Below are 57671 nucleotides of genomic sequence, written 5' to 3'. Positions count from 1 at the left end.
AAATTTCGCCCATATTATTACAGTCTTTAAACTTTACATCTCCCACATATTTCATTAATTGCTTCTTTAACAATGCTATGTTTTCCGGATATGAAATGGTATCATTTTTCATACAAGCTATAAGCCTTTCTGTTCTTCTTGGCGCAGTAATCATACGTTTTGCCATAAAGGAGCGTTCTTCTATTTTGTACTGTTCAATAGAGCTATTTTGTAATTTTTTACCCACCATTTCCACCATTTTAAAGTTCTCCTTCATAAATTGTAGGTTGTAAACTTTTAAATTTCCTTCAAACGACTGTTGATCGAAATCGATGGCTCTAATTTTATAAATAATGCTAAAAAAATCGTGCGTAGGTGTAACTACGTAATTGTAAGAACGCATATCTCCCAACAAACGAACTAGACAACGTTCTTTAAACTTTACAAACTCTTTGGCTATTTGAGATTTTTCTAATTCTGTACATTTAGGTAAAAAGTTTTTGATAAAATCATCTCCAGGGATACCAACAATATGCTCTTCTATTAGCGTGTCTTTATATACTAAGAAATTAATGTTATGAGGAGATAATATATGCTCTAATTCTAAACCGTAAACACGAGAAGCATCTGCTTTTTTTACATAAAAATAGGTGGAATTATCATTTAAAATATTTCTAACTTTTATTCTAAATGGTTTCGAATTACCAAACGTACAGTAATCTATTGCATCTACATTTAAAAACGGAATGGTCTCTTCACTTCCATCCGAAAGCAACATGGTGTATATTTTTTTTAAACTATTGTCTATTTCTATCCGATCCCATTCAGAGTAATACGTTCGTATCCATAGCGTATCTTCATCATTATTGTCATACACAGTTACAGAGCCTTGAAAACGCAATAAATCATCATAAAAAATTGGAATTTTCACATTCCTATTATACTTTTTTAAGTAATCGCTCAACATATCATTAATAGGAAATGTTGGTTTCTTTTTAGACATTAACTTTCTTTCTAACTTCATAGTTTCAAAAATAGGAATTATTAAGCAAGTTCAAACATCTTTCCTGGTAAAGGTTTGGTAACACCTTTTAATTCTAACTGCAATAATATAGATGATAATTGATAAATTGGAATATTACATTCTAACGATATAACATCTAATAACTGTTGCCCTTTATCATGCAATAAATCATGAATTTTTTGCTCGTTCTCATTCAATTCTATAAATAGTTGTTTTTGAATTGGTTTGGTTTTTTCTTGAACATCCCAATTCAACATTTTTACAATATCGGAAGCAGAACTCAATAAATGCGCCCTATTGTTTTTAATTAAATTATTACATCCTTTACTATAAATATCTGTGGTTCTTCCGGGAACTGCAAAAACATCTTTGTTATAAGAATTTGCTATATCAGCTGTTACCAAAGAACCTCCTTTTGAGGCAGATTCTATAATAATGGTTGCTTTAGAAATACCAGCAACAATTCTATTTCGTTTTAAAAAATTCTCTCTTAAAGGAGATTCTTCACTCCAAAATTCAGTTAAAAAACCTCCATTTTCATTTACTTGATTGATGTATTTCTTATGTACCTTCGGATAAATTTGCTCGAAACCATGTGCTAAAACCGCAATGGTTTGCAAATTATTTTCTATTGCAGCTTTATGCGCACAAATATCTACACCGTATGCAAAACCACTTACAATAATGGGATTATAAACTGCAATTTCTTTAATTAATTGATTGCAAAAATCGCGTCCGTAAGAACTAATATTTCTGGTACCAACAACAGAAATAATTCTTTGATTCGAAAAATCTAAATTCCCATCTTTAAACAATAATATAGGGCTATCAATACAATGTTGTAGATTTTTAGGATAATCATCTTCTAAGAAATAAGTATAAGAAATATTATTATCTTGAACATATTTTAACTCTTGCTGCGCTAATTCTATGTTTTTTGCATCAAACAAATGTTTTAAAGCATGACCTCCTATTCCGTTAATTTTTGAGAGTATTGCTGTCTTTTCTTTAAAAACCTGCTCTACATCTCCCACATTTACAATGAGTTTCTTGGCCAAAATATCACCAATGGCTTTGCATTTTTGTAATCTTAAGATCGCTAATAATTTTTCTTCTTTCAATTTGGTAACAATTTGAATACCAATATATAAAATATTTGTTGATAAAATTGTTAAGAAATTGTTTTTCAAAACGCCTTAATTTCTATATTTGTTCTAATGAAATTAGCAACTTACATAAACGATTTACTGTACAGATACGATTGCGTAATTGTACCTGACTTTGGAGGATTTGTAACCAATAAAATTGGTGCAAAAGCCAATAATTTTACACATACTTTTACACCACCTACTAAACAGGTTACTTTTAATAGTTTGTTAAAACACAATGATGGTTTATTAGCTAATTATATTGCTTCTGCAGAAAACATTTCTTTCGAAAAAGCTTCTACTGCTATTTCATTATCTGTTATTAAGTGGCAAAATGAATTACAGTCTAACACTGTACAAATTGATAGTTTAGGTGTTTTGTCTTTAAATGAAGAAAAACAAATTATTTTTGAACCTAATGCTGCTGTTAATTACTTAACAGAATCTTTTGGTTTAGATACCGTAACATCTTCTGCTATTTCTAGATTTAAAGAACAAGTAAAGCCTTTGAATCCTCTTCCTTTAAAAGAAGAGCGCAAAAGAGAAATACCTGCACTTATAAAATACGCTGCAACAGCTGCTATTTTACTAACTTTAGGTTATGCTGGCTATAATGGTTATGAAAATAATTTACAAAAAGAAAACTTAGCGAATCAAGAAAAAGCTATTCAGAAAAAGATACAAGCGGCTACTTTTGTTATTTCTAATCCTTTACCAACTATTAACTTAAATGTTGTTAAAGAAGTAGCAAAACCTTTTCATATTGTTGCTGGAGCTTTTCAATTTGCAGAAAATGCAGAAAAAAGAGTAGAAGAATTAAAAGCAAAAGGATTTGATGCTAAGATAATTGGCGTTAACAAATGGGGACTTACTCAAGTTACTTTTAACAGTTACGCTAGCCGAAATGAAGCTACTAACAACCTTTATAGAATTCAGAAAACAGTATCTAAAGATGCTTGGTTACTTGTTGAAAAGTTAGATTAATTCTACTTTTCTTTAACAATTTTAAACCTCTTTTTTTAATAAGCGATTGCTATCTTTGCAAAAAAAACATTTTTTGATGGAAGTAAAAACGCCGAAAGAATCTTTAACAATACTTACCGACTTAGTTTTACCCGGTGAAACCAATTATTTAGACAACCTTTTTGGTGGCGAATTACTTGCCAGAATGGACAGAGCTTGTAGTATTGCTGCAGGTAGACACTCTAGAAGAATTGTAGTTACAGCCTCTGTAAACCATGTTGCTTTTAGCAAAGCAGTACCTGTTGGAAGCGTACTTACTATAGAAGCTAAAGTTTCTAGAGCGTTTAACTCTTCTATGGAAACGTATGTAGATGTTTGGACAGAAGACAGACAGTCTGGATGTAGAACTAAAGTAAACGAAGGTATTTATACGTTTGTTGCTGTAGACGAAACAGGAAGACCTGTTGCTATTCCTCAAATTAGACCAGAAACAGATTTAGAACAAACACGCTACGAAGGTGCTTTACAACGTAAAGAATTAAGTTTAGTTTTAGCAGGAAAGTTAAAGCCTGGCGATGCAACTGCCTTAAAAGCAGTATTTAGTTAAATACTATAATTATGGAATTTTACAATTATAAAATCATATCATCAATAGCAATTATAGTTGTTGCTTTTTTAATTCGCTTTGTAATTACCAATTCTTTAAGGAAAATTCAAGTAAAATTTGGGTTTCAAAAAGCCAGAATTATTTTAACAAATAAAATAATTTCAGTGCTTATATACATTACTATAATTGTATTTGTATCTTTTGTTTGGGGAGTAGACGAGAAACAATTACTTGTTTACGTTTCTTCTTTTTTAACCATTCTAGGTATTGCTTTTTTTGCGCAATGGTCTATTCTTTCTAACATTACTGCTGGCTTAATTTTATTTATAAATTATCCTGTAAAAATTGGAGACACCATTACTATTTTAGAAAAAGACAATAATATTACAGGTGAAATTAGAGATATTGGTGCATTTTTCATCACATTAAGAACCTTAGAAAAAGAATTAATAACCATTCCTAATGCCGTTATTCTTCAGAAAAACATTAAGTACTCTCCTCAACCAGAGTAGTCTTCATTTACCCTTTCTAATAAAGGTTCTTGTTAAGATTAAATAGCTAAAGGTTATCACAAAAAAGAAGCGCAAATCTAAATTTGCGCTTCTTTTTTATTTACGACTAATAATCGTCTTATTTAAAAGATAAATTAAGCCATTTGACCTTTGTGTTTACCTTCATAAACCTCTTCCACTAACTTAGCGTTAAATGCAGGTAAATCACTCGGGTTTCTACTGGTAACTAAACCCTTATCTACAACTACCTCTTCATCAACCCAATTTGCTCCGGCGTTTATAAGATCTGTTTTAATTGAACTATATGAAGTTATATTTCTCCCTTTTAAGACGTTTGCTTCCGCCAATAACCAAGGTCCGTGGCAAATAGCTCCAACAGGTTTATGATGCTCAAAAAAGGATTTTACAAAATGAACTGCATCTTCATTATTACGTAATAAGTCTGGGTTTATAACTCCACCAGGCAACATCAATGCATTATAGTTTTCTTGAGATACTTCTTTTAAAGTTTTATCTACTTTATACGTTTCTCCCCAATTACCTTCATTCCAAGATTTTATTTCTCCAGATTCTAAAGACACAATGTGCACCTCTGCACCTGCTTCTTCTAAAGCTTTCTTTGGTTCTCTTAATTCACTTTCTTCAAATCCATTAGTTGCTAATATTGCAACGGTCTTTCTTTCTAAGTTCTCCATTTTAATAAAATTTTAATTAATAAAAAATTTGTAAATTCTTGTACAAACTTAATTATATACCAGCGTTCTTATGTGTGGTATCAAATTCTATTTTAACGCAAATACTATCTTAAGTAATTATCTTCTTAGAATCCAAGAAGAAGGATTTAAACGTGTTGTATTTTTAAACAATACAAAGACTAATTTTGTTTTTTTAGAAACTTTATCTGTAAAAACCTGACCAATTGCTTGTCCCGTTATTACAACCTCTCCTTTTTTAACAGTAACTTTTTCTAAGTTGTTGTATGATGAAATATAATTACCATGTTGAATTAGAACATTTTTTCTTCCTTCTGCACTCACCAAAATATTTAAAACTCTACCATTAAAAATAGATTGCGCTTTTATACCTTGTTTAGTTACAATATGTAAACCGGTACCATTAACAGTAATTCCAGGAAATGAGGGATGCGGCTGTGTACCAAACCTTCTAACCACAATACCTTCACTTACAGGCCAAGGTAATTTACCTTTATTTAATTCAAATTTTGCCGCTAAAGCCTTTGCTTCGGGACTTAAAATAAACTCATTTTTCTTAACAACAGTTGGTTTACTATTACTAGGTTTATCCTTTAGTTTCGCTCTTGCAATTCTATTTGCTCGTTCTATTTCTTCACGGATTTTTCTATCAATTTGTACAGTAACTCTTTTCTCTTCTTTAACCTTACTTTGAAGTTCTTTTTTGTAACTACTTTCTTTCTTCTTAATAGCAGCTAATAATTTCTCTTGATTCCTTTTATCTTCTTCAATTTCCTTTTTTTGTTCATTCTCAGAGGCTATTAACTTGTCTTTTAAGGATTTTTGAACCAATAAAGAGTCATTTACAGCTAATACTTCATTTGCATGAATAACAATTTCTTCTCCTTGCTTTTTTCTATAAGCAGTATACTGTTTCATATACTCAAACCTTTTATAAGCTTGATGAAAGTTTTGCGAAGAAAGTAAAAACATCATTCTACTTTGTTGAGATTTACTTTTGTACGATTTTAAAATAATATCTGCGTAATCTGCTTTTAAATCTGCTAACTTCTTTTTTAATTTTTTTAACTCAGTTTCATTAGCACGAATCTCTTTTGATAAAATTCTTGCTTCTGCGTTAATTATAGCAATCAATTTAGCCCTAACACTTATTTTTCTATTTAAATCATTTAGGTCTTCTAACGCATTATCTACTTTTTTCTTTTCTTTAAAAAGCAACGAGTTTACTTGCTTAATTTCATAATTAAGCTTCTTTCGCTGCTCTTCTAGCTGTTTTCTTGTTTGTCCAAAAACAGAAAAAACACTTAGAAAAAAAATTAAAACGGGTATGTAAAATTTTCTACTTTTCACTATAATTTAATTTGCTTATAACTTCTAGGAATTGAAAAAGAAGTATCTATATCTGTATTAAACTCTATAGATCTTACTGTAAAATCTATATCTGTAAATTTACCAGGTTGTTTTGCTTTAATGTTAATTTCTGATGGAAAAATTGCATCATCAACCACGTTATAAGACGGATAAAAGACATCTAAACGTTGATTTTTTGCTGAATTAACAATAGATTGTTTGTCTAATTTAAAATGAGAAGGATTTACAGAAAAGAAAACATCGAATAAACTCTCTTGAATTTCGGGTGATAAAACATACGAATTATCTATAATGCTTACATTTTGCTTTTGATCTTTAACATTGGTTAAAGACTGCCCTAAAAACAAATTTTGAAGTTGATTAAAATTAATATCTGTACCCAACAACTTTTTTAGCATTGTAAAATCTCCTTCAAAATACTCTCTTTTTAAAGACGAATAATAACTGACAGAAGTTGGAGTAATCTTTGCTTTAAAAAGCGTAATAAACTTAGTACCTTTCAACCAAATCACCTGATCTTTTTCCATTTTTAAACTAACGGAAATACTTTGATTAATCTTACCGTTATTAAAATTTGCTTTTAGTTTTGCATCTACCGTTTGTTTATCAAAATTAGCAGCAATATGTTTTCTTGCAACCTTTTTTGCAGACATTTTCTCGGCAATACTATTTGCATTTATCAAATCCTTTTTTGTCTTACAAGAAGTAAAAACCACTGCAAAAACCACAAAATATTTTAAAAACTTCATTCTTATTCTTTTATTTTTTTTGATTTCTCAATAAACTTTTTTTCTTCTATAAAATTACCTAAACCTTTATAAGAAACTGCCATTTCTCTGTAAAAATCCGCTTCCATAGCATCCTCAATTACAAAATCGATACCATTCTGTAAACTTATTAACGCATTTTTAAACTTTTTCTGATAATTTAATGCCTTTCCTTTCATTAAATATACAAAAGGCTGCGCAGGAAACAGTAAAATACCTTCATCAGAATATTTTAAAAGCACTTCAGGATTCTCTTTAGCCGCTACTAAAATTTGCTGTAAAACAGCATATGATTTATTCGCCTTAAATTGCTTTTCAAGAGAACCACCGTCAGTTATTTTTTCTTCAATGATTGAATTATTATTACTTTTAGCTAAGCCTTCTTTCAACCTTTTAAAAGAGGCAGGAAGTCCGTTGTTTTGCTCCATTGTATTCATTAAAGAAATTGCTTTGTCTTCTTCTTTATTATTTAAATACAACTTTACCAGTAACTCTTGCTCGTTTAAATTGAGAGTTACCAGTTTTTCCTGAACCTCAATTGCTTCAGAAAAGTTTTTATCTTTTATATGGATTTTAACAAGATGCTGTAACATCCAAATATTATTAGGCTCATTACTAAGTGCTCTTTTAATGTATTCTTTTGCCAATAATGTTTTATTAAGCAATAAATAATTTTTAGAAAACTCAAAATAAACAGCCATATTATCTGCTAAAATCTGGTTACTATTTTCTAAATTCTCAATCGCTTTTTGATAATTACCAATTGACTTCTCTGACAAAGCCTTAAAAAAAAATTGCTGAAAATCTAACTCTTTTTCTTCCGTTAAATCTTTAGCAATTGGTATACTATCTTGTGAAAAAGAGTTGAAAGAAAAGAGAACAAAGAAGAAAGGAAAAAGAACATTGATATAAAAACCAGTAATGTTCTTTTCCCTAAACTCTTTTATCTTTCCTTTATTTTTCATTTATGTTAATTCTGTATAATCACCGATGCTTACAGAAGTATATTTACCATTATATTTTGCATGGTTACCAATCATTGCATTGTCTAAATCTGCATTAGAAATTGCTACATTAGATTGAATTAGCGAGTTTACAATCGTAGAGTTTTCTACTACACTATTTGCACCAATAGAAACATAAGGTCCAATTTTAGTATTTTTAAGCACCACATTCTCACCAATAAAACAAGGTTGAATAATTTCTGAGTTTTCTAAAACTACATCTTCAGAAACTAAATTATTACCCGCTTTATATTCAAAATCTAACGTTTGTTTATTAGTATCTACCGTTGGGTCTTTTTTACCACAATCCATCCAAGCACTAACGGTACCTGGTACAAACTTAGCTCCTTGTTGTTTTAAAGATTCTAAAACATTGGTAAGTTGATATTCTCCGTTTTCTTTTAAATCGTTGTCGATTAAATATTGAATTTCTTCTAATAATTTATCGCCACTTTTAAAATAATAAATTCCGATAATTGCTAAATCAGAAACAAAATCTTTTGGCTTTTCAATAAAGTCTGTAATAACACCGTCTTGTAATTTAACAACACCAAAAGCACTTGGATTTGCTACTTTACTTACCCAAATTGCACCATCAGCATTTACATCTAACGTAAAATCTGCCTTAAATAAAGTATCTGCATACGCAACAACACAAGGTCCGCTTAAAGATTCTTTGGCACAATAAATTGCATGTGCAGTCCCCAACGCTTCTTCTTGCACATAAACAGATCCTTTAGCCCCTAACTCGGCAGCAATTTTTAATAATTGCGCTTCTGTATCTGTAGGAAACCCTTTGGCTGTTGTACCGATAACAAAGGCAATTTCATCAATTTTTTCATCAATAACAGAAGCAATATCTTCTACTAAACGTTGTACAATTGGTTTTCCTGCAATTACAGTTAAAGGTTTAGGAACCGTTAATGTATGAGGTCTTAAACGAGACCCAATTCCGGCCATTGGTACTATAATTTTCATATTTCAATTTTATTAATAAATATGACCGCAATATAGCACTAATTAAGAAATCCTAAAAATTAGATTTCAATGAAATAGCTTTGTATTAAGTAGTTTAAAACCAGCTTAAATCATTAAAAAAAAGGTTTATTTTACATAAAATTGTTAAAGAAATCTATCTAAATAATTAAATGCCATTAAAAACCCAAGTTAACGCTTTGGTTTTTTGTTTCTTTGCAAAAAATAAATTTATTTCTGTGAATTATTTATCTGTTGAAAATATCTCTAAGTCTTACGGAGAACGCGTTTTATTTGAAGACATCTCTTTTGGAATTAGTAAAGACCAAAAAGTTGCTTTTGTTGCAAAAAATGGAAGTGGAAAAACATCCATCCTAAATATTATAGCTGGCTTAGATGTTCCAGATTCTGGCCAAGTGGTTAGTAGAAAAGGTATTTCTATTGCTTATTTGGCTCAAAAAGATGATATTAATCCAGATTTAACCATAGAAGAAACCATCTTTGCTACGGATAATAAAATTCTTTCTATTGTTAATCAATACGAAAAAGCATTATTAAACCTAGACGATACCGATGCATACCAAACTGCTTTTGAGCAAATGGAGCAATACAATGCTTGGGATTTTGAAACGCAATACAGACAAATTTTATCAAAATTAAAGTTAGACGATTTATCTTTAAAAGTTGGTGCACTTTCTGGTGGACAAAGAAAAAGGCTTTCTTTAGCAATCGTTTTAATTAATAAACCAGATTTATTAATTTTAGATGAGCCTACAAATCATTTAGATTTAGAAATGATAGAATGGTTAGAAGCTTTCTTTGCAAAAGAAAAAATTACCTTATTTATGGTTACGCACGACCGTTATTTCTTAGAACGTGTTTGTAACGAAATCTTAGAATTAGACGAAGGTAAAATATATAAATACAAAGGGAATTACTCTTATTATTTACAGAATAAAGAAGAACGTTTAGCTTTAGAAGCAACCAATTTAGGAAAAGCTAAAAGTTTATTTAAAAAGGAATTAGAATGGATGCGCAAGCAACCAAAAGCAAGAACTACAAAATCGAAATCTAGAACAGATGACTTTTATCAAATTAAAGAAAAAGCACATCAACGTAGACAAGATCATCAAGTTCAATTAGAAATAAACATGGAACGTTTAGGAAGTAAAATTCTTGAACTTCATAAAGTGTCTAAGTCTTTTGGTGAAAAGAAGATTTTAGAAAACTTCGATTACGTTTTTAAACGTGGAGAACGTATTGGTATTATTGGTAAAAACGGAACAGGTAAATCTTCTTTCTTAAATATTATTACAGAAACGGCTCCTTTAGATGCTGGTAAAGTTATTTTAGGTGAAACTGTAAAATATGGGTATTACACACAAACGGGAATTAATATTAAAGAAGGTCAGAAAGTAATTGATGTTGTTAAAGAATTTGGAGAATTTATTCCTTTAACAAAAGGAAGAAAAATTTCTGCATCACAATTATTAGAACGATTTTTATTCGATAAAAAGAAACAATACGATTTTGTAGAAAGATTATCTGGAGGAGAACAAAAACGTTTGTACTTATGTGCCGTTTTAATTCAGAATCCTAACTTTTTAATCCTAGATGAGCCAACAAACGATTTAGATGTGGTAACATTAAATGTACTAGAAAGTTTCTTATTAGATTTTCCTGGTAATTTAATTGTTGTTTCTCACGACCGTTATTTTATGGATAAAATTGTAGATGCATTATTTGTTTTTAGAGGCGAAGGTGTTGTAGAGAATTTCCCTGGAAATTACTCAGATTTTAGAGCATACGATGATGGTTCTGCATTAACGGAAGTTGTTGCAAAACCTATAGGAAACAAGGAAGAGAAAAAAGAGGTTAAAAAATCAAATAAAAACACCTTAACTTTTGATGAAAAAAGAGAGTTTGGTGCTTTAGAAGGAGATATTGAAAGACTTCAAAGAAGAAAAGCAACGATAGAGGCAGAATTTTTAAATGTAGAAATTGCGCCTGATGATATTGCTAAAAAATCTGAAGAACTACAAGAAACAATCGCTAATTTAGAGCAAAAAGAAGAGCGCTGGTTAGAGCTTTCTATGAAATTAGAAGACTAAAAATTGTTGCACAGAGATTCACTAAAAAAAACTTAAAGATTCCCAGAGAAAAATAAACAAATTTTCTTTGGGAATTTTATTTTTGACCCTCTGATTTTCACTATGAATCTATATGTAAAACAGCTAGACACTCACAATATCTTCTGCGCTTAACAATGCTTGGTTGTTAAAGCGCAATAAAACTTGAGCAACTGCAATCGTATCCTTTTCACAATAGGTTACAATTCTTTGTATGTCTTTTTCTTGATAATACACTTTTGCCACTTCGCTCCCATCAATATCATCTTTTGGTGAAGGAATTCCTAAAATAGACGTTAATAATTTTAAAGAAGTATAATGTTTATAGTCTCCAAACTTCCACAATTCTAAAGTGTCTAAATGCGGAACTTCCCATGGCTTTTTACCAAACAAATTTAATTTATTTGGCAATTCTATTTGATGTACAATCATCCTTCTGGCTATAAACGGAAAATCAAATTCTTTACCATTATGCGCACATAATACATTGGTTTTCTTATTAAAATGTAAGTTTAGCAACTTCTTAAACTCCGTTAAAAGTTGATGTTCATCATCACCAAAAAAAGAAGTTAAACGCAATTGTTTTTTGTTTTCTACATCCGCCAAGTAACCTACAGAAATACAAACAATCTTGCCAAATTCAGCCCAAATACCAGCTCTTTCATAAAACTCTTCGACTGTAACATCTTCTTTACGCTGATATTCCGTTTTCTTATTATACAACGCTTGTGTTTCTTTAGCAAGTTGCCCCCAATCTTCATATTCAGGAACAGTTTCAATATCTAAAAAAAGGACATCATTTAAGTTGATAGGTAAATTCATAACAATACGTTTTTCTTTTTCATTACTAAAGATAGTGAAAATAAAAAAACTCCGAATAAAATTCGGAGCTTTATAAAAATAAACGTAGTTAGTAATTACCTAATCACTAATTTCTTAGTAGTCGTTTTACCAGATTCTGTAACTTTTAAAATATACACTCCAGAATTAATTTCTGAAACATCTAAATCTTTCTTTTCACCAGAGAAGTTTGTTTTAAAAACTTGTTTTCCTAATAAATTAAAGATGGTTACACTTTTAGATGAATTAGAAGAAGTAGCAACCGTAAACTTGTTATTAGTAATAGGGTTTGGATATGTTGTAAAACCTTCTATAGCATTGTTTTTTACTGATGCTGTAGCGTTTTTTACAAATGATAAATCATCCCAATAAGTTACAGAGTTTTTATAAGATCTCACTTCGTAATAAAAACCATCTACATCTGCAGGAGCTGTAACCGTAACTTCATGTTTAGACCAAACACCACCATTATTATCTAAATAACCATTTTCTGGCCCTCTTAATACATCTGTTGAAGCATTACTACTAGTCCCTGTATGATAAACCGTTGTAGCACCATTTTTCCAAGTACACCAAATTCTTGCATCAGAATCATCACCAGCAGTAACTTTATACCAAAAACTTACTGTATAGCTTTCACCAGGAACAATCCCTGTAATTGTTTGACCTAAATCTTTCGTTTTGCTTTGCAAATCTCTTTTAGCAGAAAAAGAACCTCCATGCATCTCCGTAGCTTCTTTTGTTAAATTCTCAGCTTTTGTCCAACTTGTTGGAGACGAATCATCATCCCAATCTTCTAAACCTCCGTTTAACAACATTTCTTGTCCAAAAGAATAACCAGTTAAACAAAGTGTAATTAATAAAGTAAAAATGTAATTTTTTTTCATATTGTAAATGTTTTATATTATATAAGTAAAAATACACATAACTGAATTAATAACACATTATTACTAATTAAATTACTGTTAAGCTAACAAAAACTAAAAAACACTAAATTTTAATCAAAATATTATCTTAATGTTAGATTAACGTTATATAGACTTCATTCAGATTAAATGATTGTTAAGGAATCCTTTTAATAATATATTTATTCCTATTTTTGATGTTGCATAGTTTTAAATCTATTTATGAACAAAAGTGATATTAAGATTTTATTGGTTGACGATGAGCCAGATATTATAGAAATTGTAGGTTATAATTTAAAAAATGAAGGCTATCAGATATTTACTGCAACAAATGGAGTAGAAGCTGTTAAAGCTGCTAAAAAGAATATTCCTCATCTAATATTATTAGATATAATGATGCCAGAAATGGACGGAATAGAAGCTTGCGAAAAAATTAGAAAAGTAAAATCACTAGAAAACGTTGTTATTGCATTTTTAACAGCAAGAGGTGAAGACTACTCTCAATTAGCTGGTTTTGAGGCTGGTGCAGATGATTATATTACAAAACCTATTAAACCTAAAGTTTTAATAAGTAAAGTAAAATCTCTTTTACGAAGACTAAAAACCAAAAAAGATAGCGAAGAAACTTTTAAAATTGGTGATATTGTTATTGATAGAGATGAATATGTAGTTTATAAAGCTGGTAAAAGAATATCGCTGCCTAGAAAAGAATTCGAATTATTTTCTTTATTAACTTCTAAACCTGGTAAAGTTTTTAAAAGAGAAGTTATTTTAGACACTGTTTGGGGAAACGAAGTTGTTGTAGGTGGTAGAACTATTGACGTACACATTAGAAAACTACGTGAAAAAATTGGTGATGACCACTTTAAAACCGTAAAAGGAGTTGGCTATAAGTTTGTTTTAGAAGGCGCAGAGCATTAAAATTGCCCTAATGAAAATTAAAAAAACATACTCTTACGCACTTTGGTCTGCCTTATATTTAACACTGCTTACAGTTGTAATCGCAGCATTATCCTATTGTTTTTTTTCTAAGCATATTGGTATTGGTTCTGTCCTTTTTTCTATTGCAATTCTTTTTGTAATTTCCTTTTTTATCATTCAGTATAGAACAGAACACTTTATATACAGACGTCTTAAAAAAATATATGAAGATGTTTCTATCTTAGACGTAAACGATTTACGAAGAGACTCTGTAACTACAGATATTGATAAACTTTCTAAAAGAATGCAAAGATTCGTAGAAGGTAAAAGACTAGAAATAAAAAGCTTAACTGAAAGAGATTCTTTTAGAAGAGATTTTTTAGGAAATGTTGCACACGAACTTAAAACTCCTTTATTTACAGTACAAGGCTATATCTTAACCTTAATTGAAGGAGCTGTAAACGACAAAGAAATTAGAACAAAATACTTAGAAAGAGCTAATAAAGGAGTAGAAAGATTGGTTGCCGTTATTAAAGATTTAGACATGATTGCTAAATTAGAGAATGATGGCATGAAACTAAATAAGGATGTCTTTAACATTTTAGAATTGGTGCAAAATGTTTTTGACATGTTTGAAATGAGAGCCAAGAAAAGAAACATTACCTTAAAATTTGATAGAATTCATGAATTTCCTGTATTTGTAAAAGGAGATGCAGAAAAAATTGAACAAGTTTTAATCAACCTAATTGTAAACTCTATTAAATACGGTAAACCAAACGGGACTACTATTGTTGCTATAGAAAGTTATAATGAAGCTAAGTTTATTGTTAAAACTATAGATAATGGAGAAGGAATTAAACCACAACATCTTTCTAGACTTTTTGAAAGATTCTACCGAGTAGACCAAAGTAGATCTAGAGAACAAGGCGGTTCTGGTTTAGGTTTATCTATTGTAAAACACATTATAGAGGCACACAACGAAACCATTTTATTAAAGAGTACTTACGGAGAAGGATCAGAGTTTTCTTTTACGCTCGAAAAGCCTAAATAAATCGGAATCTAATTTTGTTTCAGTAGTTTTTAAACCTTTATAATTTTCTATTTTAGAAATATCTTCTTTTACAAAATCTTTCATTTTAGAAAATGGAGCTAATTTTTTAGTTTCTAAAAACGAAGCTAAATATTCTTGTTCATCTTGATGTTCGGTAGGAATAAAAAACACTTTTTTATCTAAAACAGCTAAATCCATTATAGAGGAATAACCAGATCTGCAAATAATAATCTTACTAGAATTGATTAAATTTTGAAGTTCTTCTGATAATACATAATTATAGTAAGTAATATTTTCCTTTTTCCAACTTTTTTGGGCGGGCTCTATTTTACCTAAAACAAAAACAATGTTTCTAGTGTCGTTTTTAAAGGCTGAGATCAATTTATTCTCTAAAAACACCCTGTTAGACTCAATACCAGAAAGAATGATTAAAACGTCTGTATTTTGAGTTAATTCTTGTTTTTTAAAACGACTTAAAACTCCAATAAATTTTGTGTTCAGATTTTTTTTGGTTGATGATAGTTTTCCTGAAAACTCAGAATTTTCATTATCAGGAATCCAACATTCATCAAACTTTTTTATTATTTGTTGATGAAAATAAGAGGTGAAAAAAGTGGTACTGCCAGACAAAACATTTACTTGATGGGTAATGTAAACCGAAGGAACCAACGAGCTTCTTACTCCGAATCTATTGTCCGAAATTATACCAACAACGTCTGTATTTTTAAGTATAAAATCATTGATAATTTTACGCTCTTCTCTAACTGCTTTTAAAACTTTAGGAATTTGCAAAAGTAATCCCAACTTTAAATTTCTATGGTAAGAAATGTTATAAGCTGGGATTTCTAAATATTCTAAGTTAGGAAACTCTTTTCTTAAAAAGATTAAAGCATTTCCGTCTGATGCAATAATGGGTGTAAAATTGTTTTCTAATAATGCCTTAATAATGGGCACACAACGAGAAGCATGACCTAACCCCCAATTTAATGGTGCAATTATTATTTTATTTTGGGTAGCTTTCATTTGTTAATCATCACTAAAAAACTCGAATAAAACAGTTGATTTTAAACAAGTGCGTTAAGGATTGAAACGGCATCCTTTTTTTCTTTTTCTGAAAAAAGATATAACCTTTCGACTTCGCTCAAGATAAATTTCAAGCCTGTTAAAACCTGCCTGCGGCAGGCAGGCGCCCAAATAAAACAGTGCTACACTAAATCGAAACCAATGTCTTTTCTGTAATTCATTTTATCGAAATGAATCTTATCTATACTTTTATAACTCTTTTCTAAAGCCTCTTCAATGGTGTCGCCAAAAGAGGTTACCGCGATAACTCTACCTCCGCTTGTAACAACTTTGCCATCTTTAATGATAGTTCCGGCATGAAAAACGAAAGAATCTTCTACGGTATCGAAACCTGTAATTTCTTTATTTTTCTCATACGCTTCTGGATATCCGCCAGAAACTAACATTACCGTTGTTGCCGTTTTATCGGTTACAGAAAACGATTTTTCGCTTAAATTTTGGTTTGCAACTCCTTCGAACAACTCAAATAAATCTGACTCGATTCTTGGTAAAACAACTTCCGTTTCTGGGTCTCCCATTCTTACGTTATACTCAACCACAGAAGGGTTGCCGTTGTCGTTCATTAAACCGATAAAGATAAAACCTCTGTAATCAATTCCGTCCTTTTGTAAACCTGCAATTGTTGGTTTTACAACCAATTCTTCTACTTTATCTAAAAAAGCTTTATCTGCAAATGGTACGGGAGAAATTGCTCCCATTCCGCCAGTATTTAAACCTGTGTCACCTTCGCCAATTCTCTTATAATCTTTTGCTGATGGTAAAATTTTATAACTTTTTCCGTCTGTTAAAACAAAGACAGATAATTCTATTCCTTTTAAAAATTCTTCGATAACTACAGTTGTAGATGCTGCTCCGAATTTTTGATTAGAAACCATTTCTTCTAATTCGGTTTTTGCTTCTTCTAAAGAGTCTAAAATTAACACTCCTTTTCCTGCTGCTAAACCGTCTGCTTTTAATACAAAAGGTGGTGCTAAGGTTTCTAAGAAAGCAAAACCTTCTTGTAAATTATCCTTAGTAAAAGATTGATATCTTGCTGTTGGAACGCCATGTTTTTGCATGAATTGTTTAGAGAAATCTTTAGATCCTTCTAATAATGCTCCGTCTTTTTTAGGTCCGATTACTGGAATATTTTTCAATTCTTCGTCTGCTAAAAAGAAATCGTGAACCCCAGCTACCAAAGGTACTTCCGGGCCAACAACAACCATTTTAATGTCGTTTTCTAATGTAATCTTTTTAACAGCTTCGAAATCTGTAGCATCGATATTAATATTAGTGGCTATTTTATCTGTTCCGGCATTTCCTGGAGCTACAAAAAGTTTATTAATTTTTTTACTTTCTAATAATTTAATTGCAAAAGCGTGTTCTCTACCTCCAGAACCTAAAATAAGTACATTCATTGTTTGTTGTGTTGTTGTTATTGCAAATATATTTTAAAAATATTGGATTCCCCTTTGATTATAAAGACAATTTAATGGAAAACGAAATTCTATTTAAGAACTTTACATACTTAAAATCCCCATTTATGAAAATATTTAAAAGCAGATGAAGTATGGCGTAAAAATAATTCCAGACTTTTAGAAGAGCCTTGTTTTAAAACATGTATGATTTCTTCTTGAGGAAAATATAATTTCTTTTTCTCTAATAAATCTATTTTTTTACAAATATCAACATCTTCCATATACAAGAAATACCGTTCATCAAAACCATTTAATGCTATAAAATCTTCTGTTCTGTATAATTGGAAACAGCCTGTAATATATTCTGCAAAAAAAGGAATTTCTAAATCTCTTTCTCTGTATTCTCCTTTAAAAATAACAGCTCTAAACATTGGTTTTAAAAGCGTAAATCTTCTAGCAATTAATTCTGAAACAGATGGATATCTTCTACAAGAATATTGATGTTTTCCCTTTGGAAACAATACTTTAGGAGCAATCATTGCAACATCTTTATTGTTTTCTAATTCTTTAATTAAGTTAGAAATAACACCTAAGTTAAAAGAAACATCAGGATTTAAAATTAAATGAAATTTAGAGGTTTGTTTTATTTTATCAATTATAAAATTATGACCAGCACCAAAACCTATATTTTGTTCTACGGCAATATATTCTATCTGTTGATTGACAAAAACATACTCGAAAAACCTTAACGGAGTGTTGTCTATTAGGTAAAGCTTCTTTTTTAAAGGAATAGCTAAAAAGCACTCTATGGCTTTATGTAAATCTGTTAAGTTTTCTTTAAAAAGAACAATTGAACCTGTTATTATTATATCTTCTTTCATCTAGTATGCTTTTTCCTCTTTAATGAAAAAATTAAAACAAGTTTGTGCTATTATTTTTATATCTAAAAAAAACGACCAGTTTTCTATGTAAAAAATATCTAATCGTACTCTATTATCAATGTCAGATTTTTTAATTACCTCACCTCTATACCCACTAACTTGTGCTAAACCTGTAATACCTGGTTTTATAGAGTTTCTAATTAAATAATTTTCTACTTCGTTTGTATACTTTTCAGTTTGAACATTAATATGAGGTCTAGGTCCAACAATACTCATATCTCCTAAAAGTACATTGAAAAACTGTGGCAATTCATCTAAACTTGTTTTTCTCAAAAAGGCTCCCACTCTAGTAATTCTTTTATCATTCTTACAAGCCGACACTTTGTCTGCATTGCTATTTACTCTCATAGACCTTAATTTATAACAATAAAATTGTTTTCCATCTAAACCGTCTCTTTTCTGCTTAAAAAAGAAAGTACCTTTAGAATCTAATTTTATAACAACCCATAAGATTGGTAACATCCAAGATAACATGAAAAAACAGACGACGAATGAAAATAGTATATCAAAAACTCTTTTAATAACATGGGTTTCTATTTTCTCAAAAGGTAATGATTTAGGCTTTAAAATAGGAATTGTACCAAAGTATTCTAAAATAAAATCTTTACTATAAATGGCTTTATTTTCTGGTAAAATTCTTAATTCTAATTCGTTTTTTTCTACAAACTTTGTTATTTCTATCAATCGACCAGAATTCACTTTTGACGGATCACAATAGACTTCGTCTATTTTATTGTTAATAATATAACTAAAACCTTTATCTAAAGCCCCTAAATAATTTTTTGACTTATAAACTTTATCAGAAAAAAAACCGAAGAAACGATAGCCTAAATCATTTTTATGGTGAAATAAATTTTCTAATTTTCTGGCAGAACCTAGTTCTCCAAAAAGAACGATATTTCTATAATTTCTACCTTTAGATCTGTATTTTTTTAATACATAAAAGATTAAAAATTTAGTTGATGAAACTGTACAGAAAATGAGCGCAAAAACTAAAAATTGTTTATTAACAATTTCACCCTCTTTAAAAACACTAAAATAACTTAGGTATGCTAAAGAAAATATAAAAAATTGCGATAACAAGAGCGTAACCAACCTCCCCACATGGGTATACCTATACACATTGTAATATTTAGTGTAGTAAGATATAAATAACCAAAAAGCAGTGATATAAGATATAAAAGAAAGATTAAAATATTCTTTATCTGATACAAAATAGATAATAGAAATAATTAAAATTAAATCTATAACTACTATTAATGGTTTTATTAGTATGGATCTTTTTTTCTTCAATTAATATATTGTTCTCTTTTAGTTAACAACAATGAAACGGTTATAAAAAACACCATTCCTCTTTGTCTCCACAAAAATGATTCTGTAAAACTAACTACTAATATTAGAATTATAAAGGATAATAAAAAATAATCTTTATAAATAATTGCCTCTTTAAAAATGAAGAGTATAATTAGTAAAAGTAAACACAGACCAACAACTCCCAATTCTGCAAAAATTTGCATGTATTGATTGTGATAATTGTAATTTAAAAATCCTGGATAAAAATTATACTCTTTGTACTTTTCGTTTAAATTGTCTTGAGAATTATTTAAACCAGAACCCAAAACTATATTTTTTTTCTCTTTTAAAATCTCTATAAATGCTTTGGTTTGAAAAACACGCAGTCCAAAACCTGTCCAAAGATATACAGGGCCAAAATCCTTTTTATGTAAAACTTCTTCCATTTTAGTTTCCTCAAATTCTACTTTTATACGGCTATATAGATTACTTGCTGCAGGTATAATAATTAATAGAACTGCAATAAATAGAACAACCGATTTTAAATTTATTTTTTTAAATTTTCTTTTTTTAAGGAAATAAAAAATAGAAGTCATAAGAGTTATTGCAATTACCATTTTAGATGATAACAAAACAAGAAATAGACTCAAGAAAATTAAACTAAAAAACTCAAGTTTCGATTTATTTGGTTTCGTTAAAAAGAAACTAATTGCTAAACTTATAAATGCAGATAGGTAAATTGCATTTAAATTACCCAAACCACCACTTAATTTATGATAAAATAAAAAACTTATATCAGAATATTTACTTGTATTTACAACCCCAACAATAAGGCAAAGCAACGCATAGATTACCAATGAAAAAGAAAAAATACTGATCACTTTTTCTTTATTAAACTGTTTATCAGAATTAAATATAAATGCAATTGGTAAAACTAAATAAGATAGAAATTGTTCTAAACCAGATTTAGTATTCCCTAAATTATTAGTCCACAATAAGGAACATAAAAATAATATATATAAACTAATTAGTAATAAAGAAATCTTGTTAAAGTAAAACTGTTTCTTATTTGTTATAAACTTATAGCAAGCTGATAAAAAAAACAGTATGATAGCAATACTATTGGTAGCATGACCAACAATAGGTATTGTAACTAATACCGTAATAAGTAAAATTTCGGTAAGATTAGTTTTTTTAATTTTTTGAAAGACACTCTTGAAAATAGGAAAAATAGCTGCCATTTATTTTATTAATATCATACTCATTATTAATTTTTCTTATATTATTTTCAATTCTTAAGCTTTCATCCTGTTTATTTTTTTCTTTTAAATAAAAACTCACATCTTCTGCATTAAAAAAGTAATAAGCGTCTTCTTTTAGAACTGCTTTATTAAAGATATTATTGTGTGCAATAATTAAATTACTAGACCCCATAGCCTCTAATAAAGAGGGATTTGTACCACCCACAGAATGACCATGAAAATAAAGGTTACAAAAAAATCTAAGTGCATTTAATTCGCTATTATTATAGATGCTTCCTAAAAAAATAATTTCTTTACAATCCTCAAATTTTTGTTTTAACTTTTTACCAAAACTATTATTATCATAAGCGCCAATAACCAAAAAAGGAGTTTTTGATTCGCTTAGAACAACACCATCTAGAATCGTTTCAACATTATTCTCTGGCTCCATTCTTGCAATTAACATGTTGTATTTTAATTTCTCTACTTTAAATTTCTTTAAAATACTTTCATCAACATCAGAAACTACTTCACTCCCGTAAGCAATAAATTTAGAGTCTTTTTTATACTTATTGTCTATGTATTCTTTTATCCCTTCAGAATCTGAAACAAGATAATCACTATATTTTACACCTAACCTTTCTGCATACATTAAAAACTTTCTTACAAAAAAACTATACTTACTTCTTTTCCATTCTAAACCATCCATATTTGTTATGATTAAAGTTTTTTTTGGAAAAAGTAAAGACCAAATAGAACTACTTGTATAGCCTAATTGTAATATAATATCTAGATTTTTTTTTCTGGTATCTAAAATGCAATTTAAATCGTATACAAACTGACCAATGGTACCCATTTTACTTTCTGGATCATTGCAATGAATAATATGTACACCTTTAAATAAAGGTTCTTGATATGGATGATTAGAAGAATTATAAACATAAACTTCACAACCTTTTTCTACTAAATAAGTGGCCAAGTGTTCTGCAAACTGCTCGAAACCACCATAATGGTTTGGAATACCTCTTGTACCAATAATTCCTATTTTCATTAATTTTTTCTATTTGAGTTGGATTTTAGGTATAAAAAGATACCTAATATTATTGCAGTTTCTTCTTGAAGGTTATAAAGACCCGTAATTATTAACGATGAAAATATAAGATATAATGATGTTGCTGACAACAAATTTCCAAAATTTTTAGTATCTAAACGATCTGTTTTTCTATAGGCTTGAAAATACAAACTAAATAAAAAATACAGATAAATAAGCAATCCAATAACACCTGTTTTATAGAGTATAAAAATATATCCGTTATGTAATATGGGAATGTATCGTATAGTTCCTTCACTACTTATGGGTGCAGCAAACTTTAAATCTACCAAAGCACCGAAACCCTTACCACCAACGTAACTTACTGGAGACTCATTAAGGCCTTGCAACCCTCTAAGAGCCTCATAAGCCCTCCAATGATCCCATAAACTAGCATGGTTATTTAAATCTATTTTAGGTGAAAAAATTTCACTTGGAGCTATCTTAAGTTTATATAAGAAATTTTCGATCCCATCTCCCTTTCTATCTATTTTCACTGTAAATAGGTATGTATATAATATGGTTATAGCCAGCAATAATAGCCCTAAATACTTTAATCCTTTCTTATTTAATTTTAAATAATTTAAAACACCCAGTACAAGCAAAACTAAACCTACAAACATAGTTCTAGAAAAATACAGTGTAAAAGAAGTAAACAATAAAAATAAACAAATGTATTTTGTGCTTTTCTTTGAAAATATACTATATTCTTTGTACTTATTACCTAAAACAATTAAAGCAATCGAAAATACTTCAATTATATTCGAAAGACCATTTACACCTCGTATATGTGAGATAATATGAGGATGATTAAAATTGGTAAAAATTACAAAATGTAAAATATGATAAACTGCATACCCTACACCTAAATAAATTAATGCTTTAAAAACTACTTTCCAATCATTAATAAGTCTTGTAAGAAAATAACCTAATAGAATCAACAATACTGGTTTGGTAAAGTAAAGTAAATCTCTAATAAAATTATAAGCGCTAGGTTTATTAAAAATTGCTGTAAAACTACCGATACAGATTATTAATAATAAAAGGGAGAGTACGTCAAAATCTCGTTTTATCATTTTACCTTTATTAAGTAAAACAACAAAACTAGTAAGTACTAAAAGTAGTATTGTATTTACCTCTATAGAAGTAACTTCTCTATGTAAAACAAAAGACACTACTAATAATACTGGCCATATTTTTTTAATGGTTAATGTCAAAACGAATTATATAGAGCTTTAAAATTATTTACATATTTTTCTAAAGAAAAGTCAAACTTAGCTCTTTTTTCTCCTTCTTTTCCATACAATTCAATCAAGTTTTGATTTATAATTAAGGATTCTATTGATTTTTTTAAATCAGAGGCATTGTTTGGTTCAAATAGTAAACCTGTTTTATTATGTATAACTATTTCTTTCAGTCCTCCATGATTAGAAGCAATCACTGGTTTTTTAGACAACATCCCCTCTATAGCGACCAAACCAAAAGATTCTATGTCTGTAGTTGGCACCAAAACGATATCTATACAATCATAAAATTTCCAAATTTCTTTCTGAAAATCGACAATAGTTACAAAGTTTTCTAAATTCTTATTTTTAATCTCATCTTTTAACTCTTCTAGCAAAAACAGTTGAGATTTAATTGTAGAACCTACAAACAACAAGTAAATGTTGTTTTCTGGGTTCTTTTTGAGCTCATTAAAAACACTTAGTAATAATTGCTGCCCTTTATGTCTATTAATTCTCCCCACCAAACCAATTACTATGGATGATTTATCTATGGATTTAAAAAGTGAGTTTCTCAACAACATTTGCTCTTCCTTAGATGAAATGGGTACATTTCTATCTAATCCATTATAAATTATTGTAGATTTTTCTTTAAGTTTAGGCTTATTTTTATATAAATGTTCTGCAGAAGCTACCGAGTTAAAAACAACACAATCTGAAAACCAATCTACAAGAAACGGATAGGCTTTAGCCACCATTTTTGGGTGCTGAATTATTTCATGAACGTGCCAAATATGCTTAATATTATATATTTTACTGTAAAAAGCACCTAGAAACACTGCAATGGTGTTAGAATGTATAAGATCTATCTTTCTATTCCCTAATTTTTTTTTAAAAATACTTACGGCTTTATATATTTGAAATGGCAACTTAAAAACATTAAAATTTGTAAATAACTGCCTAGAAACCTTAATTACGGGTATAATAAAAACTTCTATGTTTAACTTTTTAAATTCCTCCGTCAAAGGGCCTTCTTCAGGCACAACTACTATTACATTTGCTACATCTTTAATAGACTCTAAAAGATATAATAGAGTCTTGTCTGACCCGTATAGGTCTGCTGATTGGTGAATAAAAAGAATGTTTTTCATTAAATTATAAATGCTTAATTATTTTGTCAGATAGCTACTCTTTTTTTATTATTAAAAAAAAACATGAGTTTTTATAATTAGAAGAACCTTTTTACAAAAGTAGAAAGATAATATTTTATTAGGGATAGATAAAAATCCATAAACGCTATTTGTTTAGAAATTTCTGCAGTGTCTATTTTAGCTTTTTTAGCCTCTTTAAAAGCCATTAATACATTTTTATTACTAATTCCACCATCTTTCATTTCTGCAGTAAACTGATTTATAAAAATAGTTTTTAAATTACTTTTAGCTCTTAAAAGCAGCTCATAATCTCCAGTAATTTTATAGTCTTCATTGTATACACCATAGGTATCAAAATAATTTTTATTATGAAAAGAACCAACATGAGCAATTTTCATTTCTCTTTTAAACTCATTCCATTTCCAAAGATCAGAGAATACGTGTTTTACTTTTCCTTTATTTACTAATTTAACTTTAGAATAAATAAAGTCTACGTTATTGTTTTGCGCTATGTTAAAAGCATATTTTTCTAAAGCATTTTCTAGATAAATATCATCAGACCCTAAAAAAGCAATCCAACCTCCTGTAGCTAATTTCAACCCTTTATTCCAGGCACTATAAATACCCGTATCTGGCTCGCTTACCCAAGTATATGTTATATTTTTTTCTTTAAATTGAGTTTCATATTTTTTGATAATACTAATTGTATTATCTTCAGATTTCCCATCAATAATTATGTATTCGAAATTAGTATAATCTTGATTTAAAACAGACTTAATTGTTTCATCTAAAGTTTTATCACTATTAAATGTTGCTGTTATGATGCTTAATAAAGGATTCATAAAATTAAATAGCCCTTTTTAGTTTTGGTTTAAAAATTGTTTTATCGTGTTCCATCTATTAGTCCAAGTATGATTTTCTAATACTTTTTGGTAATTTTTTTCAATAAGAGGAAAATAATCTGAATAATTATTCAAAATTGAAATTATTTGACCTTCAGGATCTTTTGTGTCAATCTCTATTACCGGGTTGTAACCAAAAAGTGTAATCATTTCTTTTGGAGCATGCCCTAAAATAAGACATTTAGAAACCATAGATTGTAAATACCGAATTGTCATCGTTTCTATATTTCCAGAACGCTCTGGATGCGTAATACTAGACGGCACACAAATAGATATTTTAGACTTTGCCATTCCTTTTACAAACCCTTCTCGTGTTGGGAAAATAATCTTTCCTGGTTGTTTCTCATATAAATACTCCTTTTTATTAAATTCTAAACACGAAACTATTTGTGCATGGTAAGATTCATACTTTCTACCCAATGCAAGTACATCAATTGTTTTGTCTTTAAAACTGTAATGTTTGTAACCACCTGGATTTATACCTTCTGAAACCCAAAAACAATTCGTATTTGGTGTTTTAGATCGAATAGCTTCAACGGCTTGAGAAGAAGTCAAAAACAAATTATCAACTTTAAAACCATTTACAAACTTAATAATTTCATCATGCTTTTCAGGCCATGCATCAAAAATGTAAATACTTTTATTAGACTTAGAAAAGAATCTTGGTAAACATTTACTAAAATTGGTTCCCATTAAAACTGCTAATAAATGTATTTTAAATTTTTTAGCTAAGTCCCTATTATTTTTACTTGTTACTTTGTTTCTTGTAACTACATTCCATAAATGGAATAATATCTTAGAAAACGTTTTATTAGTTTCATTAATAGAAGTTACAGAAGCGTCTGATAGTATAATTTTCTCAAATTCTTCTACGGTATCTAAAGAAACGTGATAATTATATTTCTGACGTATTAACTTCATCTTGTGTATAGCTTTCTAATTAATAAACTCCTTTTAGTTTTTTAAAATTTCATTCTTTTTCAAAATATTATAGGTCTGAAAAGGTAGTAAAAAGACCATCGCAATAATACTAACCGATGTTCCTAAAATAACACCAGAAATACCTAAATCTAGATATTTTACAAATAACACTGAAACAGGTATATTAATAACTGCTCCCATAATAAATAAATACATTTGTAATTTTATTTCTCCTATTGCATTTAAAAAATACATATATACCAAAGGAAAAATTCTTATCAGCACAAATAAACCCATAAAATAAGTTAAGGTTTCATCTACCACAAACTCTTTACCAATCCAAATTGATATAATTGTTTTGGTTAAAAGAATTAAAACTATTGTACCAATGCAAACAAGTATAAAAAGTTTATTCATTCTTTTTAATGTTGCCCTAATCCAAATAAAATCTTTCTTTTGGTAAGCGTCTGTAAAAAGAGACCAAAAGGGATCTAAAAGTATGGTTGACAACATTATAATAACTTGAAATAATTTAAAAACAATATCATAATTTGTAACGGCATCCGGACCTAATAAATTACTGATAATAATATTATCAGTAATAAAAATAACAATCATACACATCTGAATTATAAAAAAACGGATGCTCAAACTCATTAAATCATTAATTCTTTCTTTCTTAAAGCTTTTAATAGATGGAAGGATCTCTTTCCTTTTATTAAAAAAAACAAAACTAAAAATGATACTTACAATAAGATTAGACAACCCGTAAATGTAAGCAACATTTAAAATAGATGATTCTAAGTTATTTAAAGCATAATATATAAAGCCGAAAACGACAAATCGATAAAGAAAAAGCGAAAATTCTACCACAGAAGCTTTCTGAATTGCGTAAAAGAAAACTTTATAAAGACTTAAAACAAAGTTGGACACAATAAATATCAGTATCACAAAAAAAACCGATTGAAGGTTTTTATTAGAAACTAAGTCCCCAACATTTAACAAACTATTTAAGTTTACTAAGTATATTGTAGCACCACCAACAAGAAAAAAGCCGATAGAAATAAAAAAAATAAGAACAGATGCTGTGGATATATATTCTTTTGCAAGCCTAACATTCTTATTACTAATTGCCTCTGTTAATTTTGTTTTTAAACCGTTTGCAATACCAGCATCTACAAAAAACAAGATATTAACAATAGAGAAAATTGTAACCCAAACACCGTAATTAGAAGTGCCTAAATACTTTAATAAAAAAGGAATTGTAAGATATACAATTCCCATATTTAATATTTTAAACACAAAACCTAGGGATACGTTCTTTAAAATAATCTTTCTTCTATCCATCAACCTCTTCGGTTATTTTTGTTCTTATTAGCAATAAAACTAATTTTTATAAATAAATAGAATTACTTATTAAAACTAGCAAACGTTTTTAATACAGTATCCTTTTCTGAAAGTGTAATTTTATCCGAAGGTATTTTCCAATCAATATTTAAATCTTTATCATCAAATAAAACACCATCTTCCGCTTCTGGTTGATAATAATTATCACATTTATACGATACAATTGTATCATCTTCTAAAACAGAAAAACCATGTAAAAATCCTCTTGGAACAAATAATTGCTTATTATTTTCTGCCGATAATTCTACAGAAAAGACTTTACCAAAAGTTTCAGAACCTTTTCTAGCATCAACGGCAACGTCTAAAATCTTCCCTTTTACAACTCTTACTAATTTTGCTTGGGCAAACTCTCCCCTTTGCAAATGCAAACCTCTTACAACTCCGTATTGAGAAGTAGACTGATTTCCTAAAACAAAATCTCCTTTAAATCCCGTTTTCTCTTCAAACTCCTTTTTATTATATTCTAATAAAAAACACCCTCTATTATCTTTAAAAAAAAGAGGTTCTATAACATAACATCCTTTTAAATTTGTTTCCGTAACTTTCATTATATTTTTAATAAATTATTAGAATAACCGCTTTTTAACAAAGGCTTTGTTATTTCTATCATTTGTTCTTTTGATATAAAATCGGCTCTATAAGCAGCTTCTTCTATAGAACCAACTTTTAAACCTTGTCTTTCTTCAATTACTTGTACAAACTGACCTGCTTGCATTAAAGAGTCGAAAGTACCTGTATCTAACCAAGCAGTTCCTCTATCTAAAATTTCTACAGATAGTTTTCCTTTTTTTAAATACACGTTGTTTATTTCTGTTATTTCTAACTCTCCTCTTTTACTTGGCTTTATATTTTTAGCAATTTCTACAACTTCATTATCATAAAAATAAATACCAGGAACCGCATAATTAGACTTTGGTTTTTCTGGCTTTTCTTCTATTGAAATTGCTCTTTGATTATCATCAAATTCTACCACACCATATCTTTCTGGATCATTTACATGGTAAGCATACACAATACCTCCATTGGGATTGTTATTCGCTTTTAACAAATTAGATAACCCAGAACCATAAAAGATATTATCTCCTAAAATTAAAGCAACCTTATCTTTACCTATAAATTTTTCACCTATAATAAAAGCTTCTGCCAAACCATTTGGTTCTGCTTGCACTTCATATTCAAAACTGCAACCAATTTGATTTCCGTTTCCTAATAACTTTTTAAACAAGGGTAAATCTTGCGGTGTAGAAATAATTAGTATCTCTCTTATTCCGGCAGAAATTAAAGTGGAAATAGGATAGTAAATCATCGGTTTATCATACACTGGCATTAACTGTTTACTTACTGCCAATGTAAGTGGGTGTAATCTTGTACCAGAACCTCCTGCTAAAACTATTCCTTTCATATCTAACTATATTTTTCTAAATACCACTGAATGGTTTTTCTAATACCAGTCTCAAAATTCTCTTTAGCTTTCCAGTTTAATTTATTTTCTATTTTCGATGCATCAATTGCATATCTAAAATCATGACCAGCTCTATCTTCTACAAAACTAATTTGTTTTTTATACGGTTTCTTTTTTGGTTTTTCTTCGTCTAAAATTTCACAAATAGCATTTGCTATATATAAATTATTTCGTTCGTTTTTACCACCAATATTGTAGGTTTCTCCTAATTTACCTTCTTTAAAAGCAAGTGCTATTCCTGTACAATGGTCTAATACAAATAACCAATCTCTAATATTTTTTCCATCACCATAAATGGGAATATTTTCCCCAGAAATTGCTTTTCTTATAATTGTAGGAATCAGTTTTTCGTCATGTTGTTTTGGTCCATAATTGTTAGAACAATTGGTGGTTACAACATTCATCCCAAATGTATGAAAATAGCTTCTCACCATAAAATCTGATGATGCTTTAGAAGCACTATAGGGGCTGTTTGGTGCATAAGGTGTTTCTTCAGTAAACAAACCTGTTTCTCCTAAAGTACCATACACCTCGTCTGTAGAAACATGTAAAAATCTTGAATTTTCAAAACCTTCTATAAATACATTAGGACTTTCCATCCAATATTTTTTTGCTACATCTAGTAAATTAAAAGTTCCAAAAACGTTGGTTCTAACAAATGCATCAGGATTTTTAATAGAATTATCTACATGAGATTCTGCTGCAAAATGAATAACGCCTGTAAACTTATGTTCATTAAAAAGATTTTCTACCAAATCTCTATCACAAATATCTCCTTTTACAAAAGTATATCTTTCATTATTTTCTATTTCAGATAAGTTAGAAAGATCTCCTGCATACGTAAGCACATCTAAATTTACTACTTTGTAGTTTTTATGTTCGTTTAAAAAATAAGGGATAAAATTAGAGCCTATAAACCCTGCTCCACCTGTTATAAGAATTGTTTGCATTGTTTATTTTTTGTAGTTATTTAGAAATGTATTTAATTGTTTTATCATTAAAAATAAAACCATAAGACCTGCTCCTAAAACAGCTAATAAAAAGGCATAATTTTGCGCAACACCACTTACTTTATATCCTACGGACTGAAAATTAGAAATTACATTAATCACTTCATATTTCTCAGACCTATCATTAACAACGTCTCTTAACTCTGCATTAATTCTTCTATTCGTATCAAAAAGCTCTAACTCTTTGGTTGTGCTCTTAACACCTCCTAAATCTATATTTGTTCCGTTACTTTGTTTTTTTGCCTCTTCAACCATTACCTGCATGTAAACCCTTCTTAAAGAATCTACCTGACCTAAATTTTGACGCAATAAAGAATCTGTTCTATTTAAGTTCTCATTACTTAATTCCTTTAATCTGTTAAAGTATTTATTCTTTACTACCGAAGAAATAATAACATCTCCTAAATTATTAAAAACGTCGTTTTTCTCTGAAACTACGTGAATTTCATGAATTTTATAATCATAATCTGAGAAGGCATTTTTAAACTGTTCATATTTGTAACTCTTTACCGTAGTTGTATCTACTGCTAAAATAAATTTATTATAAGAATCAATAATATCATTTTCAGTTTCTACGGAAGTGATTGTAAACTTCTTAAAACTTGCAGCTGTTGGTTCGTCTAAATTAAATATTTCAGCTAAGTCTGCCGTCTTTTTCTGTCTTACAAGGTCATTATAATAATTTATATTATTATATAATTGCCTTGTACTTTCAAAATTCGGTTTTACAAGTAAATCAGATCCATAAAGATCTTTCTTTTTTACCTCCAAAAAGACACCTGCAACAACTCCTACTAATGCTGCAATTGCAATCTTAATAAAGTGTTGTTTAAAGAAGATTAAAATTATGATTAGAAAATTAAAAATTCCTTTAAAAATACTTCCAATAAAATTAAAAAACTTAGAAAAACCTTTACCTATAAGCACAAATAATGAACCTAAATCTATTTCTTCTTCGTTATTTTTTTGATTTGTTGACATTCTTTTTTGATATAATATTTTAGTCTTAGACTCTTAAAAAATTTGTTCTAATATTTTTTGTGTAATCGCGTATGTTGGTGTAACACCTGTCATACCTAAACCTCCAGAAGCCAATGTTGCTCCTGTTTCTAGCGGATTATCTGATGCATAATAGGCATACCTTACTTTTACATTTTTAGAAATATTCCCTCTAATTTTAGAGGCAGATTGTATTGCTTTTTGATAATGAGCACCTTCCATTTCTAAACCAATAACATTCCATGTAGAATCATGGAAAAACTGTAACAAATCTTTATTCTGTAATGAAGTTCCTAAAACAGAAATCATAGAACCATCAAAAACTTCTACTCCAAAACCTTCTAAATCTTCTTTAGACAACTCGTTTTTAAACGGATAATTATCTGCAGTACCTTCAAAAATATGTGCAGTAGGAATCATAATATCTCCTTTACCACCTTCTAAAATACCTGCTTTTCCCATTATAGAAACAGATTTTACATCTAGGTGATTTTTCTTCTTTGTGTTTTTATATGGTTTTAAAAGCTCATCCATAGTTTCGTAAGCTTGCTCACCAAAAGCATAATCCATTACAATGATAACAGGCTTTTTATTTACAGAATTTACTTTATCAAACGGAGAATCTTCAAAATTAATTTTTTCTGTATCTATTACTTGAACATTAATATTGGTACCCGAAGTATCTTTAATATAGATTAATCCATTTTCAGAGGCATATTCCTTAACTGCTTTTTGTAAAGGCTTACTATCAGAATTACTTAATAATTGAAACAGCCCAAAACCTTCATGCTCTTCAGCCTCTTTTGGCAACGCACCTTTGGCATAAATAGAATTTAAGACACTGTGCATGTTGGCACTAATAATATGAATTGGTCTTTTTAGTAGACTATTTTCTTTTAGTACTTTTTTAATATTATTAGCCCAAATATCTCCATAAATATGGTGTCCTATTTCTTCGATTAAAACAGAACTAAAAGCTACTTTTCGCTTCTTATTATCTAAAACCTCATTAATAGCTAATTTACCCAACCAATAAATTAAATGAAAAAATCGATCCTTTTTTTCTGATGTTGCAAATGCTTTATGAATATCTATTACCTCCTCAAAAGTTCTTCCTAAAATATTACTTAAATGCGCAGTAGCAACCTCTCTTTCTTGGTCTGTAATTTCTTTATTATAGATTACAATATCTTCTAAATATTTCCATTCTCTAATAAAATCTGTCCCTTCATTTATAGTTACTCTTTTTTGAATTTTATGAGATTCTATAAACAAGAACGTTAAATGCGTAAGAATGTCATAAATTTCAGAACGACCACGTGTAATTTCTATATTCATTTGGTCTTTGTCTATTCTGTAACAATTTCTTCTTCTTTTTGGAGGAATTATTGTTTCAAAATGAGAATCACTATAACCTTCATCTGCAGTTAAGTTTATAAATTGGCATTCTTCAATTCCTCTTGGAAGCCTTTCAATTACATAAATTAAACCATTCAACTCAATTCTTTCTTCTGCAATTGAACCATAAATTTCTGGTCTTAATAAAAGTAAAGATTTACGTAAAGTTTCTCCAGAAATACCCATTGGCTTGTAAAAACCTCTACTAAATAAATGACGCATAGAAATATATAATTTTTCTATTGCATTTGTAGACTCGTGAGCTCTAGTTCTATCTGTTTTATTTATTTTTGTCATTTTCAATTTTAATTTTCAAATATAAAATTATTTAGCGGATAAAATTTGCTTATATTTTTCTTGGTTTTTTAATACGTTAACCGCTTCTCTTATAACCAAATCATTCTTTAATTTATGGTTATATACACCCTCATCAAAATAGTATTTATTTAGAATTTCTTCTTCAAGAACTATTTTAAGAATATCTTTATTCTTAGTGATTTCATCTACTTTATTTTTAAATAATTTTTCTTGAATTTTCTCATATTCACTAGAAATATTATTTACTGTTATAGCTTTATACGCTTCTTTAAACAAAGCTTCTTGCTTGGTAACAAATGTGGTATCTAACTCTAAATAATTGGTGAATTTATTAAAATCAGCCTCTTTAAATTCAAAATTAAGAGCACTTTCTATTGATGGATGCTGATAATAATAATTTACAGCAAAATTAAAAATAGCTTTAGAGTTTAAGATCATCTCAGTTGCTTCTGTTTTTTCTGATGTTTTAATAACTACATCTGGCAAAACACCGCCACCATCATATACTTTTCTTCCGTTTGCCGTTTTAAACTCATTTATTCCTGCATCAGAAAATTTAGGAACTTTTCCGTTTTTATCTCTATTAGCATAATCTAACTCCTGAATACATCGACCACTTGGCGTATAATACTTAGAAATTGTTAATTTTAATTGGGTACCGTATGTCAATTTTCTATAACGCTGCACCAATCCTTTTCCAAAAGAACGCTGCCCCATAATTACAGCTCTATCATAATCTTGCAAAGAACCACTTACAATTTCTGATGCCGAAGCAGAACGTCCATTTACTAAAACTACAATCGGCACTTCTAAGTCTAAAGGATCATTTGTACTTTTATACGTATTACTCCATTTTTTAACTTTTGCTTTTGTAGAAACAATCACCTCTCCTTTTGGTAAAAAGAAATTAGAAATATTTATAGATTCTAGCAAAGAACCTCCTGGATTTCCTCTTAAATCGAAAACCAGTTGCTTCATACCCGCTTTCTTTAATTTTCTAAATGCTTTTTTTACCTCGGATGACGCTTTTTCATTAAAGCGTGTTAATACAATATATCCCGTTTCTTCATCGATCATTTCAGAAAAAGGGACTGGATTTATCACCACTTTATCCCTCGTTATTTCTTTCTGAATACTTTTTCCTTGTCTTTCTATTTCTGCAGAAAAGGTGCTATTTGGCGTTCCTTTTATCAACATAGAAAGTTGCTCACTTTCCATATCTTTTACAGATTGCCCGTCTATAGAAGTAATAATATCTCCAGATTTTAAACCTGCTTTATCTGCCGAATATCCCTTAAAAATTTCTTTAATCTGAATTCCTTGTTTTATATAATAAACAGAAACACCAATACCGCCATACTCTCCTTCTCGTAATATTTTTGCATCTTCTACATCTTGCTCATTGTAAAAGTTGGTATAAGGATCTAAATCTTTAAGCGTATTTTTAATAGCGCTATTTGTTAATTCTGCAGGATTAATTTCATCTACATAATACATATTTAACTCTTTAAATAATGTATTGTAAATTTCAATTTGCTTGGCAACCTCAAAGAATTTCGATTTAAATGCAAACGATAAAAAGATTGTTCCTACTAAAAGAACAATAATTGTATTTTTTGAAAACTTAAACCTCTTCATTTTTTTTATTTTTTACTTCACTAACAAACCGAGTTAGTAATTTTTCCATTTTTAAGAATATCTCGTCATAAGTACATTTATCTTTCCCAATATACGAAATCATAAAAACATAAGGCTCCTCTAAATTATTGTAGACAATTTCTTTTTGCAAACGATAGGATTCTCGCATTAACCGCTTAATCCTGTTTCTATCTACAGCCAGTTTAAAATTACGTTTAGGAACAGAAACCCCTACTTGAGCTGGGAATTCTGAGGTATGATCTGTTTGTAAAAAAATCATTCTAAGAGGATACGCTTTCACAGAATTTCTCTCTTCGTAAAGTTTTTCTATGAGCTTTTTACTTTTTAAACGCTCTTCTTTTCCTAAGGTATGCTTCATGCATACAAACTTAATAGAAATCATCTACTTTTTATAGATTTTGTATCTTTAACTTTCATATTTATTCCTTTATTAAAGTTTAATTTCTGACAAACAAAAACATAAATATTAAACAACAATCAATATATTTGTTTAAAAACACACATATTGTTCAAAAAATAAGATTAAATTCGAATCCACTTTTAGATATAAACTTATGAAACAAGATCTTTTTCAAGCTCCAGATTATTATAATCTAGATGATTTATTATCCGAAGAACACAAACTAGTAAGAACTGCAGCTCGAGAATGGGTAAAACGAGACGTTTCTCCTATTATTGAAGAATATGCTCAAAAAGCAGAGTTTCCAACTCAAATTATTAGTGGTTTGGCAGAAATTGGTGCTTTTGGCCCTTACATTCCAGAAGAATATGGTGGCGCAGGATTAGATCAAATTTCTTACGGATTAATTATGCAAGAAATAGAACGTGGAGATTCTGGAGTTCGCTCTACTGCTTCTGTGCAATCTTCTTTGGTAATGTATCCTATTTTTAAATATGGAAATGAAGCACAACGTAAAAAGTATTTACCAAAATTAGCTTCTGGCGAATGGATGGGCTGTTTTGGATTAACAGAACCAAATCATGGTTCTAATCCGTCTGGTATGGAAACCAAATTTAAAGATATGGGAGATCACTATCTTTTAAATGGTGCAAAAATGTGGATTTCTAACGCTCCTTTTGCTCAAGTTGCTGTGGTTTGGGCAAAAAATGAAGAAGGTAGAATTCATGGTTTATTGGTAGAACGCGGAATGGAAGGTTTTACAACGCCTACCACACATAATAAATGGTCTTTGCGTGCATCTGCAACCGGAGAACTTATTTTTGATAATGTAAAAGTGCCTAAAGAAAATTTATTACCAAATAAATCTGGACTCGGAGCACCTTTAGGTTGTTTAGATTCTGCAAGATTCGGAATTGCTTGGGGCGCAATTGGTGCGGCTATGGATTGTTATGATACCGCTTTACGTTATTGTAAAGAACGTGAACAGTTTGGCAAACCGATTGGCCAATTTCAATTACAACAGAAAAAATTAGCAGAAATGATTACTGAAATCACCAAAGCACAATTATTAGCCTGGAGATTAGGTACTTTAAAGAATGAAGGAAAAGCAACTTCTGCTCAGATTTCTATGGCAAAAAGAAATAATGTCGACATGGCTATTCATATTGCAAGAGAAGCGAGACAAATGTTAGGTGGAATGGGCATTACTGGTGAGTATTCTATAATGCGTCACATGATGAATCTGGAAAGTGTAATTACCTATGAAGGAACGCATGACATTCACCTATTAATTACAGGTTTAGATGTAACTGGTTTAAGTGCTTTTAAGTAGTGTTTTTTATGGTTTGGTTAAACGTTTAACAAATGTTGAAATTAAGACAAAAATCAATAAAACGATTTATTTTCAACAAGAGTTAAATACATAGTGTTTCAATAACTTAGCAATGAAAATTTTATGGTATTTTTATAAGAGTTTAAAAATATCATTATGCAAGAAACTAGAAATGACATTATTCAGTTTATCAACCTACAATTAGCTTCATTAGGACAACCTACTTTTAAGGACAAACCAGAAAATTCTATTCAATTTTTAGATCCGAAATTTGAGGAATTAACTTGCAGTCTTATTAAAAGTATCAAGCAAAGATCTAGATTATTATCGGACCATCTTTCTCCTGCAGATTCAAGAATACAAGCATTTATTAATGATTATTTAAAAAAAGTGTCTATTAATAAATCTCTTGTAATACCAAACAACACGTTGGTATTAACTAAAAAAGGACAAGCAAGAGAACTTAGTTTACCTCCAGATGGTGATTCTTTTAAAAGTAATTTAGTTACTACTAGCAGAATAAAACAAGGTATTTTAAACAATCCATTAAACGATAAAAGAACAACAAAAGGAACTTTTCATATTGTAAAAGGCAGCTTACCTGTACCATTAGACAAAAAAGAAGTTCCGCAAGAAACTTTTGCGCATTTATTGCATTCAGCTTTTAATCCTTCGGATGATTTAAAAACACTTCCGTTTACCTCTAGTCAAGATAAACAAGCCAAAGTAATGGTTTCTTCACTTTTAAGACCTGTGGTTTGTCCGGAAGTTAAAGGAGTAATCTCAGAAAAATCATTAGAGGTTCGCTTTTTTGTACCAGGAAACTTAGTAAGTAATTTAGATTTTGTAGAGTCAATTTTCGGCAATGCCGGAGACCATAACTTAGCACAAAATGATGCTGCTTTAGATACAGAACACTGGACTGGACATACTGGCTGTATTGTTTTAGCTCCACAATTAAAAGAATTAAAAAAGAAAGATGTTGGCTTACCTCATTTTGATGATGCTACAGAACGTCAGAAAAAAGACGGAATGTGTTGGGAAAATGAAGAGGAACTTTATAATGAAGGTGGTGCTTTTAAAATTACCTGTAGAGATGACAGAGGTGTTGTAGTAACCCTAATTGCAGATAATTATTACGGATATTCCAAAAAAGAAATAAAAACTCAAATTAGTTATTCTGCCAACCTATTTGGTTTGGTAGAGGAGGAACATGCAGGTGGTGCAATTGCATTTGCTAGAAGAGTTATGGGCGATACCGTAGATGGTAAAGTACAATCTGAGTTTTACAACTTTAAACATACTTTTGAAGGTGTAAAACAACTTTTAGGAGATACCATAGAGGTAAAACCAGAAAACTATGCGGTAGATAAAAAATACCCAAACATTGTTTACATCCCGGAGTTTGCATACATAAACACCAATACTAACAGCATTACATGGATGCATAAAAGTAAAGAGCAGAAATTAACATTGTCTCCTTACAAAACTTACATACACCCTACGGGAAGTAAATTAAAATTAGAAAAACATAAATCTATCGATTTATGGAGAATTATAGAAACTTTTGCAGAAGGTGTTTTTTGCCACAAACCATGTACAGTTTCTGGTGGTGGTAAATCTGAGATTTCTAAACCAATGCAAAATGCTATTACGTATAGTACTTTTAACATTCATAATATAGAAGAAGACTTTAAAAAGGCCGACGAAATTATAGAGTATGTATATTCTAATCGATGGAAAGTAAAAGACCCAAACAGACCAATTTCTAGATCTTTTTTAAGTGAAAAAAGAACGTTAAGTTCTGCTGTTAAATTATTAATTCCGTCGAAACACAATTCTGATGAGTTCAATCAATTTTTAGAAGAAATACCTGTGCATATTCGTTCTTTAGTCCTTTTTGTAAAAAGGTTATACAGACAAGCACACGGAACTTTAAATTGGAAAGAGTACATGTCTGTTGAAATTATCAACGGAAAAAAAGGAACGAGTTTATTATACAACAACACACCCGTTGTTGGTAGTTATGTTCGTATTGGTTTTAATGAACAAGGAAATTGGATGTTAAACAAATTACGTTCAGATTTCTCTCCTTCAGAAAAAATACAAACAGAAGATGATATTACAGCTTCTATTACCATACCTAGAAATCAATTAAAAAACTTAAACCCAGAATTCACCAATAAAAGTTTAAAATTATTAACTAATTGCGAGGCACATCTTTTTCAGAGACCAGATGAAGCGGTAGTAAGAGGTTATGATAAAGCTGCCGAATTAGATTTGGTAACAAACGGCCGTTTTTTAACCAACTACGAGTTACTCAAAAAAGAAGACGCTATTGCTTTATACGAAGACACTATCAACTTTGACAAATACACAAAACCAGTTAAAGATTTTATTGAAAGTATTGTTAAAAGTGATAAAAAAGAACAGTTTTTTGCTCTGCCTTCTCATACGAGAATTGTAAATGGTGAACCTACCAAAAACCCTCGTTATTTAGAGCCTTGTAAAAATGTTGTAGAAACTGAAGATACTTATTTAGCGGATATTGGTGTTCGTTTAGTTAGAAAAATTAACTTAAACGAACCTGTATATCATGTTGTAAATGCTGTTTTACCTGGTAGAAGAAATAATCCTGTTGATAAAGCTGCAGGAATAAGACCTTTGGCAGTTTATAACCCAATTCACTACCAAGAAGCGCCAGAATTATTTATGGACTTTATCTGTAGTTTAACAGGGAAATCTCCATCTACTACTGGAGCTGGTACAGAAGGAGCTTTAACAAAAGCACCATTTAACATGCTTACTCCAACAACAGACTTAAATAACGCATTGTTGTCTCATATCTTAACAGAATCTAATGGATTTAGCACTGCTGCAGGTTATGTAGGTGCAGAAAATAAAATAGACCACGATGTTAGTTTATTAATCCCTGAAATTTGGGCAAGACTAGAACCTAAAGACAGGGATCCTAAAGAGTTAATTAAAAATGGTTCTTTAGAAAAAATTAATGATTTTGAATACGAAGGAGAAACTATTTTAGCAAGTAGATTAGGATACAGAATTACAAAAACATTTTCTTACAGATGTCTAAATAGAATTTTTGATGAACCTACAGCTGTTTTTAGCGAAAGAATGTTAAAACCAGAATTACAAGGTTTAGAAGATTTTGTAGATGGAATTAAAAATATTACTGAAGCACAACAAAAGGTGGCTTTAAACTATTTTGAAGATGGAAGCATAACTGCTGCTATTCCGCCATTAAAAGTGCTGTTACATATTATGGCATATGGTAATTATGAAGGAAAAGACATTAGTGATCCAGAATTACGTAAATTATTTGAAAGAGAGTATGTAATTAACAGCGATTGGTACAAAGAGAGATTACAATTAAAACAGCAAAAAGACATTGCTTTTTATGATAATCAAATAAAATATTCTGAAGATTTTATTGCAAATCCTTATAACAATTCTATTGCTTCAGAAATGGATATCAATACACGATTAGAAAACTTAAAACGACAATATAAACATGTAATTTCTAATGAATATTTAGAGAGTTTATTGGGTACAATTGGTACAGATCCTTTATATAGAAAGGGATAATAATTAAATTAAGCTAAGAAGCTTTTAGCAAAATATGAGGGCATCGCTTACAGTTGATGCCCTTTTTTTTATACTTATTACAACAGCTACTCTTTGGTTTTATGCAATTAGACGAACAAACACTATCACAAACGGATGTATTTAACATAGAAACTACGGGCTTACTTTCAGTATAAAAAACAATCATCTTAAATAATTATGCGACAAATATAGTCTTTATTTAGAATAAATAAATATAACAAAACGATAAAATTACTAATTTATCATACTTACCAACTTTTTATCACATCACCTTCAACGTTTTACCCTAATAAAATAGGCTTACCATTTTTAAAAAAGAGAAAAAGAAGACACCATCTAAAACCTAAAGTTTTGTTAAAAACCCTTATTTATCAATTCTTTAATTAAACCTTTGTTTCTTTATTTAGTTACACTTGTTCACACCTCATTTAATCAACCAATAATAATGAAGAAAGTTCTTTTACTCATCTGCTTAATTTTTACTTGTATCACCTATTCTCAAACTAAGGAATTTAAAATTACTGGTACAATAACATCTCTAGAAGATAATGAATTACTAGAATCTGCAACCGTACATGCAGAACGTTTAAAAGACAGCAGTATTATTTCTTATACAATAACCGACGCTAAAGGTTATTTTAATGTTGAAGGTAAAACAGCAGATAGCCAAATAAAATTAGTCGTTTCATATATTGGTTATAAGCCGTACACAAAAATAATTAATACAAAAAACCAGCATGTTGGTAATTTAAACTTAGAACTAGCTAATGCATTAGATGCTGTTGTTATTAGATCTAGTGCTCCTATCACCATAAAAAAAGATACCGTAGAATTTAATGTAAAATCTTTTAAAACAAAGAAGGATGCCAATGTAGAAGATTTATTAAAAAAACTACCAGGAGTAGAAGTAGATGATGAAGGAGCAATTACGGTAAACGGAAAATCTGTAAATAAAATACTTGTTAACGGAAAGCCTTTCTTTGGAAACGACCCAACTATTACAACAAGAAACCTTACCAAAGATATTATTGAAAAAATACAAATTTCAGATACAAAAACCAATGCTCAAGCCTTTGCTGGTGAAGATTCTGATGGAGAAAACAAAACCATAAACCTTACCATAAAAAAAGAAAACAATAAAGGCTATTTTGGTAAAACTGCTGCAGGAATCGGTACAGACGGCAGATATGAATATGCAGGTATGGCAACCCGTTTTAAAGGAAGCGAACGAATAGGACTTTTAGCCGGTGGTAATAATATAAACTCTCCTGGTTTTAGTTTTGGAAATCAAAGAATGCAATTTGGTGGAAATAATAGAAGCTTTGGAGGCGGACAAGGTATTGTTACTTCTAACAATTATGGTTTAAATTACATAAATGCTTTTGGCAAAATGTTTGAACTTTCTAGTGATTACTTCTATAAAAATAGTGAATCGGACAATAAAACAACGAGCAACAGAGAAACATTCTTAGCCGACGGAACAAGCTTTTTTACAAATTCTTACAACACTTCTTTTAATGAAAGCGACAGTCATGATGCAAGTGTCGATTTTGAAATTGAAATTGACAGTACTTTTAGAATTGACATAGAATCTGATTTTAATGCTGATATTAACAAAAACACTTATACAAGTAATTCAGAAAGTTTTAATAACAGTAATACACTTACAAACGACTCTAACTCTAACTCAATTGCAGATTCTAATAGCAAAAAGTTTAATAATGAAGTAAATTTAACCAAGATGTTTGGCAGTAGAGGTGCTTTTTTAAGAGTAGAATTGACAGCAAATATTGATAAATCTGAAACAGAAGATTTGGTGAAATCTGAAACCAATATTTATGGTGATAATCCAAATCAAATACTTAGAGATCAATATTCAGATGGAAATACAGACAAAACGGAAATTGGTAGTGAGGTTACCTATCGTTTTCCAATAATATCAAGACTATTATATTTTGATGTTGGTTATGAATATTCAAACACAAAAACAACAAAAATAAGAAGTACGTATAACTTGGATCAAAACACCAACGATTACACAGATTTCAGCAACCTATTAAGTACCGATTTCGAATACCAAGACAACGTTAAAAAACCACGTGCAAAATTATCTTTCCGAAATGAAAAATGGTCTACATCTGCAGATATTGCTTACGTAAACAGAACTTTAAAAAATACAGATTTTTTAAGACCGGAAACCAATTTAGAAAGAGAATTTAACAACTTAGAGTACGGATTAGGGTTTCGTTTTAGAAAAAACAGAACCAGCAGCTATCGACTTAAATATAACTTTAGAAACGGAACACCTTCTTTATATCAATTACAACCATTTAGAGATGAATCTAATCCTTTAAATATTGTAACCGGTAACCCAGAATTAGATCCTACTAAAACACATAGTATTCGTTTTGGAGTCTCTAATTTTAATTGGCAAGACAGAACTGGTTTTTGGGCTTTTGGTAATGCTTCTTTTACAAACGATAGAGTAATTGCAAATACTATAATAGATCAAAATACACTTATTAGAGAAACTTCTTATGCCAACGTAGATGGTTTTTATAGCATACAAGGTGGTGGAAGTTATAGTGTAACAAAAAAATGGGAAGATTTTGGTAGTTTAAAATCAGAATTTACGGTTTTTGGAAATCTCAATAAAAACATTAACTTTAACAATGGAGTACAATATTCTAGTAAAGCAACGTCAATTTCTCCAAGAATTGGTTTTGATTTTATGTGGGATGATGTATTTGAAATTAGACCTTCTTACGCTGTTTCTTTCAACAGAAACACCTACGACATTGATAGTTTTAGTGATAAAAACTTTACAAGTCATGATGTTTTAATAAGCACCTCTACATTTCTACCTAAAAAGTTAGAATGGAGAAATGATGTAAAGTTTAATTACAATCCAAATATTGCTGATGGATTTCAAAAAAGTGCTTGGTTTTGGAATGCGACCTTGCGTTATTCAATCTTAAAAGACCAAGGAGCAGTTGGTATAAAAGTATATGATATTTTAAATCAAAATACAAATGCAAGAAGAGTAGCTACAGAAGATTATATTCAAGATTCTTCTAGTACCGTTTTACAACAATACGCAATGTTAACCTTTACTTGGAAGTTTAATAGCCTAGGAGGTGAAGGAAAAAAGTTTGAACCATCAAGAAAAAGAAGATATAGAGGATAAAATATAAATTTTAATACTTTTATTTTACTAAGAATTTTAAAAGTAACAAAACACACATCTTAAAAAAAGAAATTATAGATCTATAATTATTCTGTAATTTTGCTATGTATGACAGATAAAAAAGAAAATACAGAAAGAAAAAAATTTAAACTAACACATTTACCTGAATTATTGTTAACAAGTGCAAAAGCTTGGTTTAAAGATGACCCTTTTAATAAAGCTGCAATTATTGCTTATTATGCAATACTGTCTTTACCTGCACTACTAATAATTATATTTAACCTTGTTGGTTCTATTTGGGGAAAAGAAATAGTAGAAGGACAAATTTTAAACGAAATATCTAACGCTATTGGTGCCGAAACGGCAGAAACAATAAAAGGAATGATGGTTAATGATGGAAGTAAAAAAACGTCATTATTTACAACCATCATTGGTATTGCAACTTTACTATATGGTTCTACAGGTGTGTTTTTTCAAATACAAAATATTTTAGACACCATTTGGGATGCAAAACCTAGATTTAAAAATGGTGTTTTAGAAACTGTTTTTGTAAGATTAAAAAGTTTTGGTTTTATCTTAATTATTGTTTTCTTACTACTAATAAGTCTCGTTTTAACCTCACTACTTAGTACTTTTGGAGAAAATTTAAAAAATATTATTTCTAGTGAATTAGTAAATTCTATTTTTACGTTGGATATTTTTATTTCCTTAGCTTCTATTTATTTTGTTTTTGCAGCAATGTTTAAAATTTTACCGAATGCAAATGTACCATGGAGAGCAGTTAGAATTGGTGCTTTGTTAACCTCAATTCTTTTTGTTGTTGGTAAATATTTACTTGCAATTTACTTTAGCGAAGTAGAACCAGGTTCTACCTATGGTGCCGCTGGCTCTATAATATTAGTAATGCTATGGGTTTCTTACACTAGTTTAATTCTCTTCTATGGCGCACATTTTACAAGAGCTTATTCAATAAAATATCTTTTAAAACAACCAGAAAAAATTATCGAATAAGTCTCAGTTTTAAGATCGGCTCTTATTTTTTAACGCCTAATTTCACTAAAATGGTTTCTAATAAACACCATTTTGTAAATGCAGACTGAATTAAATTTAGTCCAATAAAAACTCCGAACCACAACCAATTTACGCTCACATAATAGGTTAGTACAACCATTAACAAAACCATTACTCCTACTATAACTCTAAAATATTTATTTAACATTTCTTACTCTAATTTTTAATTATATATATCTTTCTATTGGCAGAACAATTGCTTTTAAAGGATTATTTGTTTTAATGTTTTTATTAAAATCTTCTATTAATACAAACAAACCGTCTATTTTTTCTGCTTTCGTAAAAGAGAAAAACATGATAGATTCATTACCATTCTTCTCTGCAGAAAACCAATTAGAAGCCTTTAATAATTGAGGTACATTTTTATGTCCATCAATATCAGAACTACTAAAGTTTTCAATATTTGCTTTCTTGAAGATTTTTAAAACCTCCTTTTGAAATTCTTCGACTGCTGTAACTATTACTAATTTCATGAGTTTTTCCTTTTTTGCTTCCCGCAGATCTCACGGATAATCGCAGATTTTTATTTAACTCTTCTGCATAAATCCGCGTAATCTGCGGGAAAAAGTTCTTTATTTATAATTTTTCTTCTCTATCATATAATATACTAACGGCACAACTAACAACGTTAATACCGTAGAAACAATGGTTCCTCCCATTAATGATATTGCTAGTCCTTGAAAAATAGGATCAAACAAAATAACAAATGCTCCAATTACAACAGTTCCTGCAGTTAATAAAATAGGAGTAGTTCTTACAGCTCCTGCTTCAATACAAGCTTGTTTTAAAGGAATTCCTTCATCTGTTCTTAAGTTGATAAAATCTATTAGTAAAACTGAGTTCCGAACCATAATTCCCGCCAGGGCAATCATTCCAATAAAAGACGTTGCTGTAAAAAACGCTCCCATTATCCAGTGTCCTAAAATAATTCCTATTAATGATAACGGAATGGCAACCATCATAACAATTGGTGCTTTAAAGTTTTGAAACCAACCTACAATTAAAATATAAATTAGAATAATTGCACCTAAAAATGCGATTCCTAAATCTCTAAATACTTCTAAGGTTATTTGCCATTCTCCATCCCATTTCACGGTGTAATTGTCTTCAAAATCTGGCTGACCTAAATACATTTCGTCTAATTTATAGCCTTCTGGAAGTTTTATTTCTTTCAATTTTTCTTCCATTCCTAAAATTGCATACGCCGGACTTTCTAATTCTCCTGCCATATCAGCCGTTACATAAACTACACGTTTTTGGTTTTTTCTATAAATACTTTTTGCAGCAATCGTTTCTTTAATTTCAACCAAATCAGCAATTGGCACCATATTTCCTTGTTTAGATTTTACTTTTAATTGAGAAATATCAGAAATAGTAGACTTTTCTTTTTCATCTAAAGTCAATACCAACCCAACCTGATTCACCGCATTTTCATCATACAAATTAGTAACAGGCCTGTTAGACAACGCCATATTCATGGTGTACGCAATTTGCTGCGGAGCAACGCCATACAACATTGCCTTTTCTTTATTAATTTCAAATTGATATTCTTTTTGGTCTGCTTCCACCATCCAATCTACATCTACAACATCAGCAGTGTTTTTTAGGATATTCTGAACATCATTGGCAATTCGCATTTGCTCGTTATAATCAGGGCCATACACCTCAGCAACAATGGTAGATAAAACTGGAGGTCCTGGTGGAACTTCCACCAACTTTACATTTGCATTATATTTTGCAGCAATTCGTTGTATTTCCGGTCTTAATAATTTTGCAATTCCATGACTTTGAATTATTCGTTCTCCCTTATCAACCAAATTCACTTGAATATCTGCCATATTAGATCCGCCACGTAAATCGTAATGACGTACCAAACCGTTAAAAGTAATCGGCGCAGAAGTACCAATATAATTCTGATAATTCACCACTTCTGGTCTTGTCGCTAAATACTGAGAAATTTCTTGCGCAACTACGCCTGTTCTTTCTAAAGTGGTTCCTTCTGGCATATCAATCACCACTTGAAACTCATTTTTGTTATCAAAAGGTAACATTTTTACAGCTACAGAATTGGTAAAAAATAATACCATTGTTGCCATTAAAACCACAAATGTTCCTCCTAAAAACAACCAACGCTTCATTCCGTTTTCTAACAAAGGTCTTTCAAACTTGTTATAAATTCTATAAATAAAAGTTTCTTCTAAAGGTTTTTCAACTTTCTCTACACCACCTTTTTTATCTTTTTCAATTAAGAAAATATATCCTAAATAAGGCGTAATTGTCAATGCTACAAATAACGACAAAATCATGGCAATTGATGCTCCAATTGGCATTGGCGCCATATAAGGCCCCATTAAACCAGATACAAAAGCCATTGGTAAAACAGAAGCAATCACTGTAAATGTTGCTAAAATTGTTGGGTTACCAACTTCATTAATTGCATACAAAGCCGCTTGTTTAAAAGGCAGTCGTTTCATCTTAAAATGTCGGTGCATATTTTCAGCAATAATAATAGAATCATCTACCACAATACCAGTTACAAAAACCAACGCAAACAAGGTAATTCTGTTTAGTGTATAATCCATCATATAGTAACTCAACAACGTTAAAGCAAACGTAATTGGCACCGATAAAAACACCACTAAACCACCACGCCAGCCCATTGCCAACATAACCACTAAGGTTACTGCAAAGATAGAACCAATAAGGTGCCACAATAATTCAGATACTTTATGAGAAGCTGTTTCTCCGTAATTTCTTGTAATTTCTACATGTACATCATCCGGAATTAAAGTGGTACGTAAGTGATCTACTTTATTTAAAATTACCTCTGCAATTTTCATTGCATCCGCTCCTTTTCTTTTGGCTACAGAAATAGTAACCGCAGGATATTCAGATTTGTAAGTTTCAGATTTATCACTCGCTTTTCCAAAACCTAAAGACACATAATTTTGTGGAATTTCAGGCCCATCTACAATATTGGCAATTTGCTTTAAATAAATAGGTCTGTTCTGCTGTACCCCAACCACTAAATTCTCTACATCTGTTACAGACGCTAAAAAGGTACCAGTATTTACTAAAAATTCAGTATCATTTTTATCAAAACTACCAGAAATTAATTGGGTATTATTGGCTTTTATCATTTCAGAAACCGATAAAAAATCCAATCCACTTGCGGCCAATTTATCTTTATCTAAAACCACACGTAACTGACGATTTCTTCCACCAATTTTATGCGTAATAGAAACATCATTTACCTTCTTAATTTCCGATTCTAACTCTTGCGCCATTTGGCTTAATTGATAATCGCTGTAGTTTTCACTCCACAACGTTAAACCCAACATTGGCACATCATCAATAGCACGAGTTTTAACCAACGGAAACGTAACACCCGCAGGCATTTGATCCATGTGTTTGTTAATTTCGTTGTATAATTTCACAAAAGAACGCTCAATATCTTCGCCCACATAAAATTGCACAATTACCATTGCTTTTTCGTTCATAGAAGTAGAATGCACATACTCAACACCCTTAATATTCGAAATTAATTTCTCTAAAGGTTTTACAACTCTACTTTCTACTTCTGTAGGACTCGCACCCGGATACCCCACAAAAATATCTGCCATTGGCACATCAATTTGCGGCTCTTCTTCCCTCGGAATCAAAAACGAAGCATACACACCAACCACCATAAAAACGATCATTAGCAACACGGTCAATTTCGATCCAATAAAGACTTTTGCAATTTTTCCAGCTAAACCTTCTTTCATATTTTCTTATATTTTGGGCGTTTTAACAGGCTATCCGTTACAATCTTTTTTTGCCATATATGGCAGCAAAAAAAGGATTTCCACTGCTATCCTTAACGCGACAATTCTTATTCTTAACTAAATTTGTTATTTTATTTATACCTACAAAGTTTTTAAAACCATGAAGGAGTACTCGTTACTGTATACTACAACTACCTACTGATGACTGAATACTGAGACTGTAAACTGAATACCGCCTACTGAACACTAACTTTAGCCCCATTAAATAACTTCCCTTCCGCAGAAACAATATAAGATTCATCAGCATTTAAACCCGATAAAACCTCAACATTATTTCCATACGTTCTACCTAAACGCAACCAACGCAACATTGCTGTATTACTTTCACTTACTGTATACACACCAGATAATTGACCGTTAGTTACAATTGCTTCATTAGGAATTAAAACCAATTCCGATTTTACTTTTCTTTCTACCGGAAACTGAACTGTAGTAAACATCCCAGATAAAATAGACACCTCTGTTTTATCTAAATTGATTTTTACTAAATATTGTCCGCCAGTATTTTTAGCAGAAGTACTTACTTCCGTAACTTTTCCTGTTAATGTTTTGTTCATAGATTTCACTAAAACATTTACAGTTGTTCCTTTTTTAATTTGCGAAATTTCTGTCTCAGGAACCATGGCAATTACTTCAAACTCTTTAGGAGTTTCTATGCTAATTAAAGGCATTCCTGGGTTTGCCATATCGCCACTTTCAATATTTTTACTTGTAACTACACCGCTAAAAGGCGCTGTTATATTAGAATACGCAAACTGCGCATTAATTTCATTTTTCATCTGATTAGCAGATTCTAAACCTGCTTTTGCCATTTCGTAATTTGCAGTCATGTCATCCATTTCTTTTTGAGTAACACTTTTACTTTCAAATAAATTTTTAAAACGATTGTAATTCTTTTCTGCATTATTAAAAGAAGTTTGCGCTTGTGCAATTCCTGCGTTTACTTGTCCTTTTTTAGCTTGTAAATCGGTATTATTAATAGACACCAACAACTGCCCTTTTCTAACTTTATCGCCAACATTTACGTGAACTTTTTTCACATAACCCATCATTCTTGTGCTTAAATCTGCACTGTTAGATGCTTGTATCTTTCCACTTACAGACAAAAACGGCGTGTTACTATTTACTGCAACTTTGCTAACTAAAATTTTAATTGCAGGTGTATTGTCTACTGCGGCTTTTTTTTCTTCACTTCCACAACTCGTCATTATTAATGAAGCTGTAAATAATGCTATAATGTGTATGTATTTTTTCATTGAATTTGGTTTTATTTTTTACTGTAAACTGCGACTGCTTCCTGTCAACTTTCTTTATTTCTTGGTTAGGAAGTTTAAATAGGTTTGTGTAAAATTGAATTGATAAATTGTTTGATAATATTCTAATTGTTTTTGTGCAAATTGCGTTTCTGCCATTAATAAGTCAGACGTTTTTTCTAAACCTTCTTTAAATCTATTTTTTCTAATTCTTAAAGACTCTTCAGATTGTTGCACTGCTAAATCAGTTAATTCTAAACTGTTTTTAGCATCTACTAATTGACGTTTTACTTTATTCAACTCTAAATTACTTTTAGAAACATATTGCGTATATTCTAACTTCGATTTTTCTAATTCGGCTTTACTTTTTTGAGCTTTCCCAAAACGCTTAGAACCCTGAAAAATATCCCAACTTAATTGTGCACCAATTAAATATCCGTTTGCATCACCCTGGAATACTTTGTTATCATACATTTCATAACTACCAAAGGCATTTAAACGCGGTAGAAAAGCCATTTTATCTGCTTTATTCATTGCTTCGTATGCTTTAGAAGCCAAGTGCATCGCTTTTATATCTGCTCTATTTTCAGAAATCGTTTTATCATCAACATTAAAACTAGAAACAGTTAAACTTTCTGTTGGTTTGTATACAACATAGCTTTCATCATTCATTAAAAATGATAGATAATTAGAGGCATTTTGCACATTGCTTTTAGTTGTTTGCAATTGATTTTTAACCTCTGTAACTCTTATTTCTACATTTAAAACATCGGCTTGCTGTAAAAAACCTTGTTTAAAACTATTGTCTGCCATTTGTTTATTCGCATTTGCAGCTTCTAATGCTTTTTCTAAAACAGCTACTGCTTTGTACGCTAATTGTAATTGCATGTATGCTTTTTCTACTTCAAAGGCTAAATAATCTTGCGTTCTTTCCGTTTTTAAAGACATCGCTTCCATTTTAGTTTTGGCAGCTTTTCTTTGATAAAAGCCATCTAAATTAATTAATGGTTGCTGAATCTCAATCTTCGTTGCAAAACTTCTTGTAGTTGTTGGATCATTTAAAATTGCTGGGTTAAAATCTGCAGCTGTTAATATTTCTTGATTCAATTTAGACCCAAAAGACATTAAAGGGTTTGTTGTAGAAATACCTGTATGACTTGCTGTAATGTTTGGTAAAAACACTGCATTTGTTTGTCTATAATCTGCTTTAGAAGCATTAAACTCTTCTTTAGAGATTTGAATAGTTGTATTATTTTCTGCAACTTTAGCTAAAACTTCTTCTTTAGAAATTAGTTTTACCTCTTGTGCTTGTAAGCTCAAAGTAACTGTAAATAAGCATAATATGGTTATGTATATTGTGTTTTTCATGTATTCTTTAATTATCTTAGGCAAAAGTACATTAGACAATTTCTCTAGTCAGTAACATTAGTTACCGAGCAAAGAATGATAGTTCGCTATAATTGCATACTTATTTTTACGAAACACACGGATTCACTACCGCAAATAGAATTAAAAGTAGTTCTAGGATAAACTATTATAAAAATTTTCACAAATAAAAGAACGATTATGGGAGTTATAGAAATGTTTAAAATAAAGGAATGCACTTTTTTTCTGAAGGCTTAGGAATAATATCTCTTTTTTTAAATACCTTCACAATTTTAAAACCAAATTGGCATGAATATTACAGCATCTTACACAGACCTTTATCAACTTACTATGGCCGAAGTTTATTTTAAGACGAAACCAGATGGACTCGCTGTCTTTGATTATTATTACCGTCACAACCCTTTTAATGGTGGTTATTCTATTTTTGCAGGGTTAGAAGATGTATTAGATATTTTAGAAACTTTTAAATTTTCAGCTTCCGATATTGTATATTTAGAACAACATGGTTTTCAGAATGATTTTTTAGAATACTTGAAGAATTTTAGTTTTAAAGGAACTATTTTTTCAAGTAAGGAAGGTGATGTCGTTTTTCCAAATCGCCCTATTTTACAAGTAGAAGCTAATATTATTGAAGCACAGATTATAGAAACCTTTTTACTAAATATTCTTAATTTTCAGACCTTAATAGCAACCAAAGCAAGCAGAATTAAATATAGCACAGAAAAAGAGATTTTGCTAGATATGGGCTTACGTCGTGCTCATGCTACTGGAGGATATTATGCCTCGAGAGCCGCTATAATTGGAGGTTTTGATAGCACAAGTAATGTTGCTGCAGCCAAAGATTATAACATTCCGTCTACGGGTACAATGGCACACTCATTCATTCAGAGCTATAAAGAAGAAATAGAAGCATTTAGAGATTTTGCAAGCATACGACCAAAAGGCTGTGTACTTTTAATAGATACCTACAACACATTAAAAAGTGGATTACCAAAAGCAATTACGGTAGCCAAAGAAATGGAAGCTAGAGGAGAAAAATTACTTGGAGTCCGTTTAGATAGTGGTGATTTGGCATATTTATCTAAAAAAACGAGAGCAATTTTAGACGAAGCCAATTTAGATTATGTAAAAATTGTAGCTTCTAATCAGTTGGATGAATATGTTATAAAAAGCCTTAAAGAGCAAGGAGCTCCTATTGATATTTTTGGTGTTGGAACTAATTTAGTTACAGGGAACCCAGATGCTGCTTTAGATGGTGTTTATAAATTATCAGAATATAATGGAGAACCAAGAATTAAGCTTTCTGAAAATATTATAAAAGTATCGCTACCCTATAAAAAGCAAGTCTATAGAATGTTAGATGATAAAAACATGTTTTATGGCGCAGATGCGGTAGCACTATATGAAGAAGGAGAAGTATCAAAAATAGAACATCCTTTTGATGCTACAAAAGGATTAAATTTGGAAGCTTTTAAGCAGGAAGCCTTACTTGAGAAAGTTATGGAAAATGGAAAAAAAATAGTCTCTTCTAGATCTGTTTCTGAAATTGCTGCATATTCTAAATCGCGTTTAGCACAACTTCCAAATGAATACAAACGTTTTCAAAATCCGCATATTTACAAAATAGGATTGAGTTTAAAATTAAAACAAGACCGTGATCAATTGATACAAGAACATAAATTTTAAACTGAATATTCAGGAGACTATTGTGTCTTGCATGATTATATATTAATTTTAAATAAAAACGATTTATGAAAACACTCCTTATAATCGATGTACAAAACGACTTTATGCCAACTGGATCGCTTCCTGTTCCTAATGGAGATAAAATAGTTTCAATTATCAATGAGATACAACCTAAATTTGATTTAGTGATTGCTACCCAAGATTGGCATCCTGAGGATCATATTAGTTTTGCTTCCAATCATAATGGAGCATCTCCTTTTGATGAAATTGAAATAAAAGGACAACCACAAACCTTATGGCCAAATCATTGTGTACAAGGATCTAAAGAAGCAAAATTACATCCTAAACTAAACACATTAAAATGTGAAAGCATTTTTAGAAAAGGAACTGATAAGGAGATTGATAGCTATAGTGCCTTTTATGATAATGGACACCTAAAATCTACAGGGTTAGCTGGGTATTTAAAAGAAAAAGGGACTACCCAACTTTTTTTGTGCGGGTTAGCTGCAGATATTTGTGTTTATTATTCCATTCGTGATGCAGTTAAAGAAGGTTTTGACTGTTTTTTTATTGAAGACGCTTCCGAAGCTTTAGATAACGAAGGTTTTAAGAAAATTAAAAAAGAAATGGTTGATATGGGAGTTAAAATAATTTCTTCGAAATTTATATAACGCCTTTTCTTAAGAAAATCACACTCATTAAACCTACATTAACACTCATCTTACAGGTGATTAAAATCCATAAAAAAGGATATTACACATTCTTTTTTCTTATTTTTTTAAACCAAATAATAAAACCTGTTATTGGTAACGAGCATCCAACTAAACTAATTAGAAAATAAATAATGATAGTTGGTAGCCCCATAATTTCTCCAGTATGCAATGGTTTTGCAATTAACTTAAACTGTTCATGTAATGCTAACTTTTTAAATAGTTCTTGTTTTCTAACACTACCATCAATTGAAAATTCTATTTTATCTGGCACATAAAAATGCAACAAATTGTCAGTATTCATTTTAGTGATATTGATGCTTTTAGTGTTTTCTTTTGCTAACAGAATTACTTTTGTTCCCTCATTTTTTAAAATACTATCTGTTTTTAAAAGAATTGATTGCAAACTACTTTCCTTTTTTAAAACAGTATTTTCTTTTGCTGATAAATCATCAAACAAGACATCAAAAGAACTTGATAAGGATTCTTTTAATGCAATATTAGTGTCAGATATTACAATAGAATCTCCTCCTAAGCCAATAATAACAGCATTTTTTACCCAATGAAAAGAAACATACAAACCGGTCACTGAAATAAAAAACAGCAACAAAATGGAATAAAACCCTAAAACTCTATGCAAATCATAATTTACACGATGAAACTTGGCGTCTAGCTTTATTTTTAGACTTTTTTTAAGTTGATTTATCTTTTTAGGCAACCAAATTATAAAACCAGAAAACAGTAGAAAAATAAACATTAAAACGGCTACTCCGTTTATAAACTTACCAACATCACCTGCCAACAAAAATCGGTGGACTTCTAAAATAAAATCAAAAAAGGCAATTGAAGTCGTATTTTTAACACCTAATAATTCCCCAGAAATAGGATTGTAATATGCAGAAACGCCAGTATTATCCTTACTAAATGATGAAACTAAAACACTTTTATTATTTTCTTTAAAAACAGTAATATTAGTTGCACCACCAAACTGATTTTCAAAATTATTTAAAATAGTATCAATCGCTATTTTAGAACTATTATTATCTGATTTTACATAAACAACATCACGATCTATAAGATTTTCTATTTGTGTTTTAAACGCATAAATACACCCAGAAAGACAAACAATAAAAATTATTATAGATGATAAAAGTCCGAGCCACAGGTGCAGCACGGACATGATATACTTAAATAAGGATTCCTTTTTTCTTCTTTTACGAAGCAACTGTTTTTTCATTTATTACCTTCAAAAAAATTGTAAAAACGCTTATTCTTCGATTTTACCAACCTTATATTTATCAATCAATTTTAGATACGTATCAAACTGTTCTTCTGTCATCATTTTTTTAAAAGCTGCTCTTCTACTTACATCAATTTCTTTATGATATTGCACATAAACATCTAGTTTCCCATGATAATTATCGTGATTTTCTCTTAAAACAGTAAAGAAGGTTTCGTTTGCTAAATCGTATTTTACAGATTGTAAACTATCTAAATCTAACTCGTTTTTAATTAATGCCATATTGTGTTTTTCTCTTCCAAATCTTTCAATATTTACTTCTTTAAAGTACGTTACATATTGCTTTTCATCTAAAATTTCCTTTATTTTTGCATCTTGTTCTGCAAAAATTATTTTCTGAGCAGCTAAAGCAGCATCTCTATCTCCTTTTGCATCAATCCAAGCTTGTTTTGCTTGTGCTGTATATGCGGTTGCAATTTTATCAAACTTTGTAGTTTGTTCTTTTGTCAATGCAATTTTAGATTTTATCATTGGGAAATTAAACCTGCCTTTACTTTCTTTTTCACTACAACCAACAACAATTGTTAAGATTGCTATTATTAAAATTTTACTTATTAATTTCATGTTTATATTTTTTAATTGAACTTAACTTTTTTTCTTTATTCATCTAGAACGTTAATCTAATTTCTCTTTTAAATAAACATTATCTGGATCTTGTTTTTGATGGATCGTATTTAAAATTATCGCATTCTCTTTTTCTTTTAATTTTATTGCTAAATCTACGACTCTGTCTATATAAGCTCCTTGAGGTTTTAGATTAAAACCAATATTTTTTGACAACAAATTATATTGTGTTTCTAATATTGAAGGATTTTTTACTAGCTCTTTTACATTAATTCTAAAACCATTAAATATCGTTCTTAATCCATCAATTAATGATGGTAACACAACACTTCCGTGATCTTCGTCATTAAAAAACTTAACATGATAATTTAAATTTTTAGGTGCTGTAACTTCCATTAATTGAAGTGCTTTCCTTTTAGCTTCAAAATGAGCAAAATGCTGTTTGCTAGGATCCTTTTGATTTCCTTTAGAGTTTGCATTTGCAAAAAACAAAGTGCTTCCTTTAAAATCTATTGTTTCTAAATTACTTTCTAACTTTTTTACAAGTACATTATCATCCCACCATAAACTTGGGTCTATAATTAAATAAGCATTAAATTCTGAAGGATTTTTTAACAAGGTATTAAACGCAAACAAGCCTCCAAATGAATGTCCTATAAGAATTTTATAATCTAATGTTCTATAAGTCTGATTAACTTTAGTAATTAATTCTTCTGTAATAAAAGACTCAAATTTTTTAGAACCTCCATTTTCATAAGATAAACTCGTAACTTTTGTAGGCGTTAAATCTCTAGATCTATTGGTGTTTTTTATTGCCACAATAATACATTCTGGCATTAATGGATAATATCCGTCGGATAATTTTTGAACAATACCTGTGGTAACATTAAAAAATTTTTCTCCGTCTAAAAGATAAATAACAGGGTATTTTTGATTGGCAAAATTCTTATTTGAATAATTTTCTGGTAATGACACCAAGTATTCTCTTTCTTCATCTAATATTTTTGATTGTATGGTTTTTACCTCTCCGATCTCAATTTTTTGAGCTTGAGATAAAAAAGACATCAAACAAAAAGCAAAAACAATTATATTTCTCATATCTATGATATTTTAAAACAGAAAAGAGAACGCACAAACAACAACGCTCTCTTTTCAACATTTAATAATAATTAAAACAAACTATACGTAAGACCTAGTCTAAAGTTAAAAGGTTTTTGAGGTATTCCGTAACCATTGTAATATTCTTTATCAAAAATATTATCTGCCTTAAAACTTACTTTGTAATTATCTTTTTTGTAAAATACAGTAGCATCTACCGTTGTATACGCTTCTGAACCAAAGTTATTTGTTGTACTGTTATAAATTTCGCTCATATGATTAGCTCCTACTCCAAAGCCCAAACCTTTTGCACTTCCTTTTAAAGCTTGGTAACTTAACCAAAAGTCCCAAACTGTTTCTGGTGTGTAACTTAAGCTGTTTCCTAAAACAGCTTCACTACCAAAACTCACTTTTTCTAAAGTAGCATTGTTTTTAGTATATCCTGCAACAATATTTAAACCTGGTAATGGATTTGCAATTAAATCAATTTCGAAACCTTTACTTAAGGTTTCTCCTGTTTGAGAGCTAATTCCGTTTTCATCTACAATAATATCATTATCGATATTAATGTTGTAGTAACTAATTGTACTTAATAATTTACCGTTAAAGAAATCTAGTTTTGTACCAATTTCAAATTGTTTTGCTCTTTCTGGATCCCAAGAAATAATTTCTCCATTTCCGTTATCTGAAGGCGCATTATTGTTTAATCCATCCATATAATTTACAAATAAAGAGGCTTTATCTTCAAACGGATTATAAGCGACACCCAATTTTGTACTTAATGCATTTTGATTATAACCGTTATCTCTATCTACACCATTTGCTATGGTATTACTTGCCATAAAACGATCGAAACGTAAACCTCCTGTAAGCGTTAATTGTTTGTTTATAGTTATGGCATCAAAAGCATAAAAACCTAAAGTTTGAAATTTAGTAATTGTTTTATTTTTTGTTCCATCAGCTAAATTTGCTTCAAATTGATCGTTTGTTAAACCTGTAATAACAGGGTTTGTAGTATCTACGGCATCAATAGCATTCCAAACTCCGGTACGTTGTGTATCATCTAAATTATTTAAATAACTAATACCTGCAACAAATTTATTATCAACTTTATTACCTTCTACAACATTTAAAAAGTCTTGTTGAATATGTGTATTTTGAGTTTCTCTTGGATCTAATTGTAAGTAAAATCTATTAACGGTTGTTACATCTCCCATTACAACTCTTAAATAATTTGCATCTGTATACGAACTTGCTTTTGTGAAGTTAGTTTTTGATGTCCAAGTATCAGACAATTTATAATTCATGTTTATTTGAGACACTAAAGAAGAAAAATAACCAGCCATTTCATTTGTACCATAATTGGTATTAAAGTCCCAGTTTAAATCATCCCAAGAATTTACACTATCAGAAATTAAGGCTCCAGACACACCTCTTGCAAAGTTTAAATTACGTTTACTTTGGTTGTATTCTAGATTTGCTTTAATTGTTAACTTGTCTGACAACTCAAAAGTTAAAGAAGGCGCCAACATAAACTCTTTTATAATTCCTTGGTCTTGAAAACTAGCTTCATTATTATAAGCTCCATTAAACCTAAAGAAAACATTTTCTTCTTTGTTTAAAACAGTGTTATAATCTATGGTTGCTCTATTTAAATCGTAACTTCCTGCGATGTAACCTAAATCTAATTTCTCACCATTATAAGCTTGTTTTGTTACTTTATTTACAACACCACCAAAGTTGGCAATGTTATTAACATTAGCTCCATAAAATAAAGAAGCAGGACCTTTTATCAATTCTATTCTTTCTATATTTTGAGGATCAA

At 29.9% G+C, this 57671-nt stretch carries 48 protein-coding genes (2 of these 48 cut by a window edge); 12 read left to right on the top strand and 36 right to left on the bottom strand.

What is annotated here, in order from left to right:
• Nucleotides 1-1003 carry the 5' portion of a hypothetical protein gene (locus WHD08_RS13415; protein ID WP_165731759.1) on the bottom strand. It extends 65 nt beyond the left edge of the window, so the window shows 1003 of its 1068 coding nt (coding positions 1-1003); the start codon lies at nt 1001-1003; the stop codon falls past the left edge of the window.
• A 20-nt stretch (nt 1004-1023) separates the two neighbouring features.
• The gene (dprA, locus tag WHD08_RS13410) at nt 1024-2124 is read right to left on the bottom strand and encodes a DNA-processing protein DprA (RefSeq protein WP_208891182.1); all 1101 of its coding nucleotides are present in this window, start codon (nt 2122-2124) and stop codon (nt 1024-1026) included.
• A gap of 96 nt (nt 2125-2220) precedes the next feature.
• Here dprA and WHD08_RS13405 point away from each other — a divergent pair, with 96 nt between their 5' ends.
• From WHD08_RS13405 to WHD08_RS13395, 3 genes are all read left to right on the top strand, one after another.
• Nucleotides 2221-3135, top strand: a complete 915-nt coding sequence (locus tag WHD08_RS13405) for an SPOR domain-containing protein (RefSeq protein ID WP_208890479.1) — start codon at nt 2221-2223, stop codon at nt 3133-3135.
• 76 nt (nt 3136-3211) lie between these two features.
• Nucleotides 3212-3721, top strand: a complete 510-nt coding sequence (locus WHD08_RS13400) for an acyl-CoA thioesterase (RefSeq protein WP_165731757.1) — start codon at nt 3212-3214, stop codon at nt 3719-3721.
• An 11-nt stretch (nt 3722-3732) separates the two neighbouring features.
• Complete coding sequence (locus tag WHD08_RS13395; RefSeq protein WP_165731756.1) at nt 3733-4233, top strand: mechanosensitive ion channel domain-containing protein; 501 nt, start codon at nt 3733-3735, stop codon at nt 4231-4233.
• A gap of 134 nt (nt 4234-4367) precedes the next feature.
• Here WHD08_RS13395 and WHD08_RS13390 read toward each other — a convergent pair whose 3' ends face one another.
• From WHD08_RS13390 to WHD08_RS13370, 5 genes are all read right to left on the bottom strand, one after another.
• Nucleotides 4368-4928 carry a type 1 glutamine amidotransferase domain-containing protein gene (locus tag WHD08_RS13390; RefSeq protein ID WP_208890480.1) on the bottom strand — a complete coding sequence of 187 codons (561 nt, stop codon included), beginning with the start codon at nt 4926-4928 and terminating at the stop codon, nt 4368-4370.
• A 117-nt stretch (nt 4929-5045) separates the two neighbouring features.
• Nucleotides 5046-6296 carry a murein hydrolase activator EnvC family protein gene (locus WHD08_RS13385; RefSeq protein ID WP_165731754.1) on the bottom strand — a complete coding sequence of 417 codons (1251 nt, stop codon included), beginning with the start codon at nt 6294-6296 and terminating at the stop codon, nt 5046-5048.
• On the bottom strand, nt 6296-7066 hold the full coding sequence (locus WHD08_RS13380; protein WP_208890481.1) for a DUF4292 domain-containing protein: 771 nt from the start codon (nt 7064-7066) through the stop codon (nt 6296-6298). Before WHD08_RS13380 ends, WHD08_RS13385 begins: the two co-directional genes overlap by 1 nt.
• Nucleotides 7067-7068: 2 nt before the next feature.
• Complete coding sequence (locus WHD08_RS13375) at nt 7069-8049, bottom strand: tetratricopeptide repeat protein (protein ID WP_208890482.1); 981 nt, start codon at nt 8047-8049, stop codon at nt 7069-7071.
• A complete protein-coding gene (locus WHD08_RS13370; RefSeq protein ID WP_208890483.1) occupies nt 8050-9066 on the bottom strand; it encodes a sugar phosphate nucleotidyltransferase in 1017 nt (338 codons plus the stop codon). It abuts the gene before it with no gap.
• Nucleotides 9067-9302: 236 nt separating this feature from the next.
• Between WHD08_RS13370 and WHD08_RS13365 the strand changes: the two genes are divergently transcribed.
• On the top strand, nt 9303-11174 hold the full coding sequence (locus WHD08_RS13365; RefSeq protein WP_208891183.1) for an ABC-F family ATP-binding cassette domain-containing protein: 1872 nt from the start codon (nt 9303-9305) through the stop codon (nt 11172-11174).
• A gap of 123 nt (nt 11175-11297) precedes the next feature.
• Here the strand turns inward: WHD08_RS13365 and WHD08_RS13360 are convergent, their stop codons facing one another.
• Together WHD08_RS13360 and WHD08_RS13355 are read right to left on the bottom strand one after the other, a co-directional pair.
• Nucleotides 11298-12014 (bottom strand): 3'-5' exonuclease, encoded by a 717-nt coding sequence (locus tag WHD08_RS13360; protein WP_208890484.1) that lies wholly within the window; start codon nt 12012-12014, stop codon nt 11298-11300.
• 95 nt (nt 12015-12109) lie between these two features.
• Entirely contained in the window at nt 12110-12919 is an 810-nt protein-coding gene (locus tag WHD08_RS13355; protein WP_208890485.1) for a T9SS type A sorting domain-containing protein, read from the bottom strand.
• 240 nt (nt 12920-13159) lie between these two features.
• Here WHD08_RS13355 and WHD08_RS13350 point away from each other — a divergent pair, with 240 nt between their 5' ends.
• Nucleotides 13160-13858: a response regulator transcription factor gene (locus WHD08_RS13350; protein WP_165731747.1), complete on the top strand. Its 699-nt coding sequence runs from the start codon at nt 13160-13162 to the stop codon at nt 13856-13858.
• 10 nt (nt 13859-13868) lie between these two features.
• Complete coding sequence (locus WHD08_RS13345) at nt 13869-14909, top strand: sensor histidine kinase (protein ID WP_165731746.1); 1041 nt, start codon at nt 13869-13871, stop codon at nt 14907-14909.
• Here the strand turns inward: WHD08_RS13345 and WHD08_RS13340 are convergent.
• From WHD08_RS13340 to rnpA, 18 genes are all read right to left on the bottom strand, one after another.
• On the bottom strand, nt 14874-15932 hold the full coding sequence (locus WHD08_RS13340) for a glycosyltransferase (RefSeq protein WP_208890486.1): 1059 nt from the start codon (nt 15930-15932) through the stop codon (nt 14874-14876). The genes WHD08_RS13345 and WHD08_RS13340 overlap by 36 nt on opposite strands.
• Nucleotides 15933-16114: 182 nt before the next feature.
• On the bottom strand, nt 16115-17389 hold the full coding sequence (gene purD / locus WHD08_RS13335) for a phosphoribosylamine--glycine ligase (protein WP_208890487.1): 1275 nt from the start codon (nt 17387-17389) through the stop codon (nt 16115-16117).
• A 110-nt stretch (nt 17390-17499) separates the two neighbouring features.
• Nucleotides 17500-18270, bottom strand: coding sequence for a glycosyl transferase family 2 (locus WHD08_RS13330; RefSeq protein ID WP_208890488.1), 771 nt, complete (start codon nt 18268-18270; stop codon nt 17500-17502).
• Nucleotides 18271-19623 (bottom strand): exopolysaccharide biosynthesis polyprenyl glycosylphosphotransferase, encoded by a 1353-nt coding sequence (locus WHD08_RS13325; RefSeq protein ID WP_208890489.1) that lies wholly within the window; start codon nt 19621-19623, stop codon nt 18271-18273.
• The gene (locus WHD08_RS13320; RefSeq protein ID WP_208890490.1) at nt 19620-20618 is read right to left on the bottom strand and encodes an O-antigen ligase family protein; all 999 of its coding nucleotides are present in this window, start codon (nt 20616-20618) and stop codon (nt 19620-19622) included. The genes WHD08_RS13325 and WHD08_RS13320 overlap by 4 nt, the downstream gene beginning before the upstream one ends.
• Before the next feature lie 199 nt (nt 20619-20817).
• Entirely contained in the window at nt 20818-21915 is a 1098-nt protein-coding gene (locus WHD08_RS13315; protein WP_208890491.1) for a DUF1972 domain-containing protein, read from the bottom strand.
• Complete coding sequence (locus tag WHD08_RS13310; RefSeq protein ID WP_208890492.1) at nt 21915-23171, bottom strand: O-antigen ligase family protein; 1257 nt, start codon at nt 23169-23171, stop codon at nt 21915-21917. Before WHD08_RS13310 ends, WHD08_RS13315 begins: the two co-directional genes overlap by 1 nt.
• Nucleotides 23168-24328 (bottom strand): glycosyltransferase family 4 protein, encoded by a 1161-nt coding sequence (locus tag WHD08_RS13305; RefSeq protein ID WP_208890493.1) that lies wholly within the window; start codon nt 24326-24328, stop codon nt 23168-23170. Before WHD08_RS13305 ends, WHD08_RS13310 begins: the two co-directional genes overlap by 4 nt.
• A gap of 77 nt (nt 24329-24405) precedes the next feature.
• The gene (locus WHD08_RS13300) at nt 24406-25170 is read right to left on the bottom strand and encodes a glycosyltransferase family 2 protein (RefSeq protein WP_208890494.1); all 765 of its coding nucleotides are present in this window, start codon (nt 25168-25170) and stop codon (nt 24406-24408) included.
• An 18-nt stretch (nt 25171-25188) separates the two neighbouring features.
• A complete protein-coding gene (locus tag WHD08_RS13295; protein ID WP_208890495.1) occupies nt 25189-26151 on the bottom strand; it encodes a hypothetical protein in 963 nt (320 codons plus the stop codon).
• A gap of 33 nt (nt 26152-26184) precedes the next feature.
• On the bottom strand, nt 26185-27498 hold the full coding sequence (locus tag WHD08_RS13290) for a lipopolysaccharide biosynthesis protein (protein WP_208890496.1): 1314 nt from the start codon (nt 27496-27498) through the stop codon (nt 26185-26187).
• A gap of 62 nt (nt 27499-27560) precedes the next feature.
• Nucleotides 27561-28106 carry a dTDP-4-dehydrorhamnose 3,5-epimerase gene (gene rfbC / locus WHD08_RS13285; RefSeq protein WP_208890497.1) on the bottom strand — a complete coding sequence of 182 codons (546 nt, stop codon included), beginning with the start codon at nt 28104-28106 and terminating at the stop codon, nt 27561-27563.
• Nucleotides 28106-28960, bottom strand: coding sequence for a glucose-1-phosphate thymidylyltransferase RfbA (gene rfbA, locus WHD08_RS13280; protein ID WP_208890498.1), 855 nt, complete (start codon nt 28958-28960; stop codon nt 28106-28108). Before rfbA ends, rfbC begins: the two co-directional genes overlap by 1 nt.
• Nucleotides 28961-28962: 2 nt before the next feature.
• Nucleotides 28963-29970 (bottom strand): dTDP-glucose 4,6-dehydratase, encoded by a 1008-nt coding sequence (rfbB, locus tag WHD08_RS13275; protein WP_208890499.1) that lies wholly within the window; start codon nt 29968-29970, stop codon nt 28963-28965.
• 3 nt (nt 29971-29973) lie between these two features.
• The gene (locus WHD08_RS13270; RefSeq protein ID WP_208890500.1) at nt 29974-31011 is read right to left on the bottom strand and encodes a hypothetical protein; all 1038 of its coding nucleotides are present in this window, start codon (nt 31009-31011) and stop codon (nt 29974-29976) included.
• Between the two features lie 33 nt (nt 31012-31044).
• Nucleotides 31045-32724 carry a DUF6909 family protein gene (locus tag WHD08_RS13265; protein ID WP_208890501.1) on the bottom strand — a complete coding sequence of 560 codons (1680 nt, stop codon included), beginning with the start codon at nt 32722-32724 and terminating at the stop codon, nt 31045-31047.
• Between the two features lie 27 nt (nt 32725-32751).
• A complete protein-coding gene (locus WHD08_RS13260) occupies nt 32752-34383 on the bottom strand; it encodes a S41 family peptidase (RefSeq protein ID WP_208890502.1) in 1632 nt (543 codons plus the stop codon).
• Nucleotides 34370-34786 carry a ribonuclease P protein component gene (rnpA, locus tag WHD08_RS13255; protein ID WP_244183311.1) on the bottom strand — a complete coding sequence of 139 codons (417 nt, stop codon included), beginning with the start codon at nt 34784-34786 and terminating at the stop codon, nt 34370-34372. The genes WHD08_RS13260 and rnpA overlap by 14 nt, the downstream gene beginning before the upstream one ends.
• Before the next feature lie 172 nt (nt 34787-34958).
• Between rnpA and WHD08_RS13250 the strand changes: the two genes are divergently transcribed.
• The 4 genes from WHD08_RS13250 (at nt 34959) to WHD08_RS13235 (ending at nt 43962) form a co-directional block, all read left to right on the top strand.
• Nucleotides 34959-36137: an acyl-CoA dehydrogenase family protein gene (locus WHD08_RS13250; protein ID WP_208890503.1), complete on the top strand. Its 1179-nt coding sequence runs from the start codon at nt 34959-34961 to the stop codon at nt 36135-36137.
• A gap of 156 nt (nt 36138-36293) precedes the next feature.
• Nucleotides 36294-39743: a hypothetical protein gene (locus tag WHD08_RS13245; protein ID WP_208890504.1), complete on the top strand. Its 3450-nt coding sequence runs from the start codon at nt 36294-36296 to the stop codon at nt 39741-39743.
• Nucleotides 39744-40209: 466 nt separating this feature from the next.
• Nucleotides 40210-42951, top strand: coding sequence for an outer membrane beta-barrel protein (locus WHD08_RS13240; protein WP_208890505.1), 2742 nt, complete (start codon nt 40210-40212; stop codon nt 42949-42951).
• 108 nt (nt 42952-43059) lie between these two features.
• Complete coding sequence (locus tag WHD08_RS13235) at nt 43060-43962, top strand: YihY/virulence factor BrkB family protein (RefSeq protein WP_165731723.1); 903 nt, start codon at nt 43060-43062, stop codon at nt 43960-43962.
• 22 nt (nt 43963-43984) lie between these two features.
• Here WHD08_RS13235 and WHD08_RS13230 read toward each other — a convergent pair whose 3' ends face one another.
• The 5 genes from WHD08_RS13230 to WHD08_RS13210 all read right to left on the bottom strand — a co-directional run bounded on the left by WHD08_RS13230 (nt 43985) and on the right by WHD08_RS13210 (nt 50470).
• Nucleotides 43985-44170, bottom strand: a complete 186-nt coding sequence (locus WHD08_RS13230; protein WP_165731722.1) for a YgaP family membrane protein — start codon at nt 44168-44170, stop codon at nt 43985-43987.
• Nucleotides 44171-44189: 19 nt separating this feature from the next.
• Nucleotides 44190-44495, bottom strand: coding sequence for a hypothetical protein (locus tag WHD08_RS13225; protein WP_208890506.1), 306 nt, complete (start codon nt 44493-44495; stop codon nt 44190-44192).
• A 99-nt stretch (nt 44496-44594) separates the two neighbouring features.
• The gene (locus WHD08_RS13220) at nt 44595-47789 is read right to left on the bottom strand and encodes an efflux RND transporter permease subunit (RefSeq protein ID WP_208890507.1); all 3195 of its coding nucleotides are present in this window, start codon (nt 47787-47789) and stop codon (nt 44595-44597) included.
• Nucleotides 47790-48025: 236 nt separating this feature from the next.
• The gene (locus WHD08_RS13215; RefSeq protein WP_208890508.1) at nt 48026-49105 is read right to left on the bottom strand and encodes an efflux RND transporter periplasmic adaptor subunit; all 1080 of its coding nucleotides are present in this window, start codon (nt 49103-49105) and stop codon (nt 48026-48028) included.
• 54 nt (nt 49106-49159) lie between these two features.
• A complete protein-coding gene (locus WHD08_RS13210; RefSeq protein ID WP_208890509.1) occupies nt 49160-50470 on the bottom strand; it encodes a TolC family protein in 1311 nt (436 codons plus the stop codon).
• Nucleotides 50471-50776: 306 nt separating this feature from the next.
• Here WHD08_RS13210 and WHD08_RS13205 point away from each other — a divergent pair, with 306 nt between their 5' ends.
• Nucleotides 50777-52174 carry a nicotinate phosphoribosyltransferase gene (locus WHD08_RS13205; RefSeq protein WP_208890510.1) on the top strand — a complete coding sequence of 466 codons (1398 nt, stop codon included), beginning with the start codon at nt 50777-50779 and terminating at the stop codon, nt 52172-52174.
• 65 nt (nt 52175-52239) lie between these two features.
• A complete protein-coding gene (pncA, locus tag WHD08_RS13200; RefSeq protein WP_208890511.1) occupies nt 52240-52845 on the top strand; it encodes a bifunctional nicotinamidase/pyrazinamidase in 606 nt (201 codons plus the stop codon).
• An 82-nt stretch (nt 52846-52927) separates the two neighbouring features.
• Here pncA and WHD08_RS13195 read toward each other — a convergent pair whose 3' ends face one another.
• From WHD08_RS13195 to WHD08_RS13180, 4 genes are all read right to left on the bottom strand, one after another.
• Nucleotides 52928-54121 carry a PepSY-associated TM helix domain-containing protein gene (locus WHD08_RS13195; RefSeq protein ID WP_340832756.1) on the bottom strand — a complete coding sequence of 398 codons (1194 nt, stop codon included), beginning with the start codon at nt 54119-54121 and terminating at the stop codon, nt 52928-52930.
• A gap of 30 nt (nt 54122-54151) precedes the next feature.
• Nucleotides 54152-54748, bottom strand: a complete 597-nt coding sequence (locus WHD08_RS13190) for a hypothetical protein (RefSeq protein ID WP_208890513.1) — start codon at nt 54746-54748, stop codon at nt 54152-54154.
• 51 nt (nt 54749-54799) lie between these two features.
• Entirely contained in the window at nt 54800-55846 is a 1047-nt protein-coding gene (locus tag WHD08_RS13185; protein WP_208890514.1) for an alpha/beta hydrolase, read from the bottom strand.
• Between the two features lie 71 nt (nt 55847-55917).
• Nucleotides 55918-57671: the 3' portion of a TonB-dependent receptor gene (locus tag WHD08_RS13180; RefSeq protein ID WP_165731712.1), read on the bottom strand. Its footprint extends 613 nt past the window's final position; only the last 1754 of its 2367 coding nucleotides appear in the window; its start codon lies beyond the right edge, outside the window; it ends in the stop codon at nt 55918-55920.

Source organism: Polaribacter sejongensis (genome assembly GCF_038024065.1).
Classification (GTDB): Bacteria; Bacteroidota; Bacteroidia; order Flavobacteriales; family Flavobacteriaceae; genus Polaribacter; species Polaribacter sejongensis.
This window is presented reverse-complemented; position numbering and strand designations above follow the sequence as displayed.

What these genes read in the sequence shown, in the direction of transcription:
- WHD08_RS13260 (WP_208890502.1), bottom strand. Translation starts at nt 34,383, where the DNA reads ATGAAGAGGTTTAAGTTTTCAAAAAATACAATTATTGTTCTTTTAGTA.
- WHD08_RS13400 (WP_165731757.1), top strand. Translation starts at nt 3,212, where the DNA reads ATGGAAGTAAAAACGCCGAAAGAATCTTTAACAATACTTACCGACTTA.
- WHD08_RS13375 (WP_208890482.1), bottom strand. Translation starts at nt 8,049, where the DNA reads ATGAAAAATAAAGGAAAGATAAAAGAGTTTAGGGAAAAGAACATTACT.
- WHD08_RS13300 (WP_208890494.1), bottom strand. Translation starts at nt 25,170, where the DNA reads ATGAATCCTTTATTAAGCATCATAACAGCAACATTTAATAGTGATAAA.
- WHD08_RS13330 (WP_208890488.1), bottom strand. Translation starts at nt 18,270, where the DNA reads ATGAAAGAAGATATAATAATAACAGGTTCAATTGTTCTTTTTAAAGAA.
- rfbA (WP_208890498.1), bottom strand. Translation starts at nt 28,960, where the DNA reads ATGAAAGGAATAGTTTTAGCAGGAGGTTCTGGTACAAGATTACACCCA.
- rfbC (WP_208890497.1), bottom strand. Translation starts at nt 28,106, where the DNA reads ATGAAAGTTACGGAAACAAATTTAAAAGGATGTTATGTTATAGAACCT.
- WHD08_RS13220 (WP_208890507.1), bottom strand. Translation starts at nt 47,789, where the DNA reads ATGAAAGAAGGTTTAGCTGGAAAAATTGCAAAAGTCTTTATTGGATCG.
- WHD08_RS13405 (WP_208890479.1), top strand. Translation starts at nt 2,221, where the DNA reads ATGAAATTAGCAACTTACATAAACGATTTACTGTACAGATACGATTGC.
- WHD08_RS13315 (WP_208890491.1), bottom strand. Translation starts at nt 21,915, where the DNA reads ATGAAAATAGGAATTATTGGTACAAGAGGTATTCCAAACCATTATGGT.
- WHD08_RS13370 (WP_208890483.1), bottom strand. Translation starts at nt 9,066, where the DNA reads ATGAAAATTATAGTACCAATGGCCGGAATTGGGTCTCGTTTAAGACCT.
- WHD08_RS13215 (WP_208890508.1), bottom strand. Translation starts at nt 49,105, where the DNA reads ATGAAAAAATACATACACATTATAGCATTATTTACAGCTTCATTAATA.
- WHD08_RS13195 (WP_340832756.1), bottom strand. Translation starts at nt 54,121, where the DNA reads ATGAAAAAACAGTTGCTTCGTAAAAGAAGAAAAAAGGAATCCTTATTT.
- WHD08_RS13340 (WP_208890486.1), bottom strand. Translation starts at nt 15,932, where the DNA reads ATGAAAGCTACCCAAAATAAAATAATAATTGCACCATTAAATTGGGGG.
- WHD08_RS13265 (WP_208890501.1), bottom strand. Translation starts at nt 32,724, where the DNA reads ATGACAAAAATAAATAAAACAGATAGAACTAGAGCTCACGAGTCTACA.
- WHD08_RS13185 (WP_208890514.1), bottom strand. Translation starts at nt 55,846, where the DNA reads ATGAGAAATATAATTGTTTTTGCTTTTTGTTTGATGTCTTTTTTATCT.
- WHD08_RS13205 (WP_208890510.1), top strand. Translation starts at nt 50,777, where the DNA reads ATGAATATTACAGCATCTTACACAGACCTTTATCAACTTACTATGGCC.
- WHD08_RS13245 (WP_208890504.1), top strand. Translation starts at nt 36,294, where the DNA reads ATGCAAGAAACTAGAAATGACATTATTCAGTTTATCAACCTACAATTA.
- WHD08_RS13295 (WP_208890495.1), bottom strand. Translation starts at nt 26,151, where the DNA reads ATGAAGTTAATACGTCAGAAATATAATTATCACGTTTCTTTAGATACC.
- WHD08_RS13390 (WP_208890480.1), bottom strand. Translation starts at nt 4,928, where the DNA reads ATGGAGAACTTAGAAAGAAAGACCGTTGCAATATTAGCAACTAATGGA.
- WHD08_RS13235 (WP_165731723.1), top strand. Translation starts at nt 43,060, where the DNA reads ATGACAGATAAAAAAGAAAATACAGAAAGAAAAAAATTTAAACTAACA.
- purD (WP_208890487.1), bottom strand. Translation starts at nt 17,389, where the DNA reads ATGAATGTACTTATTTTAGGTTCTGGAGGTAGAGAACACGCTTTTGCA.
- WHD08_RS13395 (WP_165731756.1), top strand. Translation starts at nt 3,733, where the DNA reads ATGGAATTTTACAATTATAAAATCATATCATCAATAGCAATTATAGTT.
- WHD08_RS13190 (WP_208890513.1), bottom strand. Translation starts at nt 54,748, where the DNA reads ATGAAATTAATAAGTAAAATTTTAATAATAGCAATCTTAACAATTGTT.
- WHD08_RS13305 (WP_208890493.1), bottom strand. Translation starts at nt 24,328, where the DNA reads ATGAAAAACATTCTTTTTATTCACCAATCAGCAGACCTATACGGGTCA.
- WHD08_RS13360 (WP_208890484.1), bottom strand. Translation starts at nt 12,014, where the DNA reads ATGAATTTACCTATCAACTTAAATGATGTCCTTTTTTTAGATATTGAA.
- WHD08_RS13270 (WP_208890500.1), bottom strand. Translation starts at nt 31,011, where the DNA reads ATGTCAACAAATCAAAAAAATAACGAAGAAGAAATAGATTTAGGTTCA.
- rfbB (WP_208890499.1), bottom strand. Translation starts at nt 29,970, where the DNA reads ATGCAAACAATTCTTATAACAGGTGGAGCAGGGTTTATAGGCTCTAAT.
- WHD08_RS13225 (WP_208890506.1), bottom strand. Translation starts at nt 44,495, where the DNA reads ATGAAATTAGTAATAGTTACAGCAGTCGAAGAATTTCAAAAGGAGGTT.
- WHD08_RS13345 (WP_165731746.1), top strand. Translation starts at nt 13,869, where the DNA reads ATGAAAATTAAAAAAACATACTCTTACGCACTTTGGTCTGCCTTATAT.
- WHD08_RS13355 (WP_208890485.1), bottom strand. Translation starts at nt 12,919, where the DNA reads ATGAAAAAAAATTACATTTTTACTTTATTAATTACACTTTGTTTAACT.
- WHD08_RS13250 (WP_208890503.1), top strand. Translation starts at nt 34,959, where the DNA reads ATGAAACAAGATCTTTTTCAAGCTCCAGATTATTATAATCTAGATGAT.
- WHD08_RS13380 (WP_208890481.1), bottom strand. Translation starts at nt 7,066, where the DNA reads ATGAAGTTTTTAAAATATTTTGTGGTTTTTGCAGTGGTTTTTACTTCT.
- WHD08_RS13230 (WP_165731722.1), bottom strand. Translation starts at nt 44,170, where the DNA reads ATGTTAAATAAATATTTTAGAGTTATAGTAGGAGTAATGGTTTTGTTA.
- rnpA (WP_244183311.1), bottom strand. Translation starts at nt 34,786, where the DNA reads ATGATTTCTATTAAGTTTGTATGCATGAAGCATACCTTAGGAAAAGAA.
- pncA (WP_208890511.1), top strand. Translation starts at nt 52,240, where the DNA reads ATGAAAACACTCCTTATAATCGATGTACAAAACGACTTTATGCCAACT.
- WHD08_RS13240 (WP_208890505.1), top strand. Translation starts at nt 40,210, where the DNA reads ATGAAGAAAGTTCTTTTACTCATCTGCTTAATTTTTACTTGTATCACC.
- WHD08_RS13290 (WP_208890496.1), bottom strand. Translation starts at nt 27,498, where the DNA reads ATGGATAGAAGAAAGATTATTTTAAAGAACGTATCCCTAGGTTTTGTG.
- WHD08_RS13350 (WP_165731747.1), top strand. Translation starts at nt 13,160, where the DNA reads ATGAACAAAAGTGATATTAAGATTTTATTGGTTGACGATGAGCCAGAT.
- WHD08_RS13210 (WP_208890509.1), bottom strand. Translation starts at nt 50,470, where the DNA reads ATGAAAAACACAATATACATAACCATATTATGCTTATTTACAGTTACT.